This window comes from Luteibacter sp. UNCMF331Sha3.1 (genome assembly GCF_900109915.1).
In the GTDB taxonomy this organism is placed as follows: domain Bacteria; phylum Pseudomonadota; class Gammaproteobacteria; order Xanthomonadales; family Rhodanobacteraceae; genus Luteibacter.
Map to the genome: position 1 here is coordinate 1249812 of NZ_FOBU01000002.1, position 56856 is coordinate 1306667.

Genomic DNA, 56856 nt, shown 5'->3' on the forward strand with positions numbered 1-56856 from the left:
TTCCTCCGGAGCCCGCATGAACATCGAGGCACGCAACAACGTCCGGGTGACAGGCGATGGCCCCGCGACGCTGGTTTTCGCGCACGGCTTCGGCTGCGACCAGAACATGTGGCGGCTCGTGGCCCCGGCGTTCGCCGACCGTTATCGGGTGGTGCTGTTCGATCTCGTGGGGAGCGGCGGTTCCGACATCTCGTCGTACGACCGCGCGAAGTACGAGAGCCTCGATGGCTACGCGGACGACCTGGTCGACCTGATCGACGCCTTCGGCAAGGGGCCGGTCGTGTTCGTCGGCCATTCCGTCAGCGCGATGATCGGCGTGCTGGCCGGACTCAAGGCGCCTGAAAGCATCGCCGCCCACGTCATGATCGGCCCTTCGCCGTGTTACATCGACGATGGCGATTACGTCGGCGGCTTCAGTAGGGACGACATCGTCTCGCTGCTGGAGACCCTGGACAGCAACTATCTGGGCTGGTCGCGCGCCATGGCGCCCGCGATCATGGGGGCACCGGATCGGCCCGAGCTCGGCGCAGAGCTCACCAATAGCTTCTGCCGCACCGATCCGGAGATCGCCCGGCAATTCGCCCGTGTGACGTTCCTGTCGGACAGCCGCCGCGATCTCGATCGTCGGGTCAGCCCGTCCCTGATCCTGCAGTGCACCGAAGACATCATCGCCCCGGTCGCCGTGGGGGAGTACGTGCACCGCGCGTTGCCGCGCAGCACGCTGCGCCTCATCGACAACGTGGGCCATTGCCCGCACCTCAGCGCGCCGCAGGCGTGCATCGACGCGATGAACGACTTCCTGGCCACCGTCGATCTCCGCGATGGCCGCTGACGTCCCGAAGGTGGACGCGCTCTACGCGGACGCGCCATGCGGCCTGATCGTCACCGAGGCCGACGGCTGCATCCGGCATGTGAACCGGACCTTCTGTGGATGGACCGGCTATGAGGCTGCCGAGCTGGTAGGCGCGAAACGCATCCAGGACCTGCTGACGGTGGGTGGCCGCATCTTCCATCAGACGCACTGGGTGCCGCTGCTTCGCATGCAGGGCGCCATCGCCGAGGTTAAACTCGAGCTTCGCCATCGCGGCGGCCGCACGTTACCGATCGTGATGAACGCGGTCAGCCGCTCGCACGACGGCCACGAGCTACACGAGCTCGCGATCTTCGTCGCGGAGGATCGGCACCGCTACGAGCGCGAACTGGTACGGGAGCGCGAGCAGGCGCAGCAGCTCCTTGCCACGTACATGGAGGCCCAGCAGGCTCTCGCTTCCGCCGAGGCGCGCTTGCGCCTGGCCATGGACGCCTCCGAGGACAGGGCGCGCTTCGCCGAGCAGATGGTGGGCATCGTCAGCCACGATCTACGCAATCCGCTCACGGCCATCAAGATGGGCATGCAGATGCTCGCCAGCCCCACCATCTCCGGCGAGAAGCGCGAGCGGGTGTTCGTGCACATGGAAGCGTCCGTCGAACGCGCGCGACAGCTCACCGACGACCTGCTCGACTTCACGCAGGCGAAGATCGGCTCGGGGCTCAGCGTGGCGCCGAAGCCGATCAACGTGCATCGGGTCGTCGGTGAAGCCGTGCACGAACTGCGGATGTCGTTCTTCGGTCGCCGCATCGTCCATGTGGAGGAGGGCGAGGGCGTCTCGAGCGCGGATCCGCATCGCCTGACGCAACTGCTCGGCAACCTCGTCGGCAACGCGATGGCCTACGGCTCGCCCGACCACCCCGTGACCATCACCACGCGTGTCGACGCCGAGCATTTCGTCATCGAAGTCCACAACTGGGGAACGCCCATTGCCGCCTCGCTACTGCCGGTGCTCTTCGAGCCCATGACACGTGGGATCGAAGCGGGCGGCGAGCGCCGCAGCGTCGGTCTCGGGCTGTTCATCGTCAAGGACATCATGCGTGCGCATGGGGGCCGGATCGCGGTGCGCTCGGACGAAGCCAGCGGGACGGTGTTCGAGATGGTGTTTTCGCGCCACGGCGAGCGCATCGCGACGGGTTGATCGCTCGCCCGGGATATCTTCAGTTGCCCGAGCTGTACCGCGTCCGCCATCGCCGCGTTCCTCGCGCTGGGCGGTGGACGGCAGGCGCCCGCGGACGGCGGCGTCGCCTCGTCGGCGGTCGCGGTGGAGTGAACGCGGCATGCGGGGGCGCCCACGCGGGTGCGACACGGCTGCCGAGATGATGGCGACCTGTCACCCGGGAGCGCCACATCATGACCGACGAAACGCGCGCCGACGCACCGGTGGAGCACGTGGCTGGCGGCTGGGGATCGTTGGCCGGCATGTCCGCACTCTACCGCCGGGAGCATCCATCGGGCGCGCTGGCGACCCTGCGCCGGCAGAACAAGGCACGCGGCTTCATGTGCACCTCGTGCGCCTGGGGCAAGCCGGTGCACCCGCATGCGTTCGAGTTCTGCGAGAACGGCGCGAAATCGACGATCTGGGAGCTCACGACCGATCGGTGCACGCCTTCCTTCTTCGACGCGCATACGCTGACCGAGCTTCGTACCTGGCAGGACTACGACCTCGAGATGGCCGGCAGGCTGACCGAACCGATGCGCTACGACCCGTCGAGCGACCGTTACGTCGCCTGTGGATGGGACGAAGCCTTCGCGGGTATCGGCGACATTCTGCGATCGTTGCGTCCGCCGGAGTCGGTGTTCTACGCGTCGGGCAAGGCATCGCTCGAGGCGTCCTACCTTTACGGTCTGATGGCGCGGGTGTACGGCAACAACAACCTTCCCGACAGCTCGAACATGTGCCACGAGACGACGTCGGTAGGGCTGAAGAGCGTCATCGGATCGCCGGTCGGCACATGCGTGCTCGAGGACTTCGAGCACTGCGACGCCATCTTCTACTTCGGCCAGAACCCCGGTACGAACAGTCCGCGCTTTCTCCATCCGCTTCAGGACGCCGTGAAGCGCGGCTGCCGGATCGTGACGTTCAACCCCGTGCGCGAAGCCGGCCTGCTGCACTTCGTGAATCCGCAGAACCCGATGCAGATGCTGACGGGGAAGGCCACCGAACTGTCGCACATGTATCTGCAGGTGAAGCCGGGTGGCGATATCGCGGCCCTGATGGGCATCTGCAAGCACGTGTTCGTGCGCGATGCCGCCGCGCGCGCGGCCGGGAACGACGGCGTGGTGGACCGCGCCTTCGTCGAAGAACATACGAGTGGCCTTGGCGAGTTCGAAAAAGCCGCGGGCGCGGCGTCGTGGGCCGGGATCGAGGAGCATTCGGGGCTGCTTCGGGAGGACCTGGAGGCTGCGGCGGACGTGTATTGCGCCGCCCGGAACGTCATCGGTGTCTACGGCATGGGCCTGACGCAGCACGTGCATGGGTCGCAGAGCATCGCGATGCTGGTGAACCTGCTGCTCCTGCGCGGGAACATCGGGCGGCAGGGTGCAGGTATCTGCCCGGTGCGCGGTCATTCGAACGTGCAGGGCCAGCGCACGGTCGGTATATCGGAGAAGCCCGAACTGGTGCCGCTGGATCGTCTGGCGACGATGTTCGCGTTCGAGCCGCCACGCAAAAAGGGCCGTACCACGGTGGAGGTATGTGAAGGCGTACGCGATGGCACCGTGCGCGCGTTCGTGAGCCTCGGCGGGAATTTCGTGCGTGCCATACCGGAGCGCGATGCCATGGAGGCCGCGTGGCGCGATCTCGCGTTGACGGTGTACGTGGGGACCCGGCTCAATCGCAGCCATCTGGTGCACGGCAAGGCGAGTTATCTGCTGCCGTGCCTCGTGCGCTCCGAGGTCGATCGGCAGGCGGGCGTACCGCAGGCCGTGTCCATCGAGGACAGTTTCAGTCACATCCATGGATCGATGGGACACGCCGAGCCGGCCAGCCCGCACCTGCGTTCGGAGACCGCCATCGTCGCCGGCATCGCCGCCGCGACGTTGCCCGATCATCCGAAGCGTCCATGGCTCGCGTGGAGCGGCGACTACGCGCGCATACGCACGCTCATCGAGGAGACGTATCCGGAGATGTTCCGCGATTATTCGGCGCGGATGTTCGAAAAGGGCGGTTTCTACCGCGGCAATCCGGCGCGCGAGCGGGTGTGGAAGACGGACGACGGCAAGGCGAATTTCACGACGCCCACCGTGCGCAGCGCCTTGGGCGTCGGTGCCGCACCGGGACGGCTGCATCTCATCACCATGCGGTCGAACGATCAGTTCAACACGACGATCTACGGATTCGACGATCGCCTGCGGGGCCTCCGGGGTTCGCGTGCCATCGTGCTGATGTGCGAGGTGGACATCGCGGAACAGGGTCTGGCGGCTGGCGACGAGGTGACGCTGGTCGGCGACGCCGGGGACGACGTGCGGCGGGAGGTTTCCGGCCTCACCGTTACGCCGTTCGACCTGCCCAGAGGCTGTTTGGGTGGCTACTATCCCGAGATGAATCCGCTGATCCCGCTCTGGTATCACGACGAGGCATCGAAGACACCGGCGGCGAAGGGCGTACCGGTGCGCATCCGCCGCACGGTGGTCTGACGGCACGACGAGCCTCGACGCGCGGTGGGCGGGACACGAGTACATCCGCTCCCGCCCGACCGGCGGTCACGTCGACGCGGCGACGTCCCGCGCGAAGTCGCGATACGTCCGCAGCGGACGGCCGAGAAGCGTCGTCAGGCGCTCCACGCTGCCTTCGGCGGGCACCATGCCATCGGCCTGGAAACGCTCGGCCATCATGCGCATGTCGTAAGCCATCCACGACGGCATGGCCTGCCGGAGGTTGGTCTCGAATCCCGCCAGGTCCTCGCCGAGGTACGCCACGGGCTTGCCGAGCACCTCCGTCCAGATGCCCGCGATGGCCGGACCCGTCAGCGTTTCCGGGCCAACGATGTCGATGCGCTCCAGCGGCAGGGGCACGTCGGACCGCTCGCGACGGAGCAGTTCGATGGCGGCGACTTCCGCGATGTCGCGCGTGTCGACCATGGCCAGCCCCTTGTTGCCCACCGGCATGGGATAGACGCCATAGCCGGTGATCACGTCCTTGATGCCCAGATCGTTGCGGATGAAATACGCCGGGCGCAGGATCGTGGCGTGCATGCCCATGTGCTCGATCATGCGCTCGACAGTGAACTTGCCCGCGAAGTGGGGCACGTTCACATACAGGTCGCTATGGATGACCGAGAGATACACGATGCGTTCGATCCCTGCCTCGCGCGCCACGTTCAGCGCGACGAGCGCTTGCGTGAATTCGTCGCCCGTCACCGCGTTGAGCAGGAACAGGGTGGACACGCCGCTCATCGCGGCCCGCAGTGAATCGATGTCGAGGAAATCGCCCTGCGCGATCTCCACGTTGGAGGGGAACGTCGCCTTCGCGGGGTCGCGAACGAGCACGCGGACATTGGCGCCGCGTTTCACGAGCTGCGCGACGACTTCGCGGCCGACATTACCGGTGGCACCGGTGACGAGAATGGTCATGATCCGTACTCCGTAGAAAGGTTGGGTGGGCTTACGGAGTCAACGATAGGGGGTGTCGAATCGGGAACACAGACTCTAAGATAGGGACGACTCGTCTCGAAAATGGAACGCCATGGATATCGATGCCCTGAAGGATTTCCAGCTCGTCGCGTCGCACGGCGGCTTCGGCAAGGCCAGTCGCGCCAGTGGCCGGCCCAAGGCGACCCTGTCGCGCCGGGTGTCCGAGCTGGAGGACGCGCTCGGTGTCCGTCTCGTCGAACGGGGCGGGCAGAGCGCCGTGCTGACGGAAGCCGGGCACGCGTTGATGCGGAGGACCGAAGGCCCGATGCGCGAAGTCGCCGAGGCGTTCGAGGCCGCGCGCGACGGTAGCGCGGCACCTCGCGGACTGCTGCGCATCGCCGCGCCGCATCTGTTCTCGCAACTCGCCTTGGGACGCCTCGCCGCCGCCTTCGTCGCGCGCTACCCCGACGTCGAGGTAGAGACGATGTCGGACGATCGCTTCGTGAACATCGTCGACGAACACTTCGACGTCGCCATCCGCATCAACCCGAGCAAGGATTCGCAACTCGTCGGCCGCCGCTTCGCGCTCGATCGACTCGTGCTCGCCGCTGCGCCAGCGATTCCGAAGCCGAAAGGAAAACGCGGCGGTCCGCTTTCCGTGCCGGCCGTGGTGATGCCCTCCTACCGCGACGGCGATACATGGACCACGCGCGACGGCAGGATCGCGGTGCAACCGCGCCCCGTGTTGCGGCTGTCGTCGCTGCTCACGGTGCGCGACGCGGTGGCGGCCGGCGCAGGCATCGGCCTGCTTCCTCAGTCCATCGTGGGCAGCCTGCTGGATCGGGGAGAGCTGGTGTCGTGGGGCACGGTCGGGGACGACGTCGAGCTGTGGGTGCTGCACGCGTCGCGGCGACTCGAAAGCCCGAAGGTGAGGGCGTTCGTCGACTTCATGGCGGTGCAGTACCCCGATGGCATTTTCACCGTCGAGGATCGGACGTCGGCACGTCGCCCGGTCGGTTGACGGGGTGACGCGTTACCGCGTGCGCTCGCGCATGTCGGCTTCGAGGCGATCGAGGAAGCCGAACAATGCCTTATTCATTTCCGTGTAGTCGTTCGTACGCAGCGCGTCGGGCTGCTGCACGAATCGTCGATCGCGCAGCGCCGGAAATTCGGCCTCCGACGCGGCGATCAGCAACTCGACGACGTCCGGCGTCAGTTCCATGTGGCACTGGAAGCCGTATACAAGCGGGCCATATTCGACGATCTGCCGAGGGCAACCGGGGCTGTACGCGATGACGGTCGCGTTCGGCGTGAGGCCGGGCATGTCGTTGTGCCAATGGCCCACATCGAGCGCCTCGCCGAAATGGGCGAACTTCGGATGGGCCATGCCGGCCGCCGTGAGAGCGATCGGAAACTTGCCGATCTCCGTCTCTGGGCTCCGTTCGAACGAGCCGCCGAGCGCGTCGCCGATCAGTTGCGCACCGAGGCAGACGCCTATCACGGCACGACCCGCATCCACGCACTGACGGATCAGCGCCATTTCGGCGGCCGCGTCGAAATGCGGGCACTCGTCCGTCGTGGTGTCGGGGCCCTGCGGGCCACCCATCACGATCAGGAGATCGATCGCGCCGACAGCGGTCGGCAGCGGCTCGCCGAGGTAGACGCGCGACAAGGTGACGTCGTGCCCGCGAGCCGTCGCCCAGGTTTCGTATGCCCCCGGGGCCTCGAACGATTCGTGGACGACGAAGTGGACTTTCATGCGAGTTCCGGGGAAGCGTCAGACCGTGAATGATATCGGCAACCGCCGCGTTCTTGGGCGGAGTGGGTGGAACGCGCGGGCGGGGCTGGATCAGCCGGCCTTGCGCAGACAAATCTGTGGGAGCGCGCTCGCGCGCGATGGGTGCTCGCGGCAAGCACCCATCGCGGCCAAGGCCGCTCCCACACAAGGGCGCGCGCCCGTAGCCGCCTTGCTGTGGGAGCGCGCTCGCGCGCGATGGGTGCTCGCGGCAAGCACCCATCGCGGCCAAGCCGCTCCCCTAATCCCAGTCGGGAGCGAGTCCGGCGGGGTTCACCTCCCGGCCGTTGCGTTCCAGAGCGGCGATGGCCGCCATGTCGTCCTTGTCCAGATGCAGGTCCCGTGCGAGCAGGTTGCTTGCGAGATTCTCGCGCTTCGTCGACGACGGAATGACCGCGTAACCGAGTCGCAACGCCCATGCGAGCGCCACCTGCGCGACGGTGGCCTGGTGCTTGTCGGCGATCTGGCGGAGCACGGGATCGTGCAGCACCTTGCCGTAGGCGAGGGTCATGTACGACGTGACCATGATGTCCTGGGCTTTCAGAAACGCCGTGAGTTTCGCGTTCTGCAGATACGGGCTCAGTTCGATCTGGTTGGTGGCGATTTCGCCCTTGCCGACGACGTCGATGGCCTGTCGCGTGAGCGCGATGTTGAAGTTCGAGATACCGATCCGGCGGGTGAGCCCCGCGGCCTTCGCTTCGGCGAGCGCTTCCATGAACTCGGGCAACGCGATGCCCTTACCGGGCGCTGGCCAGTGAATCAGCGTGAGGTCGACGTAGTCGGTGCGGAGCTTCCGCAGGCTCTCACGCAGGCTGGGCACCAGCTTCGTGCGGCTGTAGTTGTCGGTCCAGATCTTCGTGGTGACGAACAGGTCGTCGCGACGGACGCCGCTGTCCGCGATGGCTTTGCCGACATCGGCCTCGTTGCCGTAGATCTGCGCGGTATCGACGGCTCGATAGCCCAGCTCGAGCGCGGCGGTGACGGAGTCGATCACGGTCTGCCCGGTGAGGCGAAACGTACCGACGCCGAAGGTGGGGATGGTCATGGGGGTTACTCCTCGCTATCAGGGTCTGAACGGCATTCTGATGCCCGACGTCGACGGGATTAACCGGAGTCTGCAAGAAATACTTTGTCTGCGAAGTGAAGAATCCACCGCGAGGCGTGAGAAGAAGGATGTTCAATAAAGGCGGCTCGCCTTGCTGCCATAACGGGCAGGGCGGCGTGCCATGCGGATTCTCCAGTGCGCCGGCCGTCATCGACAGACCGTCAGGCAAAGGGGTATCGCGATGGACAAGACACGTATTCCGGGCATCCACCGCTACGACGCGCCGGCCGGTGGCTGGGGCGCGCTCAAGGCGACGGCCAAGGCGGTCGTGGAACAGATGCGCATGGCCGAGGCGCCTGGGCTGCTGCTGCGCCTCAACAAGCCGGATGGGTTCGACTGCCCCGGTTGCGCGTGGCCCGACAAGGATCATACGTCGACCTTCCAGTTCTGCGAGAACGGTGCGAAGGCTGTGACCTGGGAGGCGACGAAGAAGCGCGTCACCCCCGAATTCTTCGCCCAGCATACCGTGACGCAGCTGCTCGAACAGAGCGATTACGAGCTCGAGAATCATGGCCGGCTCACGCATCCGATGGCCTACGACGCTGCATCCGACACATACCGCGCCGTCTCGTGGGACGAGGCGTTCGCTCGCGCCGGCGCGGCGCTACGGGGCCTCGCGTCGCCCGACATGGCGGAGTTCTACACGTCCGGCCGCGCATCGAACGAGGCGGCGTTCCTTTTCAACATCTTCGCTCGGGAATACGGGACGAACAATTTCCCGGATTGCTCGAACATGTGCCATGAAGCGACGAGCGTCGGCCTGCCGATGGCGATCGGCATCGGCAAGGGCACCGTGTCGCTCGACGACTTCGATCGTTGCGAGCTCATCATCGCCGTGGGCCACAACCCCGGAACGAATCACCCACGGATGATGGGGACGCTGCACGAGTGCGCGCGGCGCGGCGTGCAGATCGTGGTCCTGAATCCGCTCAAGGAACGTGCGCTGGAACGTTTCGCGGATCCGCAGAATCCCGTGGAAATGATGACCTACAGCGCCACGCCCATCGCCTCGACCTATCACCAGGTCAAGGTGGGTGGGGACAGCCAGGCGCTGCGTGGCATCATGAAGGCCGTCATCGAATACGACGACGCGGGCCGGGACGTGCTGGACCGCGACTTCATCGACGGCCATACGCATGGTTTCGAAGCCTTCGCCGACGACCTGCGCGCCACCTCCTGGGCGGATATCGAATCGGCGAGCGGGCTGACCCGCGATGCGCTGACCCGCATCGCGGACGCCTATGCCCGCTCGAACGCCACCATCGTCACCTACGGCATGGGCCTGACGCAGCACGACAAGGGCACCCAGAACGTGCAGCAGGCCGCAGCGCTACTGATGCTGCGCGGGAACTGTGGCAAGCCGGGCGCGGGCATCTGTCCCTTGCGCGGGCATTCCAACGTGCAGGGCAATCGCACGGTCGGCATCACGGAAAAGCCCGATCCCGTCATGTTCGACAACGTCGAGAAGGCGTTCGGCTTCCGGCCGCCCAACGTGCATGGGCACGACGCGGTCGCCGCGATGAAGGCGATGGTGGAGGGCAGGGCGAAGGTCCTCGTCTGCCTCGGTGGAAATTTCTCCGTGGCATTGTCGGACAGCGATGCGAGCTTCAGGGGCATGCGCAATCTCGACATGGCCGTGCATCTGGCGACCAAACTCAATCGGTCGCACCTGCTGGTCGGCAAGGACGCACTGCTCCTGCCGGTCCTCGGGCGCACGGAGATCGACGCCCAGGCGGGCGGCGTGCAGTCGATCACGGTGGAAGACTCCATGTCGATGGTCCATGCCTCCCGCGGCAAGCTCAAGCCCGCATCGGAGCACCTCCGCTCCGAACCCGCGATCGTCGCCGGACTGGCGATGGCGACGCTGCCGGACACGAAGGTCGACTGGGCCGGGCTTATCGCCGACTACGACGCCATTCGCGACAAGATCGAGGCGGTGTATCCCGATTTCCACGATTACAACGCGCGCATAAGGCGGCCTGGCGGTTTCCGGCTGCCCCTGGGGCCCACGGAGCGCGTATGGCATACGAAGTCGGGCAAGGCGGAATTCATCCCCGCGGCGCACTCGGTCGAGGATTCGGTGCTTCCCGGTCCGGATACGCTGATGCTCACCACGATCCGGAGCCACGACCAGTACAACACCACGATCTACGGGCTGGACGATCGCTACAGGGGTGTCTTCGGACGGCGCGACGTGTTGTTCGTCAACGAGAAGGATCTTGCCGGGTTAGGCCTGGAGCACGGCGACACCGTCGAAATATCGACCGCCTTGCGAGGCGAGGAGCACCGGCGGCTGACTCTGACGGCCGTCGCGCACGACATCGCGCCGGGTAGCGTCGCCGCCTACTACCCGGAAGCTAACAATCTGTGTCCGCTGGACCATCACGACAGGCAGAGCGGAACGCCGTCCTACAAGTCGATGCCGGTGCGCATCGTCAAGGTGGCCGCCGCGGCGGCGTGACCGCACTCAGGAACACGTCGACGGTCTCCCAGTGGCCGTCTTCCTGTTCGATACGAAGCCTGACCGGCACGTTGTCGCGCTCGTGCAGCGCCCCAGCGAGTTCGAGAGCGAACGTCCTCGCATCGTCCGGTGTCTGGAAGCGACGTACTTCCTTGCGCTCCTGAAGCACCGCGAAAGGGGTTTGGCCGCCTCCTGCCTGCGGAAGGTAAAGGCTGATCGTATCGCCGAGGTCCCGCGCTTCCATCCGCTCAGTTCTCCGGAAACTCGGGGCCGCGGCGAAGACGAATCGCGCCGTGATCGACATCGGCGGGGTCGATCGTCTCCGGGCCCTGTGTGATGACGATGCGGCCCGATCGGGCCATCCTCGCCGCCTCGTCCCGCACCGGCGACATCAGCGCACGCCATGCCGCCTCGTCACGTCCCAGGGCTCTCGCGACGTCGGACGGGCAGATCGACGCATCGGGCGCCCGTTGGCGGAGGAGTTCGTAGATGGTGCTGGCGATATCCATGGCGAGAGCCTACCGCCGGGCCCGTGAGCGACTTGTCGTAATCCTCCCGCTAAAACATGCCGGTCGAACCAACCGCCGGTCCGCGATCCGTCAATTTCGGTCTTTGACGCCAAGCATGGGTGACGCCTTTTTCTTATCGTCGACGGTGCCCCTACGCCGCGCCAAAGGACCGTCATGAACCGCATCGCCGAAGACATCGTCAACGCCCACGGCGGACTCGACGCATGGCGAAAATTCCGCTTCGTCAGCGCCCGGCTCGACCAGGGCGGCGCGCTCTGGGGGCTCAAGGGAAAGAGCGGAATGCTCGACCATACGCGCGTCACCGTCGGCACGCAGACCCAGTGGGCCTCGCACTCGCCCTTCGGCGACGCCGCGGCGCGAAGCGATTTCACGACCGGACGCGTCGCCCTGCTGGACGCCGACGACCGCGTTATCTCCGAACTCGATGCGCCGCGCGCGTCCTTCGCGGGGCATACGCTGGAAACACCCTGGAGCGACCTGCAACTCGCCTTTTTCGCGGGGTGCGCGATGTGGACGTACCTCAATACGCCGTTCGTTCTCGCCTGGGAGGGCGTCGAGTCCGAGGACGCAGGCCCGTGGGAAGAAAACGGCGAGACATGGCGCAAGGTGAGCGTTCGTTATCCCGATTCGCTGGAAGTGTTCAGCAAGGCGCAGGCGATCTATGTCGGTGCGGACAACCTAGTTCGCCGCCTCGATTACGACGTCGAGATCGCCGGCGATACCCCCGGCGCGCATTACGTATCCGACTACGTCACCGTGTCGGGCATCCGGTTCCCGACGAAGCGTCGGATCTATCCGCGCCAGGCGAACGGGCAGCGGATGGCGGAGCCGCTGGTGGTCTCCATCGATCTGTCGAACATCCGGATGGACTGACGAACGGCGTGTACCGATCGCGAAAAGGTGTCCTGTCGTCCACGACGTGGACCCGGAACAGGCCGCGGCGAGAAGCGCGCCCGGGGTCAGGAATTTCATGCCTCGTCGCGTCTTTCGACAATACCCCGGCGCCATCGAGGTCGATGATGACGTTCGGGCCGTTCCGCGCCTCAGGGAGACACTCATGACCGTTGCATCCGTAGTCAGACGTTCATCGATCGCCGCGGCGATCGCTTTCGCGATCGTGGCGTCGTCCGTGCATGCGGCCGATAAGCCCGTCAGCCCGGTCATCAAGATCAACGAGGCCGCCGCGACGGCGCCGATCGAGAAGACCCCGTTGCGCGGTCCGCTGACGATGCTCTCCGGATCCGGTGGCAACATCACCGTGTTGACCGGCAAGGACGGCAAGCTGCTGGTCGATGCGGGTATCGGGGTGTCGCGTCCGCGGGTCGAGGCCGCGCTAAAGTCCATCAGCGCCGCGCCGCTGAAGTACGTGATCAACACGCACTACCACTGGGACCACACCGATGGTAATCCGTGGGTGCACGAAGACGGCGCGACGATCGTCGCGACCGCGGGCACGGTGAAGCGCGTTTCCACGACCACGCGCGTCGACGACTGGGATTACACGTTCAAGCCGATGGCGAAGGGCGGTATCCCGACCGACGTCCTGAAGGCGAACAAGACCTATCATTTCGACGGTCAGACGGTCGAAGTGCGGTTGCTGGATCCGTCGCACACCGACACCGACCTCTATGTGGTCTTCAAGGAGGCGAACGTCGCGTCCCTGGGCGACCTTTTCTGGAACGGCGTCTATCCGTTCATCGATAACGAGAACGGTGGCGGAATCGACGGCATGATCAAGGCCGACGATGCGATCCTCGCGCAGCTGGACGACAACGTCGTCATCGCTCCGGGCCACGGCCCGGTCGGCAACAAGAAGGATCTGCAGGCGTTCCGCGACATGCTGGCCGGTGTCCGGGACAACGTCGCGGCGCTGAAGAAGCAGGGCAAGTCGCGCGACGAAGTGGTCGCCGCCAAACCGACCGCGAAGTACGATGCCGTGTACGGTCACTTCGTGATCGACCCCGACTTCTTCACCCGCATCGTCTACGACGGCCTGAAGTAAGCGGATCCAGGTGGGAGCCAGCCTGGCTCCCACCTGGATCAGACCCTTACTGCGCGATATCCGCGCGTACGTGATACACGCGGCCACCCCAGCCGTCGTTGGGGAACGCGTCGGAGACCCTCAGGTACACCGGCTTCGATCCATCCGCCGCCGAACCCAGGTACGGCGTGAGGTCGATCGTCCGGTCACCCTTGTTCGATCCGTCGGTGATCGGGCGATCTTCCTTCAGCACCGTCGTCCAGTGCGCGTTGTCCTGGCTGGCCTCGACGACGTATTCGGCGTCGATCGTCAGCGTGACGTGCGCGGCCGTGGTATCGGCGGGGAAGGGGAACCGATACGTGAAGTGGGCATTGCCGTCGGCGAAGCGGTTCTGCACGCCGTTGCTCTGCGAACGATCGGGATCGAACAACCACGGGTTTTCGTCGACGGTGCCGGTGTCGAAGTCGATGGTGTGAGCGACGAGCACGTCCGCCTGCGTGGTGAAGCGCAACAGGCCGGCGTTGAGGTTCGCCGTGACGACGTGATGGCCATCGGCGGCGAGGCTGGGGACGGTGACCTGCAGGGGGACGGTGCCCCGGACGGGCACCGCGTTACCGCGAGGCTTCAGCGTGAGGAGGGACGTGCGTGGCGTGATCGTCCAGCCCGCGGGCGCATCGGCGGACGCGAGCGTCAGGAGCGGGAAGAAGCCGGTGGCCGATGCCTCGAGCGTGATGGGGATGCGGGTATTGCCCGACGCGGAAGGCATCACGACCGGTTGCGCAGGGGACATCGTGGCCGCCAGCGAGGTGAGTGGCGGCAGTGACGGTACGTCGCCGATCAGGGCACTGAGCGCGCTGGCCTGCGTGCGCCAGTCGAACACGTTCGGATGGTCGTCGTACGTGGCGCCCGACCATCGCGTACCGAGCCGGTTCGCCGCGTCGCGATCGTTCGCCCAGATGCCTTCGGCCTGCTGGCTGAGGAAATCGGCGTAGCCGCGATCGCGCGTGGTATCGACGAGGTCGGTCCAGTAGCGCATGAAGATGCCCTTGAACTGCTTGCCGTTGTCGTCGCAACTCTGGTCCGACGCGTCGCAACGCTCGGTCAGCGTGCCATCGGTGACGAGACCCTTCGGGCCGATGGCGGCGTCCGCAAGGCGGCGCACGCTGGTCAGGATCTGCGGATCGCGCGTGGCGCGGAAGAGTTCCAGTCCCGCGCCGATCGCCAGGCCCTGGTTGTAGCTCCACACGTTCTGTCCGTTGTTCGTGCAGGCCTGCGTGATGCCGTCGTTGACGAGGCCGTCGGCGTTCACCATGCCGCTGTTCTGGAACCACGTCCAGGCGGTGCGCGACCGCTGCAGCCACACCGTGTCACCGTGAATGCGGTTGTGCAGTTCCGCGGTCAGGCGGATCCACAGGCCATTGGTGACCGCGTTCTTGTAGGTGCGCTCGCCGTCCCACCACACGCCGCCGCCGCAGGTGCCGGTGTCCCAATAGCCGTTGACGTAGTTGGCGATGGTCACCGCCATGTCGAGGTATTTCGGGTTGCCGGTCAGGTCGTACGCCTGGATCCACGTCAGTCCCCACCATTCCGAGTCGTCGATCGCGCGACTCGTGAAGTTGCCGAGCAGCGGGTCGCCGGACAGCACGCCCGCGGGAAACACGCCCTTGTCCTTCTCGAAGGTGTTGTCGAGCTGGCTCAGGTATCGGCGATCGCCGCTGCGCTGCATGTAGTCGCCGATGGTCTGCAGCGCGACCGCGGAATTCCACCAGCTGGAAGGAAACCACGCCTTCACCGGATCGTACGAACTCATGAGCACGTCCGCCGCGACGCGCGCCCGTGCGACCGCAGTGGGGCCGTCGGTCAACGGGTTGGCGCGCTGGCTTTGTTCCGCCGCCATGGAGGGAAGGGCGGCGAGCGCCGTAAGGCTGGCCACGGCCAGCAGTGTCTGCATGCGTACGCGTACTTTGCTCATCGGTTTCACGATCACGAGCTCTCCTCCTGATACCCACGAAGAGATGAAGACGAGTGATCCCCATCGCGTTACGACCGGACCGTGGGCGGTGATCCGGTTCGAAGACTTTTCGTGCGTTGCAGCATTTCAATCGATTGAAATCGAGGAAATACGGCGGCCCCTTTTTTCGAGTGTTGCAGAAGGCGCGGCGCGTGAAGTGAGAACTGGTTCAACGTTGCGGCGTGAAAACGCAACGCGGGAGCCACCGTGGCGGCTCCCGCGTGAGTGAATCAGCGGCCGGATGGCCGACCGCTCCGTGATCAGGCGGCGAAGCCGCCGTCGATCATGAGGCTTGCGCCAGTGATGTTCGCGGCTTCCGGGCCGGCTAGGTAGGCGACGAAACTCGCGACTTCGTCCGCATGGCCATACCGACCGACGGCGAGGAACGGGATCAGGCCTTCGGCCATCGGGCCCTTCGCCGGGTTCATGTCGGTGTCGATCGGGCCGGGCTGCACCACGTTCACCGTGATGCCCTTCGGACCGAGGTCGCGTGCGAGGCCCTGCGTGAGGCCCACCAGCGCGGACTTGCTCATCGCATACACGGCACCGCCGGCGAACGGCATGCGTTCGGCGTTCGTGCTGCCGATGTGGATGATGCGGCCACCCTGGCCCATCACGCGGGCCGCGGCGCGGCTGGCGATGACGGCGGCACGGACGTTCACGGCGAGCGTGCGGTCGAGATCTTCGGTGGTGAAGTCTTCGATCGGCGCGATGGCGAGCACGCCCGCGTTGTTCACGAGGATGTCGAAGCTACCGAAGGCCTCCTTCGTTTTCGCGACCGCGGCTTCGATGGCGGCGTCGTTCGCACTGTCGGCCTGCACGGCGATCGCGCGGCCGCCGGCTTTCGAGATGTCGTCGACGACGGCGTTGGCCGCGTCGGCGCCCTGTACATAGGTGATGACGACGGAGGCGCCGCCGGCCGCGAGGCGGCGGGCGATGGCGGCGCCGATGCCGCGCGAGCCGCCGAGGACGAGGGCGCTCTTGCCCTGGATGGAGTTGAGGTCGTTCATGGTGTTTCTCCGGTCGGTGGATGGGTTGACGAGGACACGTTAGGCTTCCCGCGACCCAACCGGTAGTACCGACTCGCTATTTTCATTCGATCTGATCGGTTTAGAATCGCCGTCATGGATACGCTCAACGGGATCGCCTGTTTCGTCCGCAGCGCCGAGTCGGGCAGCTTCGCCGCCGCCGCACGATTGCTCGGGCTGACGCCCGCCGGCGTGGGCAAGAACGTAGCGCGTCTCGAAGTAGAGCTGGGTGTTCGCCTGTTCCAGCGCACGACCCGACGCCTGTCGCTGACCGAAGCCGGCGAGGCATTCCTGCACGAAGTAAAGGGGAGCCTCGATCAGTTGCGTGGCGCCATGGCGAACGCGCGCGGACTGACCGCGGGCGCGACGGGCGTGTTGCGCGTCGCGTTACCGCACGCCTTCGGTCGCGATTACATCGTGCCGATGCTGCAGGGGTTTCTGGCCGCTTATCCGTCCGTCACCGTCGACTGGCGATTCGACAACCGGCCCGTCGATCTCGTGGCGGAAGGATTCGACGTGGCGATCGGCGGCGGTTTCGACATGCGCCCCGGTGTGGTGGCGAGAGTGCTCGCACCCGCGCATCGCGTGCTCGTGGCATCACCGGACTTCATCGCCAATGGCGCCGCCTTGCGCACGCCCGCCGACCTCGCCGGACGCGAGGGCATCCTCATCCGCTCGCCGCAGACCGGCCGCATCAGGGATTGGGTGCTGCAGAACCGGTACGGGGCCGAAGCGCCCATCGACCTCGAGCGCCGCATCGTCTTCGACGATCCGGACGCCGCCTGCCACGCGGCAGCGCTCGGCATGGGTGTCGCGCTGCTGGCCGTGCAGTCGACGCGGTTGTGGCTGCAACGCGGCACTTTGAAACGCGTGCTGCCGGAGTGGTGGGTCGACGGCGGCAGTCTGTCCATCTACTACGCGGCACAGAAGCTGTTGCCGCCGAAGACGCGCCTCTTCATCGACCACGTGGTCGAAGCGTTTCGCGAGCAGGATCTGCGATCGCGTTTTTCTGCGTGGCATCCGGACGTCGTGTAACGAAACGTCAGGCAGGCATCGACGAAGCCTGTTTCTCGAAGGTCGCGAGGTCGAAGTAGTCACGCCAGATCGTGATCAGCCCATCGACGACGGTCAGCGTGCCCATCACCGGAAGGACGATTTCCGGGCCAGATACGTGGCGGAAGATATCGAGGCGTTCGTTGAGGACGACGTCGCCTGCGGCTGCGATGTTCACGACCCGCCATTCCACCGTGAATGACCGGCCTACGCCGAAACCGCGGTGGAACGCCTCCACACCTTCCCGGCCCGTGATATCCGGCAGCGGCACGTTGTCGTACAGGACGTCCTCCGAAAGCATGGCCAGCGCCTCGTCGATGCGGCCCTGGTTCCAGTGATCGAAGAATATCGTTGCCACCTCGAGGGGGGACCGATCGGCGATACGGGCCATGATGATCCTATCGTTGGATGTTCGAGGCATGGTTCCCGAGGCGTCCGGGCCGGGGCTAGAAGATTCGTGCTTTCACGGAAGACGGTCGGTGGCCTCGTCGAAGCGGCGGCGGTTTGGCAGGCGTTGCGATCTGCGATTGCGATGGCCGGAGGTTCGTCTCCGGTACGGAGATTGTTTCAGGTAATGAAACAATCTTGACTGAGAGTCACAGGCATTATTCCGCCCGGCGCCATACCGGACGATGCCGTGGGCTCCATGTCTTCCGGGTGCCGGCCATTCCGGGCTGGCCTCATCCTGAGGATCCACGACATGAGCAAGCTGAAAGACAAGGTCGCTATCGTAACGGGCGCTTCGAAGGGCATCGGCGCAGGCATCGCCCGCCAGCTCGCGGCGGATGGTGCGAAGGTGGTGGTCAATTACGCGTCGAGCAAGGCCGGCGCCGACAAGGTGGTGGCGGACATCGAGGCCGCAGGCGGCCAGGCGATCGCGGTGGGCGCGGACGTCAGCAAGAAGAGCGAGGTCGACGCGCTGATCAAGGCCGCCATCGATACCTATGGCCGTCTGGATATCGTGGTGAACAATTCGGGTGTCTATCAGTTCGCGAAGATCGAAGACACCACGGAAGAGCTCTATCGCAAGATGTTCGACATCAACGTGCTCGGCCCGATGCTCGTCACCGGCGCCGCCTCGCCGCACCTGGGCAAGGGCGCCAGCGTCATCAATATCGGTTCGGGTGTGACGCGTCTGACGCCGCCGGAAACCGCGATCTACAGCGGCACGAAGGGTGCGCTCGATGCCATCACCGGCGTGCTCTCGCGCGAGCTTGGCCCGCGCGGTATCCGCGTCAACTCCGTGAATCCGGGCATGGTGGAGACCGAAGGTGCGCACGCGGCCGGCGTCGTCGGATCCGACATGCAGGCCTGGGCCGAAGCCGGTACACCGCTTGGCCGCATCGGTCAGGTCGACGACATCGCGACGATCGTCTCGTTCCTCGCTTCGGACGAGGCGGGTTGGGTAAGCGGTGAGCTGATTCTCGGTACGGGTGGCATGCGCTAAGGTTGCCCGCCCCCGGTGGGAGCCAGCCCGCTGGCGATGGGTGCTTGACGCGAGCACCCATCGCCAGCAGGCTGGCTCCCACCATTGAAACTACCACGACAGGTCGGCGATCACCGGGTAGTGATCGGACGGGAAGACTTTGCCCTCGTGGTCGTCGGCCACTTCGACCTTGTCGGCGGTGAAGCCTCGCACGAAGACGTAGTCGATGCGCTTGTGCGGCTTGCCCGTGAAGGCGTGCACCGTGAGTTCCGGACCCTTATGCGCGGGCGCCGCGTCCCAGGCATCCTTCATGCCCGAGGTCATGACCTGATGGGCAATGGTTTCCGGGCCGCTGTTGAAGTCGCCCGTGACGATCACCTTCGCGCCCGCCGGCAGCCGGCCGATGCGTTCCATGAGCAGGCGCGCGCAGCGTTCGCGAACCCGCTCGGCATCGGCCATGTGCGGGAAGTGGGTGTCGAAGAACCAGAAGGTGTGGCCGGTCCTTATATCTTCGAACTTCGCCCATGTCGCCATGCGCGGCAAGGACTGACCGAAGTTCGGGCTGCCCGGCACGTCCGGTGTATCGGAGTACCAGAAGTCGCCGTGTTCCAGCACCTTGAGGCGCGCGGTGTCGTAGAACACGCCCATGTGCTCGTTGCCGTTCTCGTCGATCTCGTTCCCGTTACGGCCCTTGCCGAACCACGCATAGCCCGTCAGTTTCGACTGCAGGTAGCTCGCCTGCGACAACAGAAGTTCCTGCGTACCGACGATGTCCGGATGGCGCTGCAGGATGGTTTTCACCATCAGGTCGCGGCGATTCTCCCACACGTTGATGCCGTCGCCGGGCGCGGCGTAGCGGACGTTGAAGCTCATCACCCGCAGGTGATCCTGTGGTTGCTGCGTCGTCCCCGCGATCGCGGGGACGACGGACACGGCGGATGCGACGAGGAGCGGGAGCGCCACGCGGCGCAGTAAAGAATGTCGGGTCATCGCCGCAGGTTAGGGAGGCTTTGTTACAGATGTCTGTGCGACCATGCATTCTGTGACGGAGTACGCACGTGAGTCCGTCACGGCCCCTCAGATCAGCTGATGGGTGGGGCGGAACACGATGTCGTTGATATCGACATGAGCCGGTTGGGCGATGGCGAACGCCACGACCTCGGCGAATGCCTCGGCAGGCAATGCATCGCCGTAAGCCTGTTTCACGGCGTCGGCGATGTCCGGTTCCCTGATGCCGTCCGCGAGCGCGGTCGCCACGGCCCCGGGCGAGAGGGTCGTGGTGCGGATGCCGTATGGCTTCACTTCCTGGCGAAGGCCTTCGGAGATCGCCCACACAGCCGCCTTGGTGGCCGAGTACACCACGGCCGCCGGCACGATGCGCGTCGCGGCGATGGATGCCACGTTGATGATCTGTCCCTCGCGCTGTGCCTTCATGTGCGGGAGCGCCGCCGCGATCCCGTGCAGCACGCCCTTGACGTTGACGTCGATCATGCGGCTCCAGTCCTCCACCCGGCCACGTTCGAGCGGTGAAAGGGGTGCGATTCCCGCGTTGTTGAGCATCACGTCGATGCGCCCGTGCCGGTCGATGGCCCGGTCGACGAGGTCCCTGACCTGCGCGTCATCCGTGACGTCCACCTCGCAGGCGATGGCCTGGCCACCCGCGGCGACCAGCTCGTTCGCCAGCCCGGTGAGACGGTCGATGCGGCGCGCCCCGAGCACGACGGCGGCACCGAGGCTCGCCAGATGGCGCGCCGCGGCTTCGCCGAGACCGCTGCTCGCGCCGGTGATGACGACGACTTTTCCGTTCACGCTCATGGTGCTTCTCTCACTGCAATGGAATTCCTCGCCATTGGAGCGGAGGGCGCGTCCTCGTCGTTAGCCCGATGGCGCCACGTCCATGCATAATCCTGCCAATGTACGATCCGGAACGAACGGCATGGCCGTGGCACTGAGCGAACTGCGAGCCCTTGTCGCGAAGCATTCGCAGGGACGCTCGATGGCGCATCCTGCCTTTCCCGATCTGGTGCTGGGCGTCGAAGCCATGCCGACCGATCCGTGCCGTGTGGTGATCGAACCCGTGTTCGCGCTCGTGGCGCAGGGTGCGAAGCGCCTTCAGGCCGGTGCGCAGTGCGTGGACTACGGCAGGGGACAGTACATCGTGGTGCCCGTTGGCATCCCGGCCGATTCGCAGGTGACGGAAGCGTCGCCTCGCGCGCCCTATCTCGGTGTCGGGCTGATCCTGCGGCCGGAACCGATCGCGTCGCTGATACACGAGGCGGGTGAAGCGCCGTCACGTGAGGACGTCCCGACCATTGGGGTCGACACATTGTCGCCCGACCTGGTGGATGCGGTCGTTCGTCTTCTTCGCATCCTCGACCGTCCCACGGATCTTCGCGTGCTGGGCGCTGCGTTACGGCGAGAAATCCTGTGGCGCCTGATGACCGGTCCGCAAGGTGTGCGCGTTCGCCAGCTCGGTTTTTCGGATAGTCGTCTCGCACGCATCGCGAAGGCAACCGGCTGGTTGCGCGAGCACTTCGCGGAGACGATCTCGGTCGACGATCTCGCTTCGGCCGCCGGTATGAGTCCGACAACGTTTCACCGGCATTTTCGCGCGGCCACGGCCTTGACACCGATCCAGTACCAGAAGCAGTTGCGCCTGCAAGCCGCGCGACTGCGCCTGATCTCGGGGGACGACGATATCGCCACCGTCGGTTTCGCGGTGGGCTATGACAGCCCGTCCCAGTTCAGCCGTGAATACCGGAGGCTGTTCGGCAAGGCGCCGCTCGTCGATCGCAACGAAGCGCGCGCTGGTGTCGTATAGCCAATGGGCGGTATGTCTCATCAAGCGTTCCGGCACGCAAGGGTCTACACCTGACGAACCCACCGGAGCACACACCATGAAAGCCGCCTGGATTGCCAACGCCGCGAAAGGCGACCTTTCCATCGTCGTCGGAGACACGGCCGATCCCGAGGCCGACGACGATGGCATGCTCGTGGCCGTCGACGCCGTGGGACTGACGTTCGGCGAACCGCACTGGGTGACCAACGGCACGATGCCGCTACCGGACGGGCGCGCGCGGCCGTTGCCGGTGATCGTGGGTCATGAATTCGCAGGGCACGTGATCGACGTGGGCGCGAACGGCGATGACTTCTCCATCGGCGATCGTGTCTTTGGGCTGATCGACTTCTGGCGCAACGGCGCGGCGGCGGAACTGGCGCACGTGTTGCCGGGCGAAGTCGCGCGCATTCCCGATGCCGTCAGCGCCGTCGATGCCGCGACGCTGCCGATCGGCGCGCTCACGGCGTGGCAGGGGCTCTTCGATCATGGGCATCTCGCGGCGGGCGAAACCGTGCTCGTACATGGCGGTGCGGGCGCGGTGGGGACGTTCGCGATTCAGCTCGCGAAAGACACCGGTGCGCGCGTGATCGCCACCGTGCGGGGCGCGCATGCCGCCGAGCTTTGTCGCGCGCTGGGTGCCGATGTCGTGATCGACACCACGGCGAAGCGCTTCGAGGATATCGCCGGCGCCGTCGACCTCGTGTTCGACACGGTGGGGCGCGATCTGCTCGAGCGCAGCTGGAGCGTCGTGCGGAAAGGCGGTCGTCTCGTGACGATCTCCGGGGAGGCCGACGACGCGCCGTCCCCCGAACGAGCCGCCGCGCTGGGTATCGCGGCGGCATGGTTCATCGTGCGGCCCGATGCGGCGCAGCTGGCGGAGCTCGCCGGTCGCGTGCGCGACGGGCGCATCGCGGTGCAGGTCGATGCGGTGTTCGCGCTGGACGACGCGGCGAGGGTGTTCCGCGATGCCGAGGGGCGTCCCCACTTCGGCAAGACGGTGCTGACGACCGATCGCTGAAAGCGGATCGGCGCGTCAGGGTCGCAAAATCGTTCGTCAGCGCATCTGCAGCAACGTCGCCAACGTGCCGGCCAGCACGCCGAAAGCCACGACCGCGACGGCGATGGTCGCCAGCAGTTTCACCGGCAGCGAGCGGCCGAGCATCGCGAGGGAAGGCAGGCTTACCGGAGGCAGCGTCATCAGCAGCGCGGCCGCGGGTGCCACGCCGATACCGAGGGCGAGCATGGCCTGCACGATGGGCACCTCGCCGGCGGTCGGGATGACGAAGAGCATGCCGGCCAGCGCGAAGGCGAGCACCCAGAACCACTCGTCGCCGATGCCCGGACCGATGGCGGGGAACATCCAGGCGCGCGCCGCGCCGAGCAGCAGCACGATGACGAGGTATTCGGGGATCAGGCGCAGGGTCATGCCGGTGAAGATCTGCAGCCAGCGCTTGCCGATGTCGGCGAACGAGCGCGATTCGGCCTCCGGCGCGGGCGGCTGCGCGACGACGGCATCGCCGTGGCCCGCGACGCGATTGGCGAGCCAGCCGAGGCCAAGCACCAGGGGAATGCTGAGCACGATGCGGAAGAGACTCCAGTGCCAGCCGAGCACGAAGCCGGTGAACACCAGCGTCGCGGGATTGAGCATCGTGTTCGACAGCCAGAACGCCACGGACGGGCCGGGTGCCGCGCTGTGTTTGCGAAGGCCGACGACGACGGGTGCCGCGCAACACGTGCACATCATGCCGGGGATGCCCATCAGGCCGCCCATCAGGGTGCTGCCGAACGTGCGGCGGCCGAGCGCGCGATGCACCGCGCTGGCGGGCAGCAGTGCCTGCAGGCCCGACCCGAGCAGCAGGCCGAGGATCATGGCCTTCCAGATGGCCTTGCCGTAGGCGAGCGCGTAGCCGAGCGCGGCGTCCCACGATGCCGGCGGGGCGGCCGTGGCATCGCCCATGAGGATGGAGCCGCCGATGGAATGCTTCGCCGCGGCGTCGAACGCGCGGCCATAGTACGGATACCACTTCACGTAGAAGAGTCCGGCGACCACCAGCAGCAGGAACACTCCCCAGCGCATGGCGCGCGACGTGCGTATGTCGGTACTCATCGAAATCCCCTGGAAAACGTCCGTGCGCTATGCTGCCGCACAACTCGTTCGCCGCGCTATCGCGGTTTTGGCGGAACCTGTCATGACTTTTACGCGTTTGACCGAACTCGCGCACGGCGGTGGCTGCGGCTGCAAATTGTCGCCTGCGGTGCTGCGTGAATTGCTTGCCGATCGCTCGGCGTCGATGCCGTTCTCCCAGCTGCTGGTGGGTACCGAATCGAGCGACGATGCCGCGGTGTGGCAGGTGGACGACCGCACCTGCGTGATCGCGACCACCGACTTCTTCATGCCCGTGGTCGACGACCCTTACGACTTCGGGCGCATCGCCGCGACCAACGCCCTGTCCGACGTCTACGCGATGGGCGGAAAACCGATCATGGCACTCGCGATCCTCGGCATGCCGCTGGGCAAGCTCGATACCGGCACCGTGCAGAAGATCCTCAAGGGAGGCGAAGCCGTGTGCGCGGAGGCCGGCATTCCCGTGGCCGGCGGGCATTCGATCGACTCGGCCGAGCCGATCTACGGCCTGGCGGCGATCGGCCTCTGCGCGCCGTCGGAGGTGCGCCGCAACACGGGTGCGCGGGCGGGCGATGCGCTGATCCTCACGAAGGGCATCGGCATCGGTGTCTACTCGGCGGCGTTCAGGAAGGAGGCGTTGCCTGCGGACGCCTATGAGGAAATGATCGCCTCCACCACGTTGCTCAATCGCATCGGATACGAACTGGCGAAGGACGACGACGTGCATGGCATGACCGACGTCACCGGCTTCGGCTTGCTCGGCCACGCACTGGAGATGGCGCGTGGCAGCCGTGTACGCATCGCCATCGAGCAGGCCCGCGTGCCGCTCCTCGCACACACGGAAGCCCTCGCGCAGCGCGGGTTCGTCACGGGCGCGTCGCGGCGCAACTGGGAGAGCTACGGCGAAGGCGTCACGTTGCCCGGCGACCTTCCGCCATGGCGGCGCGACGTGCTGACCGATCCGCAGACGTCCGGCGGCCTGCTGATCGCGTGCGCGCCGGCGCGCGCCGACGAGATCCTGCGGCGGATCTTGGACGCGGGTTACCCGCGCGCGGGCATCGTCGGATCGGTGGCGGCGGGCGACGCAGGCGTCGACGTGGTCTGAGGATCGAGGGCCCGCGCCTTCACCAGATCGATGAAGGCGCGGAGTCCCGCCGTCATGTGCCGGTGCACGGGGTAATAGACGCCGAGGCCATCGAATCGCGGCGACCAGTCCTCGAGCACGGCCACGAGCCGGCCGAACGCGAGATGCGGGGCGACCGACCATTCGTTGGTCCAGATCAGCCCCATGCCGTCGAGCGCGGCCGCGATCATCAGGTGGTGGTTGTCGAAACCGAGCGGTCCGTCGATGTCGACGCTGCGTTCCTCGCCACGTCGCGCGAACTCCCATCGATACCAGGCGCCGCTCGGCAGACGGCTGCGGATGCACGTATGCGCGAGGAGGTCGTCGGGTGACTTCGGCATCGTCCGTCCCGCGAAATAGGCCGGCGAGCCGACCACGAGGAAGCGGATGGGGGCGCTGCACGGCACGGCGACCATGTCCTGCGGGATCGCGTCCATCGTCCGGATGCCGGCGTCGAAGCCCTCGGCCACGATGTCGACGAAGCGGCCTTCGGTCACGACGTCCAGGCGCATGTCCGGATAGCGACGCACGTATTCGAGCAGGATCGGCGCGAGGATCATCGACGCCGCGCCTTCTGACGTATTGATCCGCAGGGTGCCCGTCGGGCTGTCGCGGAAGTCGTTGGCTTCGTCCATCGCCGCGGCGATCTCGCCCAGCGCGGGGCGGATCCGGGCAACGAAGGCCTCGCCGGCCTCGGACAGGGACACGCTCCGCGTAGTCCGGTGGAACAGACGGACGCCCATGCGCTGTTCGAGCGCGGCGACGGCGTGGCTGAGCGCCGACGCCGACATGCCCACCGCGACCGCCGCGCGACGGAAGCTGCGGTGGTTCGCGACCGCCAGCACGGCCTGCAGCTCGGCTAACCCGGCCTTGTGCATTGTTCGAATTCCTTCATCGGTACGTCCCGGACAAGCCTGATTGTTCGGACGACCACGCGCAACCAGTTTGGTGTTCTCAACCAAAGGAGCGCGTTACATGACTCAGACCGTCCTCATCACCGGCGCATCCACGGGCTTCGGCCGCGCCACGGCCCAGCTGTTCGCCGAGCGTGGCTGGAACGTGGTCGCCACCATGCGCGATCCGGCCGCGGGCGCCGATCTCTCCGACCGCCCCGACATCTGCGTCACCCGGCTCGACGTGCAGGACCGCGACAGCATCGACGCCGCGGTCGCCACAGGGATCGCGCGCTTCGGTGCCATCGACGCCGTGGTGAACAACGCGGGCTTCGGTCTGTTCGGCATCTTCGAAGGTGCCACTCGCGAGAAGATCCAGGAGCAGTTCGACGTCAACGTCTTTGGCGTGATGGACGTGACCCGGGCGATCCTTCCGCATTTCCGGTCGAGGGGTCGCGGCACCATCGTCAACGTGAGTTCGGGTGCCGGTGTCTTCGGGCTGCCGATGATCTCCCTGTACAACGCGAGCAAGTTCGCGCTCGAAGGCTTCTCGGAGTCGCTGTCCTACGAGCTGCGGTCGCAGGGCATCGCGGTGAAGATCGTGGAGCCGGGTGGCGTGCTGGACACGCGGTTCAGCGCGCGCTCGACGGACGAATTCGGTCAGGCGCCGGTGCCGCAGGGGTACGAGGAGTTCGTGGCGTCCGCGGCCCGGGTGTTCGAAGGGCTGCGCGAGAACCGGCTCGCGACGTCGGCCGATGTCGCGGACGTGATCTACGAGGCGACGACCGACGGCAGCGATCGCCTGCGCTACGTCGCCACCGAGGACATCCAGCCGCTGGTGCGGGCACGTAGGGAAACGTCGGAAGCCGCGTACATGGCGTTCATGCGCGGAAAGTTCGGCGGGTGACGGTGGCGGAAGAGCATGGGAGTCGAACCCACCCGAAACAGTCTGGCTGCCTCACCCGGATTTGAAGTCCGGACGCCCCACCGGGGACGTTGCTCTTCCATCGACGCTCAACCGTAGAGGTCGGCGTAACGCGGCTGGATGCGGCGCATCGTGCCTTGATTGAGCATAACACCCTGGCGATCGAGGAACTCCAGGATCTGGATGGCGACCTTGCGGCCGCAGTCGAGCCGGTCACGGAACTGGGCGGCGGTGAAGCGGCCGTCGGGCGCATGCGCGGCGATGTCGATCGCGATCTGCACCATCTCGTGCATCGTCGCGCGCAGGAAGAAATGGTCGTGGGCGACCTCGTCGACGAGACCGAGTCGCCCCGCGAACCGGAGCAGCTGACGGACCTCGTCTTCGGGGCGACCCAGGTCGCCCGCGATGTCGCGAACGCGCGGCGGGCGGAATCGAAGGTCGCCACCGAGCCGCGGGGCCACCGCCTGCCATCGTGCCTCGCGCTCCGGGCTCATCTGCAGCGAATGACTCGCAAGACGGACGAACGCGCCGTCGCGAACGACATCGGAGGCGACGTCGGCATGCTGCAAGGCCATCGCGAAAGCGGCCACGGGCAGGCGAGGCTGCACGGCCAGCCGCAGTTTCTCGCGCGCCATGCCCTGCACGTCGGGATGCGCCGCGTGGAACGCTTCCAGCGTGTCGCGAAGCGCCCCGACGAAACGTCGCCATGCCGCGGTGGACACGGCGATGCGCCCGGTGCCCGTCTCGAAGACGATCGGCCGCAGCGCCACGACGATGCGGTCGAGCGTGTCGGCGGACAGCGCGCGATCGCGCGCGAAGGTCGTCAGGTCGCGTGCGAACGGCGGCAGGTCGAGCAGCGCGGCCAGGCTGTCCTGCGCATCGGCGATGGCCATCGCGCCGCGCTCGGCGACGCGCTCGGGTTTGCGTCGCTGCCGCTCCGGGGCGCGCAGGTCGACGAACGTGCCGCCGCCGATCGTGCGTCGCGCGGAAACGTCGCGCAGCACGAAGCGATCGCCCACCGCGGCGGCGATGGCCCGATCGAGAATCAGCTGGACGTCAGCGGTCTGGCCGGGGCGCAGCTGTTCGCCGTCGAGCGGCACGATACGGGCGCCGACCTCCGCCGAACCGTGATGAAGCCGTGCCGGAAACCATGCGACGACCGGCTTCGGCTCGCCGGGCAACAGGTGCAGACGCGCGTCGATGCGATCGGTGGGCGCGTGCAGCGCCGGATCCACCACCATGTCGCCCCGCTGGATGGCGTCCTTCGCGACGCCTTCGCCGGCAAGGTTGAGCGCGCAGCGGTCGCCCGCCCGGCCGGTGTCGACCTGGCGGTTCTGCGCGTGGATCGACCGCACGCGCGCGGCGAGGCCCGACGGACTGAGCACCACCTGGTCCTTCACCCGCACCACGCCCGAGAGCACCGTGCCGGTGACGACGACACCGATGCCGGGCAGGGTGAATACGCGGTCCACCGCGAGGCGGAAGCGCGCATCGTCGCTCCGCTCGCCAAGGCGCCGGGCTTCCGCCGCGAGCCTGTCGCGCAAGGCGTCCACGCCCGCTCCCGTGCTCGCCGATACGCGCAGGATGTCGGCACCGGCGAGCAAGGTACCGGCGACGGCGTCGCGGATCTGCTGCTCGACGACGGCGAGACGCTCCGGTGTCGCGAGGTCGGCCTTGGTAAGCGCGATCAGGCTCCGTCGCGTGCCGAGCAGATCGAGGATCGCCAGATGCTCGAGGGTCTGCGGCATCACGCCATCGTCCGCGGCGACCACCAGCAGCGCGATGTCGATGCCGCTCGCTCCGGCGACCATCGTATGCACGAAGCGCTCGTGACCGGGCACGTCGATGAAGCCGAGCGTGAGATCGTCGCCGAGCGGAAGGTAGGCGAAGCCGAGGTCAATGGTGATGCCGCGCGCTTTCTCCTCCTTCAGGCGATCGGTGTCGACGCCGGTCAGCGCGCGCACCAGCGATGTCTTGCCGTGATCGATGTGTCCTGCCGTGCCGACGATCACGGGCGATCCGCGTTCCGTTCCGAGAGCGCGGCGAGGAACGCGGGTTCGTCGGCGTCGTCGAGGCAACGCAGGTCGAACAGCAACGCACCGTCGGCGACGCGGCCGACGATCGGGCGCGAAAGGCGACGCAGGCTCGCCGCGAGCCCGTCGAGCGCGCTCTGGCTGCCGTGCGGGCGGATCGACAGGGCCGCGCTGGCGAGGGTGTCGAGCGGCAGCGCGCCGGAACCGATCTGACTGAAGCAGTCGGCCACCTCCACCGTGAACGCGTCGCCGATGCGCTCGGCCATGGCCGAGCGCAAACGCAGCGCCTGCGCGTGGATCTCGCCGCTCGTGCGGGAGAGCGCGCGCAGCGTCGGGAGGCGGGAGGCGAGGCGATCGGGATCGCGATAGAGATTCAGCGTGGCTTCGATCGCGGCGAGGCGCACCTTGTCGACGCGCAGTGCGCGCTTGAGCGGATTGCGGTTGATCTCCCCGATCAACGCACGGTCGCCGACGATGAATCCCGCCTGCGGGCCGCCCAGCAGCTTGTCGCCGGAGAACGTGACGAGTCGCGCGCCCTCCCGCACCGCCTCGCGTACCGTCGGTTCGCGCGCGAGGCCGTGCATCGACAGGTCGACGAGGCTGCCGGAGCCCAGATCGTTCATCAGCGGCACGCCGGCCGCGTCGGCGATGGCCGCGAGTTCGCGCGCGCCGACCTCGGCGGTGAAGCCCTGGATGCGGTAGTTCGAGGTATGCACCTTCAGCACGAGGCCCGTGCGCGCGTTCAGCGCGTCGCGGTAGTCGGCCGCATGCGTGCGGTTGGTGGTGCCGACCTCGATCATGTCGGCGCCGGCACGCGCCATGATGTCGGGCATGCGGAACGCACCGCCGATCTCGATCAGCTCGCCGCGCGAGACCACGGCCTCGCGACGCAGCGCGAAGGTGTTGAGGCAGAGGAGTACCGCGGCCGCGTTGTTGTTGACCACGGTCGCGTCTTCCGCGCCGGTCAGTTCGCGCAGGAGGCTGCGCACGTGATCGTCGCGCTCGCCGCGCGTGCCCGTGTCGAGGTCGTATTCGAGCGCGACCGGGTGACGCATGGCGGCGACGGCCGCTTCGATCGCGGCGTCGGCGAGCAGGGCGCGGCCGAGGTTCGTGTGAAGCACCGTGCCCGTGAGGTTGAAGACGGGGCGAAGCGTCGACAGCGTATCGAGGAGGCGGGCCGCGGAACCGGCGACGTCCGACGGCGAGGGCGCCCGTTCGCGCCCGAGCGCGCTCCCACCCGAAGGCAGGTAGGTCTGCCGCAGGTCGTGGAGGGCTTTCCGGATGGCGTCGGTGGTGGCCTGGCGCCCGTGTCGTTCGACCAGCGCCTCCGCCTCGCGCGTGGCGAGGACGGTGGTGACGGCAGGGAGTTGGCGTAGGGCGGTCTGCGGGTCGGCCATGGCGCTCTGTTTACTCGAGGTCGTCGTCGCCGTCGCCCAGGAGGAGCAGGGGGTTCGGCGCGTGCCTCGAGTATCCCGCTTCGGCGACCATGAGGTCGAGCCCGAGCGAGGCCAGATCGTCCGCGAAAGGATCGAGCCGGGTGTCGCGCAACTGATAGAGCAGCTTGCTGTAGGTGTCGCATTCGCCGCACGTCTCGGCCTTGACCACTTCCGCGTCGCCCTCGATGCCCTGCACCGAGAGCTTGCGCGTGCCGTTGCAGTTGAGGCACACGGCGCGCACGTGGTTCCACGCCGTGGAGCACATCGAGCAATGGAGGAATCGCGTGCCGGGGTTGCTGCCCACGGCCATGACCACGCCGGACACCGATGGCGAACCGCAGCACGGACACAGGGCCCGCTCCTCCAGAAGGCGCAACGACGCGGCGTCGAGACGGGCGGCGGATACCGTGAAATAGACCTGCAGCGCCGCCGTGACATAGACGGCCGCGGCGGCATTCGCCGCGGCCAGTTCGCCGCGCAGGAACTGGTCGGCGAGTCGCTCGATGGCGGCCGCGTCGCTGGCACGCAGGTCGCCGATGGCTTCGACGGCCGGCTCGGGCAGCCCGGTCGCGTCGATGAGATCGAGCAGCCGGGTGAGACCTTCACGCCACGACGGATGACGACGGTGACCGTCCGCGGCGAGCGGCGGCAGGCGGGCCTCGACCGCCGTGGCGACCGACGCGGGGTCGAGCGTCGTGCCCGGGCCCAGCGTGTTCGCGACCGCGTGCTGTGCCGACGAGACGTTGGCGAGGAAACGCAGCCACGGCTCGAGGGGGTGGCCTTCGGCGAGCGCCTCCAGGCGATCCGCCGTGCCGGCGAAACGCTGCACGGGATCGGGTAGCAGGATCGGATCGGGCGCTTTCACGCCCGCATGGGATGGACCGCTCCATTTGGCGTTCGGTGGTGCTTCGGCTTGCTTCACGGATTCTTCCTGGGGTCGGTCTTCGCGCGTTGGCCGGACGCCAGCTGATAGAACCATTTGCGGTGATGGTGCCACGCCCAGCCGGGCGTGACGTAGCCCTGCGTCATGCTGCGCACCGAATCGCGGATCCAGATCGCCGCGTAGACGTGGGCGACCCAGACGAGGATGGCGCCGAGTGCCGCGAGGCTGTGGATGAGCACGGCGACACGCTGCACCGGTATGGACGTCGCCTGACCGAAATAGACCTCCCAGATCAGGAGGCCCGTGACGAACAACGTCGGGATCAGCAGGGTCATCGCCCAGAACACGGCCTTCTGTCCGCTGTTGTTGCGGCCGATCGGCGGCACGTGCTCGTCGTCGTTGGTGGCGACCTGCACGATGGCCTTCGACCAAGCGATGTCGTCGCGGTTGAACAGGTTGGTTCGCCAGAACTGGATGAACATGCCGATCCAGCTGATCACCAGGCCGACACCGAACCACGGATGCGCCGCCCGGGCCCACTGTCCGCCGCCGAACAGGCCGGAGAGGAAGAACAGGATCGGGTGGAAGAACGACAGGCCGGACAACACCAGCAGGATGAACAGGCCGGCGTTGATCCAGTGGTTGACGCGATTGAGCGTGGTGTAGCGCGTGAAGGCGCGCTTCGGACGGGTCATGGCGACTTCTCCTCTTCCTCCACTTCACGCATGGCGCGATCGGCTTCCGCTTCGTCCTCGTCCTGGACCTCGTTCGGTCCGACCGTGACCCAGTGGAAGAATCCGGCGAGCGCGGCGGCTGCGATGCCGATGACCGCGAGCGGTTTCAGGATGCCCTTCCAGGCCTGCACGACCGGGCTGATGCGCGGCTCGTCCGGCAGGCCGGAATACAGCGAGGGCCTGTCGGCATGGTGCAGCACGTACATCACGTGCGTGCCCTGGACTTCCGGCGGATCGTAAAGACCGGCGTTCTCGAAGCCGCGCGACTTGAGGTCTTCGATGCGCTCGCCCGCCCAGTGCGTCATGTCGGTCTTGGAGCCGAACATGATCGCGCCGGTGGGGCAGGCCTTCACGCAGGCCGGTTCCAGCCCGACCGTCACGCGGTCGGAGCACAGCGTGCACTTGTACGCCTTGTGGTCCGTCTTGCTGATGCGCGGGATGTCGAACGGGCAGCCTTTGACGCAATAGCCGCAGCCGATGCACTTGTCGCTGATGAAATCGACGATGCCGTTGGCGTACTGCACGATGGCGCCGGGCGCCGGGCAGGCCTTCAGGCAGCCCGGATCCTCGCAGTGCATGCAGCCGTCCTTGCGGATCAGCCACTCGAGATTGCCCTGTTCGTTCTCGTACTCGTTGAACTTCATCAGGGTCCAGACGCTGGGCCCCAGGTCCATCGGGTTTTCGTACGAGCCTTCGAAGTGGCCTATCTCCGGCCGCAGGTCGTTCCACTCCATGCACGCGGACTGGCACGCCTTGCAGCCGATGCAGCGGCTGACGTCGATCAGCTTGGCCACCTGGTCCTCATGGCTGCGCGCCATGGGAGGCGTCATGGTCGTCGCCGAGCGGCGGACATAGTCTTGCGATTGCAGATCTGACATGTCGTTGGCCTCAGGCGGTAACCGGTGCGGACGTCTTTTCGACGTTGACGAGGAACGCCTTGAACTCCGGCGTCTGCGTGTTGGCGTCGCCGACCGACGGTGTCAGCGTGTTCGCGCCGTAACCCTTTCTCGCCTGTCCGGTGAAGCCCCAGTGCAGGGGTACGCCGATCACGTGGGTGGGCTTGCCGTCGACCGTGAGCGGCTTGATGCGCTTGGTCACATAGGCCTTGCAGATCACCTCGCCACGTTTGGACGACACCTTGACCCAACCGCCTTGCGCGATGCCTTTCTCCTTCGCGAGTACTTCGCCGATCTCCACGAATTCCTCCGGCTGCAGGATCGCGTTGATGAGCGCGTGCTTGGTCCAGAAATGGAAGTGCTCGGTCAACCGGTACGTGGTGGCCACGTACGGGAAGTCCTCGCGCTTGCCGAAGTTGTTGCGGTCGCCGTCGAACACGCGCGCCACGGGGTTGTGGCTCACGGTCGGGTGCAGCACGTTGTCGGCCGGCGACTCCATCGGCTCGTAGTGCTCCGGGAACGGGCCTTCCGCCATCATGTCGCGGGCGAACAGGCGAGCCATGCCCTCGGCATTCATGATGAAGGGACCGACGCCGTCCTCCGGCTTCACGGTCGGGCCGTAGTCGGGCACGTCGAGGCCGACCCAGCGCGTGCCGTTCCACTCGATCACCGGCTTCTTCGGGTTCCACGCCTTGCCGTTGAGGTCGGCGCTCGCGCGGTTGTAGAGGATGCGCCGGTTTGCCGGCCATGCCCATGCCCAGTTCGGCGCGATGCCTTGCTCACGCGGGTCCGTCGCGTCGCGGCGGGCCATCATGTTGCCCTTCTCGGTGAACGAACCGGTGAAGATCCAGCAGCCCGACGCGGTGGTGCCGTCGTCGCGCAGCTGCGCGAAGCTGTCCAGCAACGTGCCGGCCTTCGTCACGGCGCCGGTCGTGGCGTCGGTGAGGTCGACGAGCGCGCGGCCGTTCATTTCCTTCGCGAGCTCCTCGGGGTTCGGCTCGCGCGGGTCCGTGTAGTTCCAGACCATGTTGAGGATGGGATCCGGGAACGCGCCGCCTTCCTTGCGGTAGAGCTCGCGCAGACGCTGGAACAGGCCCGTCATGATCCAGATGTCGGACTTCGCGATGCCCGGCGCTTCGGCGGCCTTCCAGTGCCACTGCAGCCAGCGCGCCGAGTTCACCAGCGAGCCGTTTTCCTCGGCGAAGCAGGTCGTCGGCAGCTGGAACACCTCGGTCTGGATCTCGGACGGCTTCGCGGGATTCTGCGGACCGAAGTCCTGCCAGAAGCGCGAGGTTTCCGTGTCGAGCGGATCCATGGTCACGAGGAACTTCAGCTTGCTCAGGCCGCGACGGATCTTGCCGCGGTCCGGGAACGCCTGCAGGGGGTTGAAGCCCTGGCAGATGTAACCCGTCATCTGCCCGTCGTTCATCATCTCGAACGCCTTGATGATGTCGTACAGGGGGATGTCGAGCTTGGGCAGCCAGTCGTAGGCCCAGTTGTTCTCCGCCGTCGCGGCATTGCCGAAGATCGACTTCTGGAAGCTGACGAAGAACTTGCGGTAGTTCTGCCAGTAGCTGGTCTGCCCATCGCGCAGCGGCTTGAACAGCTTCGTCTTCATGTACTCGTCGAACGACGTTTCCACGTCCCTCGGCAGGTTCATGTAGCCCGGCATCTGGTTGGAGAGCAGGCCGACGTCGGTGAGGCCCTGGATGTTGGAATGGCCGCGCAGCGCGTTCATGCCGCCGCCCGCCACGCCGATGTTGCCCAGCAGGAGCTGCACCATCGCCATCGCGCGGATGTTCTGCGCGCCTACCGTGTGCTGCGTCCACCCGAGCGCGAACAGGCTGGTCAGTGCCTTGTCGGGTGCCGCCGTGCCGGCGAACAGCTCGCAGATCTGCAGGAACTTGTCCTGCGGCGTGCCGCAGATGCGGGACACCATCTCGGGCGTGTAGCGCGAGACGTGCTGCTTCAGCAGATTGATGACGCAGCGCGGGTTCTGCCAGGTGTCGTCGGATTTCGCGAAACCCTTCTCGTCGTACTCGTAATCCCAGGTGCTGCGGTCGTAGCCGTGGCGTTTTTCGTCGTAGCCGCTGAAGAGGCCGTCCTGAAACTCGTAACCCTCACGCACGATCAGGCCGGCGTTCGTGTACGAACGCACGTATTCGTGCTGGATCTTGTCGTTTTCCAGCAGGTAATGCATCACGCCCGAGAGGAACGCGATGTCGGTACCCGGCCGGATGGGGGCGTAGTAATCCGCGACCGACGCCGTGCGCGTGAACCGTGGGTCGACCACGATCAGCTTCGCACCGTTCTCGATCTTCGCTTCGATCACCCACTTGAAACCGCACGGGTGCGCTTCGGCGGCATTGCCGCCCATGACGATGACGACGTTGGCGTTGCGGATGTCCTGCCAGGTGTTGGTCATCGCACCGCGACCGAATGATGGGGCCAGACTGGCCACCGTCGGTCCGTGTCAGACGCGCGCCTGGTTGTCGAACACCACCATGCCGAGCGATCGCGCGACCTTCCACGTAAGGAAGGCCGTTTCGCTGGACGACGCCGAGGCGGCCAGCATGCCGACGCTGGTCCAGCGGTTCACCGTGGTGCCGTTGGCGTTGGTCGTCTGGAAATGCTTGTCGCGGTCGTCCTTGATCAGACGCGCGATGCGGTCGAGCGCGAAGTCCCAGGACACTTCCTTGAACTCGGCCGAGCCGGGTTCGCGGTAGCGCGGTGCCTTCAGGCGCGTGGGCGCGTGCACGATGTCGAGCAGCGCCGAACCCTTCGGACAGAGCGTGCCGCGGTTCACCGGATGATCCGGATCGCCCTCGATGTGGATGATGTTCGACACCGCATTCTTCGCACGGTCGCCCATGCTGTAGATGAGGATGCCGCAGGCCACCGAGCAGTACGTGCAGGTGTTGCGCGTCTCGGTGGCATGGGTGAGCTTGAAGGGCCGCACGGCGGCGGCCTGGGCGACGCCGGCGGCACCGAAACCGAGCAGACCGAGGCTCGATGCGGTGAGCCCGAGGCCCGTGAACTTGATGAACTCGCGGCGGGTCATTGCCATCGCGGGAGCTCCCTGGGGAAACTTGGCTGGACTGACCGTCATTTGTACCGACGGCGGCTGGCTTCATGCGCCGGACGCAGGCCCGGCGCATTGAGAAACGCTATCACGAGTTCCCAGGCGGGTCGATGACGTTTCAGCCCTTTTAGACCTAGGTAGGAGCAGGTCGTTTCGGCCGGTCAGACGGGAGCGGCCCCGGATGCGACGGGTGCTCGTGGCGAGCCCCGATCGCGGCCGAGGCCGCTCCCACACGCTCACTGACGGACCGAGCGGAACGCCTTGCGCAGTTCTTCCGCGAATTCCTGCGGCTGTTCCCAGGCGGCGAAGTGGCCGCCCTTGGACACCTGGTTGTAGTAGTAGAGGCTCGGGTAGGCCTGTTCGCTCCAGCTCTTCGGCGCCTGGTAGATCTCGTGCGGGAACACGGTGATGGCGACCGGGACCTTGATCTCCTGCGTGTGCTGGGTCAGAGCGCTGAAGTTGTTGTTGTTGTTTTCCCAGTAGAAGCGCGACGACGAGGCACCGCTGTTGGTCAGCCAGTACAACGTGATGTCGTTGAGCATCTCGTCGCGGCTGAGCACGCGTTCCGGCACGCCGTTGCTGTCGCTCCACTGCGCGAACTTCTCGTACATCCACGACGCGAGGCCGGACGGCGAATCGGACAGCGAGTAGCCGATGGTCTGCGGGCGCGTGACCATCATGGCGCCGTAGGCGGCGTCGCGACCGAAGAACTTACTCAGCGATTCATACGCCTTGCGCTCGTCCGGTGCGAGGTTCGCCGGTGCCGGATCGCCGGCGTTGATGGGCTTGGTCAGATTGCCCGGCACGGTAGCCGGCATGTTGAGGTGGATGGCGAGCAGGCCCTTGGGTGCCTGGCGGGCCAGCGCGTCGGAGATGACGGAGCCGTGGTCGCCACCCTGTGAGACGTACTTCGTGTAGCCGAGGCGCTTCATCAGCGTGTCCCAGGCGCGGGCGGTGCGGTCCGGCCCCCAGCCGAGGTCGCGGGGCTTGCCGGAAAAGCCGTATCCCGGAATCGAGGGGATGATGACGTCGAACGAGTCTTCGATCTTGCCACCGTAGGCGACCGGGTCGGTCAGCGGGCCGATGGTCTTGATGAATTCGAACGTCGAGCCCGGCCAGCCGTGGGTAAGGATCACGGGCAGGGCGTTCGGGTTCTTCGACTTGACGTGGATGAACTGGATATCGACACCGTCGATGTTCGTGATGAACTCGGGCAGGGCGTTGAGCTGGGCCTCGGCCTTGCGCCAGTCGTAATCGGTACCCCAGTACTTCACGAGCGCCTGCACCTGGGCGAGCTGGATGCCCTGCGACTGATCGGTCACCACTTCCTTGTCCGGCCAGCGCGTTTCCTGGATGCGACGGCGCAGGTCGTCGAGCTGCGCCTGCGGCACGTGCACCTTGAACGGACGGATGCTCTCGTCGTTCTTCGTCGCCGTGGCGGGCGCGGCCGTGGTCGTGTCGAAGGCATGGGCGGGGGCGGCATAGAGCGCCGGTGCCGCCATGGCGATGCCGACGGCGAGGGTCAGCGCGCGGCGGGCGAAGGCGAACGAGCGGAGCGGCGAGGCGTGTGCGAATGACATCGTTATTCTCCCTGGAGCTTCATCGTGAAGGTGGATGCTCGCGGCCAGCGGCGGCGGCATGGGAGAAAGATTAGGGAGCGTGTTGGCGCCTTCTGGTGTCAGGAAGGCGGCGTTTTTGCATCGCTTTGTATCCTGAGACGCACCGATACATTCGGATACGAAACCTTCGCGCCGCGGCGGAATCGCCTTATCCAAAGGTGCACTTGTCGCGAAGGCATGGGCGGGGCACTCTTGCCGGAAAGGCGCGGGGCAGGGGGAAAGCGGATGCGGGCTCGCGCAGGGAGCTTGGGGAGACTGGGGCTGGCCGTCGCCGGCCTGTTTCTCTGTGGCGCCTCGTCGCTACCGGCGGACTCCCTTGGCAGCTTCCAGCACGTCGCTTATGTAAAGAAGGATGGCGCGCCGGCCGACGTCTCGAACATCGTGCAGGGGCCGGACGGCTTCCTGTGGATCAACGGCACGAAGGGCGCTACCCGTTTCGACGGTGCCTCGTTCACGCCACTCACGCTGGCTGCCGGCAACCGTTTCCAGCACGCACAGCTGCTCGAGGTCTACCCGGCACGCGATGGGGGTCTCTGGGTCAGCGACGGCAGTGGCGGCCCGGTCCTCGTAACCGACGGACATCTCACGTCGTTCGGGCCGGCGCAGGGATTCACGGGAGCGAGCGGACGCTTCTTCGATGGCCCGGGCGGATCGATCTGGGCATGCGGCGACGACGGCATCTTTCTCTTCGATCCGGCGGCAGGGCGATGGATACGTCGCATTCCGGCGCCTGCCAGTTCCACGGTGAATCAGGCGGCGTTCGATGTCGACGGCAACCTGTGGGCTTCGATGGCGGCCGGCCCGCCGATGGTAGTGCCGAAGGGAGAAGACCGGCTGCGGCCGATCCAAGGCGGGCCCGACAGGTCGTTGCTGGTGTTCATTGGCCGGTCGGGACGCATCTACCTGACGTCGTCGACGATGGTGCGCGTGTATCGCCGCGAGGGCACGTCACTCGTGGAGACGATGAAGCCGCTCGAATTCGGCTCGTACTTCGTGCTCGAAGACACCCGAGGCAACGTGTGGGTGTCGTCGCCGCGCAGCGGTGCCGTGTTCGTGTCGCGCGAAGCCATGGAAGATGCCGAGCGCTCGCATGGTCTGCCGGCATTCGAAAGCCTGAAGCAATCCGACGGACTGAGTGGCGCGATTCCCTGGCCGATACTGGAAGACCGCGCGGGCAACATCTGGTTCGGCACGGGCAGCGGCGTGGACCGTTTCACGCGCACCGCGTTCACCCGCGTCGGACTGCCTGCCGGCATGAGCGAGGTATCCGTCGCCGTGCGACGCGACGGCGAGGTGTGGATCGGTGGCCTGATGCAAGCGGCCTCGAGGGGGCGGCCGCCCGCGGCCTTCAGGGAGACGATGGTTTCGAAGAATGTCTTCGCGATGTCGCAGGACACCCGCACCGACACGACGTGGCTAGCGAACCCGGACGGTCTCTGGTCGGTGGACGACGCAGGCGTTCGCCGTGTCGCTCCCATGCCGGCGGAAGCCTTCGTAGGAAATCCGCCCTGTGTCGCGAGCGACGGCAAGGGCCGTGTCTACGTTTGCCACCTGTCGCCGAAGACCGGGCCTTATCGCTGGGACGGCGCCCGGTGGGAAGCCCTGCTGCCCGACGAGAAGCCGCGCGTCATGGCGGTGGATCGCGACGATGCGATATGGATGGGCACCGGCAAGCAGAAGTCGCTGCTCCGGCTGACTGGCGAGAAGCTGCAGACGTGGACGGCGAAGGACGGCCTGCGCACGTCTCCCGTCAAGGCGATCCTTCCCGTGGCCGGTGGCGTGTGGCTGGGCGGCGAGAACGGCATCCAGTTCTTCGACGGAAAGCGCTTCATCACGGTGCAGGGCGGCGATGGCGAAACGTTCAAGCCGACGACGGGCCTGGCGCTGGACGGGCATGGGAACCTCTGGGTGCACACCCTCCTCGGCGTTGCGCGAATCGAGAGAGCGTCACTGGCCGCCGCGATGGGCGATCGCGGCAGGACCATGGCGTTCCATCTGTTCGGCGACGACGACGGATTATCCGGCGCGCCCGATCCCGATCGGACGCTTCCGACGTTGCGCCCCGGGCCCGACGGGCGCATCTGGGCGCAGATGCAGACCAGCCTCGCATGGATCGATCCCGACCGCCTGCCGGTCGCCAGTGCGCCACCCAGGCCGGTGATCGAGTCGTTGCTCACCGAGGCTGGCCCCCGACGCGTGAAGGGTGAACGCATCGATCTGAGCGGCGGCGAGCGCTCGCTGAGCATCGGCTACACGGCTCCGGCCCTCGCCGAAGGCGGGAAAGTGCATTTCCGTTATCGGCTGGCCGGTTTCGCCGACGCCTGGCAGGACGTCGGGACACGTCGCGAAGCCGTTTTCACCAACGTTCCGCCCGGCGACTACGTGTTCGACGTGATGGCCGTCGGCGCGTCCGGCCTCGCGAGCCCCGTGACGTCGCTCGCGATGACGCGACATCCGTCCACCGTCGAGAGCTGGTGGTTCCGTTCGCTCGCCGTCCTGCCGTTGCTCGGCCTCGTGTGGCTGGCGCATTACCTTCGCACGCGCAGCCTGCGTCGCAAGATGCAGATCCGCATCGACGAGCGTGAGGCCGTCGCGCGCGACATCCACGACACGTTGCTCCAGCGGTTCCATGGCGTGATGCTGTCGCTGCAGGCCTGGGCCGCGGACGACGCCATTCCCGAGCGACGGCGCGCGGAGATCTCGGACATGTCCGGACAGGCCCGCGACGCGCTGCTCGAGGGCCGCGAGCGGATCCTTTCCCTGCGCGGCGCCGGCGACGATGGGCTGGCGCTCTACGACCAGATCGCCGCCGAAGGCTCGCTGCTGCAGCAGCGCTTCAGGCTGGCCTTCGTGCTGGACGCGAAGGGTAAGCCGCGTCCGCTACGCGACGAGTGCAGCCGCGAGATCCTGCACATCGCATTCGAGGCCATGCGCAACGCCTTCGGCCACTCGGGTGGCGAAACCGTCCGCGTGGTGCTCAACTATGCCGACGATGCGTTGTGGCTGAGTGTGCTTGACGACGGCCGCGGCATGCCGGGCGCCGAAGCGGGTGTCCAGGATGGAACGCACTTCGGCCTGGTCGGGCTGTCGGAGCGCGTCCGCCGGGCCGGTGGCGTGCTTCACGTCGACACCGCGCCCGACGAGGGCACCGAGGTGCATGTGAAGATTCCGGCCCGTAACGCGTACGCGCGTGGATCAGCGAGGGAAAGAGCCTAGATGCGGGAACGCCTCGGAGTGATCGGCAGGGTGTGGTTGTTCGCGATCGTGGCGGTGGTCACGTGCGTCGCGGCGAAGCCGGGCGACACGCTGGGCTCGTTCCAGCACACGGCGTTCCTGAAGAAGGACGGCGCACCGGGCGACGTCGCGGGCATGGTGCAGGCCAGCGACGGGTTTCTCTGGATGATCGGCACCAAGGGCGTGACGCGCTTCGACGGCGTCACCTTCACGCCCTTCCGGCCCGTCGCGGGGGAGCGTTTCGAGCAGGCGCAGGTCGACCGGATCGTCGCGGCGCAGAACGGCGGCGTCTGGGTCACCAACGCGCGCACCGGGCCCACGCTGATTCGCGACGGTCATCTGCGCACGTTCGGAGCCGCCGACGGCTTCACCACGGGTAACGGTCGCTTCTTCACGGCATCCGACGGCACGGTATGGATGGGGTCGCCGCAAGGCGTGCGCTCGTTCGACGAGAAACGCGGCGCCTGGATGATGCGCTACCCCGCGGGATCGGAGGTGCCTCGCGGCGATGGTCGCTTCGACGCTGACGGTAACCTCTGGCTCCCGCGCGTGTCGGCAGGGCCGCTCGTCATTCCGGCCGGCCAGACCGTCGCCGTGCCGGTGGACGAGGCGCCGGCGGATGCGCGGAAGGTGCTGCCCGAGCGATCCGGACGCGTCTACACCGTATCGGCCGAGTCCATTCGCTTCTTCAGGCGGAACGGCACGCACCTGACGGAGGTGGCGAAGCCGCTCGGTTTCAGCGCATTCGGCCTGATCGAGGATCGCGACGGCAACGTATGGATCACGTCGCCGGCGCGCGGCGTCGTGTTTATCTCGCGCGACGCGATGGCCGCCGCGGAAGCGAACCACGCGGTGCCGGTCTTCGAATCGATGCGGAAGACCGATGGCCTGAGCGGCGGCGTGGTCTGGCCGGTGTTGCAGGACAGGGAAGGCAACGTATGGATCGGCACGGAAAGCGGCATCGACCGCTTCAGCCGGGGCGCGTTCACACAGATCAGACTGCCGGAAGGCATCCATGAAGTCTCGGCGGCGGTGCTCTCCCATGGCGAGGTGTGGGTGGGCAACGAAACGCTGCCGGTGCTGCATGCTCATCCGCCGGCGCCGTGGCAGACGACCGACATCGCCAAGTACGTGTTCGCGGTCTTTCTCGACGCGCGGACCGACACCGCCCTGATCGCCAACACGGACGGTGTGTGGACCGCCGATGCGCAGGGCTACCGGCCGCTGGCGTCCCTGCCTGCGAAGGCCGCCGTGGGCATGCCGGCCTGCATCGTGCGCGACAGCAAGGGGATCGTGTACACGTGCCAGCACGAGTCCGCCGGCACGGTCATGCGCTGGGACGGCACCCGATGGGCGCCGGCGACGCCGGTGCCGCACATGGCGCGATCGATGGCCGTGGGCGACGACGATGCCGTGTGGATGGCCGGGCGGTCGTCATTGGTCCGGCTGGCAGACGGCAAGACGTCCGAGTGGGGCGAGAAGGAGGGTCTCCGCGCGGGCGTGCTCAGCGCGATCCTGCCCGTCGCCGGCGGGGCGTGGCTGGGCGGCGAAAAAGGGATCCAGTATTTCGACGGCTCGCGGTTCGTCGACGTCAAGGGCGGCAACGCCGACGCCTTCGTCCCTACGACGGGCCTCTACCTCGATCGCCACGGCAATCTCTGGGCGCACACGCTCGGCGGCGTCGCCCGGATCGACGCGGCGTCGCTGGCGGCGGCCATGGGCCCGCAGGGAAAGGCGTTCGCCTATCGCCTGTTCGACGAAGCCGATGGCGTGCCCGGTGCGCCCGACCCCGATCGCACGCTGCCCACGCTGCGCGCGAGCGCCGATGGTCGCCTTTGGGCGCAGACCACCGCCGGCCTCGCATGGATCGATCCCGAAGCGATGCCTGGCGCGTTGCCGCCACCACGTCCCGTGATCGAATACATGGTGACGAACGCCGGTGACGTCGCTCTCGGAAAGAACATCGTGCTCGGCGGCGACGTCCGTGCGATTCGCATCGGGTATACGGCCGCGGCGCTGACCCTGGGCACGCGTGTGCACTTTCGCTACCGCCTGCGCGGGCTCAGCGACGAATGGGAAGACGTGGGGAGTCGCCGGGAGGCGATCTTCACGAATCCGCCACCGGGCAAGCTGGTGTTCGAGGTGATCGCCGTCGGCGAGGATGGCGAGACGAGCGGGACGCCGATGCGGCTGGCCTTCTCGCGCGACCAGGCGATGCATGAGACGACGTGGTTCCGCGCGCTGGCGTTCCTGCCGCTGCTGGCCCTGATCTGGCTCTGGTACCGCGTGCGTACGCGCAGCCTGAAGCGACGCATGCGCATCCGGGCGGACGAACGCGACGCCGTCGCACGCGACATCCACGACACCTTGCTGCAGCGGTTCCATGGTTTCTCGCTCACGCTGCAGGGCATGGCGGGCGACGAACGCTTTCCTCCATCGTGGCGAGCGCAGATCGCCGAACTGGCTGCGCAGGCGAGGGACGCCATCATCGAAGGACGCCAGCGCATCCTCTCGTTGCGACGTAGCGGCGACACGGGGCTGGCGCTGTACGACGACCTCGCCGCGGAAGGATCGCTGCTTCAGCAGCGCCATGGCCTCGCCTTCGTGCTGGACGCGACCGGTGACGCGCGCCCGCTACGCCCCGACTGCACGCACGAACTCCGGCACATCGCGCTCGAGGGCATGCGCAACGCCTTCGCGCATTCGAAGGGCACCACCGTCACCGTGGTGCTCAACTACGCGAGCGACGCCCTCTGGCTCAGCGTCGCCGACGACGGCACGGGCATGCCGGTGGCCGGCACGACACCGACGACCAGCCATTTCGGGCTCGTGGGGCTGCGCGAGCGGGTTGGGCGCATCGGCGGCGTGCTCAACATCGACACGGCCCCGGGCGAGGGCACGGAACTTCACGTGCGCATTCCGGCACGACGGGCCTACATGCCGGGCAGCGCGATGCCGCCGAGGGAAGCCGCCTAGTCGAGGAAGCCGCGCTGCACGGCGATCATCACGGCGTGGGTGCGGTCGGCCGCGCCCAGCTTCGCCATGATGCTGCGCATCCGCGATTTCACGGTGTCTTCCGAGACGAACAGCGTTTCGCCGATGGCCTTGTTGCCCTTGCCGGCGGCGGCGAGGCGAAGCACGCTGAGCTCGCGCGCGGTGAGGTTTTCCGACCCGGCGTGGAGGGCGATCTGATAGGCGATCTCGGAGGCGACGACGTGTCTCCCCGTCAGCGATGCGCGGATCGCACGAATGATCTCGTCGAGCGTGGCGGACTTCAGCAGGTACGACGTGGCGCCCAGGGTGAGCGCCCGCATCACGCGTGCGTCGCCCGGGTAGCTCGTAAGTACGATGATGTTCGCGTCGGGAAAGTCCTTGCGGATGGCTTCGATGGCTTCGAGGCCGTCGACGTTGGGCATCTGCAGATCGAGCAGCGCGACCGTGGGTCGCAGCTCGCGGTACTTCTCGATGGCTTCGCCGCCATCGGCAGCCTCGCCCACGAGCTCCATGTCGGGCTCGCGCGCGATCGCGGACGTCAATCCCTGCCGCATGGCGGGATGGTCGTCGGTGATCAGGATCCGGATCTTCTCCGGGCTGGCGCTCGCGTCGCTCACGCAGGTATCTCCCTTTCTCGGTGCCGCCAGGGCGCGTCCAGCCCGTCCACGACTGCCGTAGCCCGTCCAATGGTCGTGAGAAGCAGCGCCTCGTTCAATACCCAAATGGATGAATCGGCGCCCGACACGAAAGTGTGACCGCCATCTGCACGAAGGGGTGTCTCCCGGCCACGTCCGGAGGTTTCGGCGGCAAGGCGGGCTCCCTAGTCTGGTCATACCGGGCCGAGGGGCACGCAGACCGGTATGCAGCCAGAAGGGAGCCTCCCATGTCGTCGTTCTTGCTCTTGTCCTCCGTCGAGGACGCGTTATCGATCCTTCTTCACCAGGCCCGGGTCGATCGCGCCCGTCCGTCGGACGAATTCATCGAGCACCTGTCGAAGGCGCTGGCCGCGGCCCGGCACGCCATGGGCATGCCTGGCGATGCCGCCGCCGCGAGCGTGCGCGGCGGACTGGCCAGCTGGCAGCTGAGGATGGCCTTCGATCATCTCGCGGCGGAAATGGACCTGCACGTGGCCGTCCACGAAGCGGCCGTCGCCTGCCGGACGTCCCGCAGCCACTTCTCGCGCGCCTTCAAGGCGAGCACGGGGATGACACCGTCGCGCTGGCACATGGAGCACCGCATCCGCGAAGCCGAGCGACTGCTGGCGATGCACGAGATTCCGCTCGTCGAAGTCGCGGCGCGCTGTGGCTTCTCGGACCAGAGCCACTTCACCAACGTCTTCTCGAAGTTTCGCCGGATATCGCCGGGCGCGTGGCGGCGGCAGATGGCGGGTCCACCGGCTCGGGCCGCCGCGTAACGGCGCGGCCGGCGGTATCCTAGGCCCTTCGATCCAAGGGGACGCAAGGGCATGACGCAGAGGCGTCGACTCCATCCGCCGCTGTGGCTTTGCCTGCTGGCCAGTCCCGGGTGTTTCGCCTCGGGCGGCAGCTATCTCGTCGACGACGGCGCCATCGCGCCGCCCTCGCACTGCCAGCTGGAAAGCTGGCTCCAGTTCCGCACGTCTGCCCGCAGCGTCACCTCGGTGCCGGCATGCTCGTGGGGCGCGGTCGAGTTCTCGGCACAGCTCGCCACGGGTGCGCACGTCGGCGGCGGCAGCGCATCGCCCGGCGTGAAGTGGCAGTTCGCCAGTGGGCCTCGTCTTTCCGCCGCGCTGGCGGTGGGCACGACATGGCAGCGGCGACGCACGCAGACATCGCAGGCTTACGTGGCCTCGACGTTCCTGCCGGACCCGAACGGTCGCTGGGCATTCAATGTGAATCTCGGCGCGGTGCGCCCGCGCGGCGACGGCGCGCAGCGCCTGCTCGGCGGTGGCGTCGAGTTCACGGTGTCGCCGAGCCTGACGCTGCTGGCGGAAGTCCTCGACACCGCGGGCACCGGACGCACGTGGCAGACCGGTGTCCGGCTGCCGTTCGGCGACGACAGCATCGATCTCGTCGTGGGCAGAGGGCTCGGCGACGCCAGCGATCGCTGGATCAACATGGGCGTGAACCTCGCGTTCTGATCCGGCCTCGGGCAGGCGAATGCTAGGATCGCCCCAGCGTCCCACCGGAAGCAGACATGGACCCCACGCCGGACTTCGCCGACACGCCGCCGCCGATACCGAAGATCCGCTGGCCGTCCGTGGTGCGGGGCGAAAAGCTGCTGCCCGTGGCGTACCTCACCTGCGTCGCGTTTCTCGTGGTGCCGGAGGCGCTGCTGTCCGGGCTCGAGCGCACGCAGTGGCTGATCTGCGTCTTCGCGTGGCTGTTCCTGGTGGTGCTCGGCTGCGCGGTGGCCGTCGTCAGGCACGCGGAACACCTCGCGCATCATCTGGGCGAGCCGCGCGGCACGCTGATCCTCACGCTCGCGGTGACCTCGATCGAAGTGATGAGCGTCACGGCCGTGATGCTGCATGGCGAAAACAATCCCACGCTGGCGCGCGACACGCTGTTTTCCGTCACGATGATCGTGCTCAACGGCATGGTCGGGATGTCGCTCCTGCTTGGTGGCTTCAGGCACAACGAGCAGTCCTACAACCTGCAGGGCGCGAACGCCTACCTCGGACTGATCGTGCCTCTCGGCGTGCTCGCCATGGTGATGCCCGAGTTCGCCCGTGGCACCGTGGGTACCCTGCAGCGCGGGTCGCACCAGATGTTCCTGGCGATCTTCGCGTTCCTGCTCTATGGCGTATTTCTCTTCCTCCAGAATCGACGCCTGCGCGGGTACTTCGTGGAGGACGCGCCGCCCGCGCAGCATACGCGGGGGCGCGCGAACGACCGCGGACCCGGTACGTCCGCGGCCCTCCTCGTCGCGTACCTGATTCCGGTGGTGTTCCTGGTCGACCATCTCGCCGTGCCGATCGACTACGTGCTCGAGACGCTGCACGCGCCGGTCGCGCTGGGTGGACTGGCGATGGCCATCCTCGTCGCGACGCCGGAGGGAATCGGCGCGGTGCGGGCCGCGAACCGCAACGAGCTGCAGCGGTCGGTGAACGTGTTCCTCGGTTCCGTCCTGTCGACCATCGGCCTGACGATTCCGGCGATTCTCCTGATCAGTCGCGTGACCGGGCACCCCATCAGGCTGGGGCTGGAGCACACCGATCTGGTGCTCTTCGTGCTCACCCTGTTCATGTCGGTCGTGACGTTTTCCAGTCCACGGACGCACCTGTTGCAGGGCGCCGTGCACCTGGTCCTGTTCGCCACGTTCATCTTCTTCGTGTTCTTGCCCTGAATCACGTCGCGAAAGAGCGTTCGCGGCCAGGCCCGCTCCCGCAGCGGCTCCGCATCGGCCGAGACGGTCGGCGGTTGCAGGAGCGGACCTGTCTTCTACCGCTCCTCTACCGTCCCAGATCCGACAGGAACCGTTTCGTGTATTGCAGCACGGTGGTGCCGGGAACTGAATTGCAGGTGGGTGAGGCGAAGCCGCCGCCGCAGGGGTTGTCGCGGTCCAGCGACCAGAAGTGCACGCCGGCGAGTTTGTTGGCTTTCGCGTACTGGGTGACCGTGTCGATGTCCGCGACGGTGAACGTTTCGCTCGCCACGTCGTTGAGGCCGATCATGGGCGTGATCTCGATCCGGCTCGACGGGATGCCATACGTGTGCTGCAGGTTGAGCACCGCCTGGATGGCCGACTGGCCCATGTCGCAGCTGCCGTTCTTCACCACGCAGATGCCGGGACCGGCGCTGCCGTAGTCCATCGTCATGAGGTTGATCGTGTAGTTCTTCAGTCCCGATGCCTTCACCACCCGCACCACCGCGTCGCCGGTGGCGTTCAGCCCGCCGTAGCTGCCGTCCGACGCGGCCAGCGTCGCGAGCGTGAACGAGAAGCGCAGGTTGGGGTACAGGCTCTCGGCGTAGACGGCGTTGCTCACCAGCGCGTTGAGCTGCGCAGGCGTCTGACCCGACTCGATGTCGAAATCGACGCCCACCATGTGCGGAGTCATGTAGCGCGAGAGGAAGCTCGCCATGCCCGTCGCGCTGCTACAGGTGAAGACGCCGGCCTGACCGCCCGTGGACACCACGTAGTTGATGCCTGCGCTATTCAGCCGGCCGATGTTCGCGCTGGCGAACGCCGGTGCCGGAACGCCGCCCCAGTTTTCGCTGCCGCATTCGCCGGACGCGAACGCCAGCGTGATCGCGCCGAGGTTCGGCACCTGCGTGGACACGAGGCTGCCGCTGCCGACCACGGGCAATCGCGTGCCGGTGACCATGGTCGACATGACGTTGGTGTTCCAGTCGAGGTTGATCGTGATGTCCTTGTACGGACTGAACAACAGGTCGCCGGCGCTCGGGGGCGGATTGTCGGGTGGGTTGTCCGGCGGATTGTCCGGCGGCGTACCGCCGCCACTGCACGCGCCCTGCGACGTCCAGGGCTGGCCGGAACCGGGGCCGCCGCTGCTGGTCGCCGGATCGTTGCCCTGGGTCCACCAGTTGGCGAGGTAGTTGCTGCCGTTGCGGCTGGCCGTGTTGCCCGAGGTATAGACCGCGGACGCGTTCCACGCCGCGGCGCACGCCCCAGCGGCGCGCGCTTCGTGCACGGGAACGACGGAAGACAGCGCCATGGCGATGGCCACGGCGAGGGTGCCTGTGCCAGTGCCGGCGGCCAGACGGATGTGCGGGATCGTGAACATGGAGCGCCTCCAGATCGAGAGTGAATGGAAGGGGTCGCCTGCGATCCCCTTGTCATGCCTGCCCAACTAACGACTGCGAAAGCGACTCTCGATCTAGGCCCGGATGACAACGTTGTCTATCGGGAAACGCGCGAAGTGTGATGTCGGACAGCAATGTCCGGTGGACAGGAAATGGCGCGATGCGGCGCGATTTCCGCGCTCGATGCGGTGGCGATGGGCCGGGGTGGCTGGTGCGGCGCGACAGGCCGCCCCACGCCGTCCTGTCCTCTCGTCGCCATGGATGACAACGATGGACAGGCGGCCCTTGCCGTATTTGCGGATCAGGGGAGCTCTTTGATCGCGATGTTGCGGAAGAGGATGCGGATGGGCTCCACGCCCTTGTCTTCGCCGCCCTGCAAGGCGATGTGCCCCCGGTGGAAGTGCGCGAAGCCCGGCATCTTCGCGAACTTGGTCTTCGCAACGAGCGCGTCCCATGCCGGTGTCCACATCGTCGTGTCCACCGTCTTGTGGCCGTTCTGGAAAAACTGCACGTGCCCGTGGTCGACGATGATCTCGACCGCGTTCCAGTTCCCGTTTTCCTTCACGTTTTCGACGTCGGACGAGATGAGGTCGAACAGGTCGCCGGCACGCTGCTTCGGCGTGTAGCTGTCGGGTTTGGTGCAGGCCAGGTCGGCGATCTGCATCTCGGGGCCGGTTTCCCACGTCTGGTGGTACTTCGGCGCCTCGCTGACATTGAAGATGATGCCGGCGTCGGCGCAGGGTGTCATCTTCCATTCCAGCTTCAGGTGGAAGTTCTCGTATTCGCCGTCGGTGACGAGGTCCGCAAAGTCCTGCGGCGGTGCTTTCAGATCGCGCGCGAGCTGGATCGAGCCGTCGACGACACTCCAGTCCTTGCCGGTGCCCTTCTGGCCGAACGAATGCCAGCCATCGAGCGTCTTGCCGTCGAACAACGGCTTCCAGCCCTTGCCGTCGTCGGCGGCGTGGACGGGAAGAACGGCCATGCAGCAGGCGATGGCGAGTGCCTTGACGTAAGGTCTGATCATGTCGCGCTCCGGGGCAAAGGGTCGAGCGTAGCGCAGATTCCCATGCCCGCCATGCGGCGAGGTATGGCCGTCTGGACTTCCGTTCGCTCAGAGTGCCTTGAGGGCCTCGCGGACCTGTACCCGAAGCGGCGAGACGGTGGCGGGATCGCCCAGTTTGCCAAGCACTGCGTTCAGCGCTTTCAGGTCCTGCCGTGCGCCGAGCGTGTCGGACAGCTTCGACAGGGCACGGGTTTCCGCCTTGTCGCGTCTGGCATGCCGGTAGGGCGGTATGCCGATCGCCTTCGCGACTCCGCGCCACGCTTCCCGCTGCATGCGCAACCGCCGGACGCGGCGGCGCCAGGTATGCAGGTTGATCGACGTGGGGTCTTTCGTCGCGCGCTTGCATGCCTTGTGGACGCGTTTCTCCGATCGGGCGAGTTCCTTTTCGATGCGCGCGCGGCCGAGCCTTCGCCAGGGCAGCCCGGCGATGGCGACGCCGAGCTCGCGCAGCATGCGTCGTCGCTTGAGGAACCGAGGATCCTTGTGCAGCGCTTCGACGAGGTGGCCTTCGCAGCGGTGCTCGAGCGTTTCGATGGCGCCGCGCCACGCGAGCGATGGCGACGGACCCACCAGCGAACGCGCGACGTCGGCGGCGACCCTGGCGTCGCGCAGCGGCGACAGCCCGCCAGCGAGTTGCGCGAGCGCGCGCTCGATCGCCGGAAGCGTATCGGCGAAGGGCTTCCGGCCCAGCAGGAGCAGGCTTTTCAGCCGGCGTATCGCCTTGCGTGCTTCATGGACCCCGCGATGGCGTCGCTTGGTATCGGCCAGCGCGCGTTCGGCGGCACGGCACTCGCGCGCTGCGAGGGCGGCGAGCGCTTCGGCGAGGCGAGGTGGCTGGGCCGGGGACATGCCCGTTAGATAGCAGGTTTCGGAACGATAGGGTTGCCGGTCAGCACGGCAAGGTCGTTTTCGACGGTCCGGCAGTAGGCGTCGAGCGGCAGGTCGTTGGGCATCAGGTCGAATGGGTCTTCGATCTGGTCGCCGAGGGCGTCGAGGCCGAAGAAGGTGTAGGCGAGGACGCCCACGACCAGCGGCGTGAACCAGCCCATCAGCCCGACGAGGCAGAAGGGCAGGAGGAAACAGTAGATGTGCACCGTCCGGTGCAGCAGCAGGAGGTAAGCGTAGGGGATGGGCGTGCCGTGGATCCGTTCGCAACCGGCGAGGGTGTGCGACAGCGTGCCGAACTCGCGGTCGACCGCGGCGATCAGGATGGCGTCGCCGCCTTCGTCGCGCAGCACGTCGGCGTAGGCCTTGCCGGCACGGGCGAGGATCGCCGCGGGGCGGTTCGGCTGGGCGAGTACCCACGCGCGTTCGGTGGGATCGGGAATCCAGCGCTCGAGGTCCGGGGACGAATCGCTCTCGCGGAGGTGATGGCGCAGGGCATGCGCGTAGGCGATGAGGCGGTTGGCCAGATCGGCGCGCTGCGCGGCGGACGACGCGGGCATGAAGGCGAGCACCTGGCGCACCAGGTTGCGCACGCTGGTGATCAGCTCGCCCCAGAGCGTGCGGGCTTCCCACCAGCGCTGATAGGCCACCGTGTTGCGGAAGCCGAGGAAGATCGCAAGGGTGAGGCCCATCAGCGTCAGGGGCGCGGCGTTGAGGCCTACTTTCAGCGAGAGCACGTGGAAGTCGACCCAGACGACGATCGCCGAGAGGACCAACGTGTAGAGCACGCGTGGCCAGATGACGGGCACGATGGATCCGTTCAGCGCGAAGAGCACGGAACGGACGCTGGGGGTTCGGCTGCGGACCATGGCGCGCGGATCAGCTGGCGTCGGTGTCGGATTCGTCGGTTTTCTTGCGGCGCCGGCGCGGCTTGGGCTCGCTGGCGGCGATCAGCGCCTGCAGGTAGGCGACGCCTTCTTCTTCGGGGAACCACGACACGACGTTCGCGACGGTCAGCCCGTGCCGGAGCCTGAGCGCTTCGAACTCGGCGCGGGCGCCGGCGAGCGGGTCGACCTTGGGCGGACGGCCGCGACGCTTCGGTGCGGGGGGCTCGGCGGGTGCGGGCGGCGGAGGCGCGGCTTCCGGCTTCGCCGCCTTGCGGTCGAGGGCGGCAAGCTCATCCTGGAATTGCCTGAAATCGTATTTGCCGGATGAGTTCATCGTGGTGCTTGAAGCTGCGATAGGCGCATTGTCGCACGGTCGCCAGGGCGCGGGTTTGAGAACATCGGACATCGCACGGTCGTCCGTCGATGTGACGATTCCGTGACCAGTAAGACCTAAGTCCGCGCCGCACAAGGCGGCGTCGGACTTATCCACACGGTTATGCAGTAAGTTTCCACAGCGCCTGTGGATATCAGCCGACGCTGGCTTCCGAGCGCGTGGCGATGTCGTCGGCGTTGTTCCGCTTGAAGACGTCGCGGGCCGCGTCGCGTTGCTTGCCGTCTTCGGTGTGCACGGAAATCAGGATGTTGCCTTCGCGGATCTTGGCGTCGTAGCGCTTCGCCTCGAACTCCGGAATGCCCATACCGACCAGCGCGCCGAGGATGCCGCCGGTCGCGGTGCCGACAGCGGCGCCGCCCAGCGCTGCCATGATCGGGCCCGCGGCGATGAAAGGGCCGACGCCGGGAATCGCCAGCGCGCCGATGCCCGCCAGCCAGCCGAGACCCGCGCCGAGGCCCAGACCGACGACGCCGCCGGTCGTCGCGCCTTCCGGCGCCTTCGTGTTGTGCTCGTGCGCGAAATCGCGGGTGCCGCGGCGATCGGGCAGCAGCGCGGAGATGTCGTCGCTGAGGAAGCCGGCCTGCTTGAGTTCCAGGACGATGCGCTCGGCCTGTTCCACGGTGCGTGCGGTGCAGTAGATGGATGCGTTCATGATGGGCCTCGGTGGGTCAGTGCTTGATATCGAGCTGGTTTTCGACGTGCGATACGCCGGCGACGCCCTTGACCAGCGCTTCGATGCGCGCTTTTTCGGCGTCGTCCTTCACGGGGCCCCGCAGGGTCACGATGCCCTTGGTGGCGATGAACTTGACGTTCTGACCCATCGTCGAGAGCGCGTCGTCGGCCACGATGGCCTTGCGCACGGCGGCGGCGAGGCGGATGTCCTCGGCGTTGTTCGGCTGGTCCATCGGTGTAGCGCTCTCGGCGTGCCGGTCGCGCTGGTTGATGGCGGTGTTGTCGACCTTGGTCGTGTCCTGCGCCATGGCGGGGACCGCGACGGCAAGGCCGAGCAGGAAGAGGGCGGGGACGCTTCGGTTCACGGTGGTGTCTCGGTGTCTGCGACGAAGCGCAGTACGCCGGGAGGGCCGTGAACCGGTGGTGCAGGGGGTGCGACGGCCCGTTCGCGTGACCGGCTGGCCGCTGAAGCGAGGTGCGTCAGCCCGCGGGCGCGGCGCGGAACGTCACGACGAGTACATCGCGGTGGGACGCCTTGCCGGCGTCGATCGGCGTTACCGGTGTCACGCCGTGGAAGACGCGCGGGTCATGGATCAGTGCCGCGTCGAACGGGTGCTCCAGCGTGAACTCACCGAGCGACCTGCCGTCGGGCGAATGGATCGTGGTGGTCCCGCTGGCGATGTTCTCCCGGTCGACGAGCAGCACCAGCACGTAGTCGACACCGTCGCGATGGCTCCCTTCCGGCGTAGGTTCACCGGCGGCACCGGCGGTCGCCTCGATGCGGAACTGGTGCACCTCGATGTGCCAGTGCGCGATCTCTGGCGACAGACCGCCGAAGAAGTCGCGGCAGTAGTCGAGGATGGCCATCATCGTCGGGCCGGTGGCGATCTCCGGCAGCACTGGTTCGAACCAGCGCTCGATGTCGCCCTGCAGCGCGTTGTAGGCCAGCGTCTGGTAGTGCGCCTGGTGCTTCCGCGGTTCGACGTGACCGAATCGGGTACCCGCGTAGGTGGCGTGGCGGCGCCGGCGGAACCGGCCCGTGGCGGCCAGGTAGGTGTCGGGCTCCAGCGCGTTCCAGCTCGCGGTGAATGCCGCAAGGTCGGTCAGGGGGCCGACGTGTTCGACAAGTCCGCGCATCGCGTCGCCATGCACGAAGGCGAAGCCCTCTCGGTCGACCTGATCGTGGAGGGCGGTGTCGTACGGCTCGGCGGATGCGTTCATCCGGGGAGTATACGACCGCGCCGGGCGTGGGACGGCGCACGTTCACTCCGCCCATGCGGGCGAGAGCCCACAACGGTCCGACATCGTGGAGGGTATCGCGTCATGAACGAATGGTTCGAACTGTCGGAGCCGTGGTGGCACTTCGCCGGCCGCGGCGTCCTGACCTATCTCGGTCTGCTGGCCCTCATGCGGCTGGCGGGAAAACGCAGCTTCGGGGAAATGTCGGCCTTCGACGTGCTGGTACTGGTACTCGCCGGCGGCACGCTGCGCACCGCCATCATCGGGGACGATCACAGCTACCTCGGCGCCTTCATCGGCGTGGCGAGCATTCTCGTGACGAACCGCGTCCTCGCATGGTTCTGCACGCGCAGCCCGCGCTTCAACCGGGTGGTGGAAGGCATGCCTGCGATCCTCGTGCGCGATGGCCGGCGTGACGCGGTCGAGCTGCGCCGCCAGGACATACCGGAGGCCGCCTTCAACCGGGCACTGCACGCGGCGGGCATGGAGCACGAGGGCAGCGTGGTGATCGCGCGGCTGGAGCCGAACGGCAAGATCACGTTCATCCGCCAGGACGAGGCGTTGCAGGGTCGCGGCGGCTGACGGCGCTCAGGGCACGCTGACCGGCTGCGGCTTGTCCAGCGCGGCGACCAGCGAGCCGTCGCGATCGTAGACGTCGGGCTTGTAGGCGAGCTTGCCGTTCTCGCCGACGTCGACCGTCCAGTAGGCGAGGAGGACGGGCACGGCCGTCGGCAGCGTGACGTTCTGCGTTTTCTTCGCAGCGATGCGCTCGTCGATCGCGCTCCGGTTCCATTTCTGGGCGTCGTTGAAGAGGAGTTCCACGAGCTCCAGCGGACGCTCGACCCGGATGCATCCGGAGCTGGTGTCGCGCTTCGCCTTCTCGAAGAGTTCCTGATGCGGCGTGTCGTGCAGGTACACCGCGAACGAGTTCGGAAAGCGGATGACCACCTGACCGAGCGAATTGCCCGGACCGGCGTCCTGCCGCAGCGTGATGCCGCGCGGGCTGGACCAGTTCACGCGGGACGGCGAGATCGTGTTGCCGCTGCTGTCCAGCACCCGGATGCGGTTGTTGGCGAGGTACGACGGGTTGCGGCGAACCTTCGGCAGCACGTCGTTCTTGAGGATCGTCGGCGGGATCGTCCACGTGGGATTGAACGTGACGTAGGTGATCTGCGAGCGGAAGATCGGCGTGCTTCGGTAGGGCTTGCCCACCTGCACGCGCGACGTCCACACGGGCTGGCCGTCGCGGTAGTAGCTGATCTTGTAGCCGGCCACGTCGACGACCACGAAGGTGCCCTGCAGGGAATGCAGCAACCAACGCGCGCGTTCGAGGTTGGCGCGTACCTGCGCGATGCGCGTGGCGATCGGCACGTTCAGCGCGACGAGCGTTTCGGTGCCCACGCTACCGTCGGCCTCGAGGTACTGGTCGGCCTGGAACCGCTTCACCGCGTCGGTCAGCGGATTGTCGAAGCGGTCGCCAATGGCGAGGGTCGGGTCCAGGTACCCGCCGGCGACGAGGCGGGCACGAAGCATGCCGACGCGCGGATCCACCATGCCGGCTTTCAGCGACGGACCCTCCGGGACGGCGGGCCAGCCGCCTTGCGCCGCGGTGGCCCGCAATGCGGCAAGCGCGTCGCGGAGGCGCGCATACAGCGGGTTCTGCGGCCGGGCCATGGCGAACGCCTGGTCGATGCTCCGCTCGTCGATCGAGGTCTGCAGCATGGACATGCCCTGCGCGGGATCGATCGCGGCCGGGTCGAAGTTCCACGTCGGATCGAGGCGAACGGGATCGACCTTGCCACGCGCGAGCTGCACGAGGGCGGTGATGTAGGCGCTGGTCGCGGCGATCTCGAACTCCGCATGCGCGACCGGATCGGAAGACTGCGGCACGCGATCGTTCACCGCCGCGGTCAGTTCCGAGAGGTGGTAGTCCTCGGGCAGCAGGCCGTCTCCCTCGACGGAGGCGAGGCCCCCCAGCAGCTGGCGAACGTTGGCCTCGTCGGACCACGCGGGCGCGTAATGGCGCTGGACGTAGAAATCGGCGACGGCGCGTCCGAGCGCGGCGTCGGCGCGGGGAAGGGGGCCGCCATCGATGGGCGTCATCTGCTGGAGCCGCCCGAAGATCGCCTGTGCAAGAGGATCCTCGGACGACGGGGGTGCCAGAGCGACGGTGGCGGTCGTCGCCGGCTCGGCCACGACGATGGGCGGCGGCGCGGCGGCGGAGGCGGCCGAAGGGATGGTCTGCTGAGCCGTCGCGGCCTGGCTGGCGACGATCATGGCGAGGCAGACGGGAATGCGAAGCAGCCTCGATTCCATAGTCATTGGCTATCATTTCCTTAATTATTACGAGCTTTCTTAATGCTTCACATATATGAATGGCTCAGATGTGACGACGTTGTGGTCAATAAATGATCAGCACGTTACGATGCCGGCCTACCTTTTTTGGCTGGTGGCATGATTCGATCGCTTCGCACGCTTCTCGCGTCCGCGCCGCTTCTCGGTGCCTCTCTCTTCCTCCCCTCTCTCGCCCACGCGTCCGACTCGCTCGGTGACGCGCTCGCGCGCCTGGCGCCCGCCGCCGATCCCAAGGTGATCAGCCTGGCCGTCGAAGCTGCCGAATGCGCGCAGACGCAGAGTGGGCAGCCGTCGAATCGTCTGGCCGTCATCGATTACAGCAAGCCGTCGTCGCAGCCGCGGCTTTGGGTGTTCGACACGGTGAACCGCAAGCTGCTGTTCCAGGAGCTGGTGGCGCACGGCAAGAACAGCGGCGACGCCAACGCGACGCGATTCTCCAACGCGCCGGAGAGTCTCGCATCCAGCATAGGCCTCTTCCGCACGTCGGACACGTACAACGGAAAGAACGGGTATTCCCTGCGGATGAACGGTCTCGAGCCGGGCGTGAACGACCAGGCGCTGGCGCGTGCGATCGTGATCCACGGTGCCGCCTACGTGAACGATGCGATGGCGAAGGTCGCCGGCCGCATCGGTCGCAGCTGGGGTTGTCCCGCCGTCCGCACCGCGATCGCACACAAGCTGATCGACGCGCTGAAGGGTGGCCAGATGGTGTTCTCGTATTACCCGGACAAGAAGTGGCTCGCGTCGTCGAACTACCTCAAATGCTCCACCGGCCAGCTGGCGAAGGCCGAAGCCAACACCGTCGCCCGGGCGGGCGGCTGATCGGGCCGCGCCTCTCGCGCTAGAATCCCCGGACCTATACCGTGGAATCCAGCATGAAACACGTTCTTGCGATCGCCGCCTGCACCGTCCTCGCCGGGTGCGCCACCAGCGGCATGACCGACACCCTGCCCAAGCTCAGCAGTAA

General features: G+C 66.8%; 50 protein-coding genes and 1 tRNA gene (1 of these 51 cut by a window edge). 21 read left to right on the forward strand and 30 right to left on the reverse strand.

All coding sequences use genetic code 11. The features are described 5' to 3' along the window. Positions 1-16 precede the first annotated feature (16 nt). From BMX32_RS14055 to BMX32_RS14065, 3 genes are all read left to right on the forward strand, one after another. On the forward strand, positions 17-832 hold the full coding sequence (locus BMX32_RS14055; RefSeq protein WP_089979672.1) for an alpha/beta fold hydrolase: 816 nt from the start codon (positions 17-19) through the stop codon (positions 830-832). Beyond that, on the forward strand, positions 822-2009 hold the full coding sequence (locus tag BMX32_RS14060) for a PAS domain-containing sensor histidine kinase (protein ID WP_089979674.1): 1188 nt from the start codon (positions 822-824) through the stop codon (positions 2007-2009). Before BMX32_RS14055 ends, BMX32_RS14060 begins: the two co-directional genes overlap by 11 nt. 212 nt (positions 2010-2221) lie before the next feature. Next, positions 2222-4507 (forward strand): FdhF/YdeP family oxidoreductase, encoded by a 2286-nt coding sequence (locus tag BMX32_RS14065; protein ID WP_089979675.1) that lies wholly within the window; start codon positions 2222-2224, stop codon positions 4505-4507. A gap of 66 nt (positions 4508-4573) precedes the next feature. On the opposite strand, the gene BMX32_RS14070 is transcribed toward BMX32_RS14065, so the two are convergent. Then, positions 4574-5443, reverse strand: coding sequence for an SDR family oxidoreductase (locus BMX32_RS14070; protein WP_089979677.1), 870 nt, complete (start codon positions 5441-5443; stop codon positions 4574-4576). 112 nt (positions 5444-5555) lie between these two features. Here BMX32_RS14070 and BMX32_RS14075 point away from each other — a divergent pair, with 112 nt between their 5' ends. Then, entirely contained in the window at positions 5556-6464 is a 909-nt protein-coding gene (locus BMX32_RS14075) for a LysR family transcriptional regulator (protein ID WP_089979678.1), read from the forward strand. Between the two features lie 12 nt (positions 6465-6476). Here the strand turns inward: BMX32_RS14075 and BMX32_RS14080 are convergent, their stop codons facing one another. Beyond that, positions 6477-7202, reverse strand: a complete 726-nt coding sequence (locus tag BMX32_RS14080; protein WP_089979680.1) for a type 1 glutamine amidotransferase — start codon at positions 7200-7202, stop codon at positions 6477-6479. Positions 7203-7479: 277 nt separating this feature from the next. After that, positions 7480-8283, reverse strand: a complete 804-nt coding sequence (dkgB, locus tag BMX32_RS14085; protein ID WP_089979681.1) for a 2,5-didehydrogluconate reductase DkgB — start codon at positions 8281-8283, stop codon at positions 7480-7482. A 241-nt stretch (positions 8284-8524) separates the two neighbouring features. On the opposite strand from dkgB, the gene BMX32_RS14090 reads away from it, so the two are divergent. Further along, positions 8525-10804: an FdhF/YdeP family oxidoreductase gene (locus BMX32_RS14090; RefSeq protein ID WP_089979683.1), complete on the forward strand. Its 2280-nt coding sequence runs from the start codon at positions 8525-8527 to the stop codon at positions 10802-10804. On the opposite strand, the gene BMX32_RS14095 is transcribed toward BMX32_RS14090, so the two are convergent. After that, positions 10779-11048 (reverse strand): hypothetical protein, encoded by a 270-nt coding sequence (locus tag BMX32_RS14095; protein ID WP_089979685.1) that lies wholly within the window; start codon positions 11046-11048, stop codon positions 10779-10781. The genes BMX32_RS14090 and BMX32_RS14095 overlap by 26 nt on opposite strands. A gap of 4 nt (positions 11049-11052) precedes the next feature. Next, entirely contained in the window at positions 11053-11313 is a 261-nt protein-coding gene (locus BMX32_RS14100) for a DUF3253 domain-containing protein (protein WP_089979687.1), read from the reverse strand. A 174-nt stretch (positions 11314-11487) separates the two neighbouring features. On the opposite strand from BMX32_RS14100, the gene BMX32_RS14105 reads away from it, so the two are divergent. Together BMX32_RS14105 and BMX32_RS14110 are read left to right on the forward strand one after the other, a co-directional pair. Further along, positions 11488-12207 (forward strand): hypothetical protein, encoded by a 720-nt coding sequence (locus BMX32_RS14105; protein ID WP_089979689.1) that lies wholly within the window; start codon positions 11488-11490, stop codon positions 12205-12207. Positions 12208-12391: 184 nt separating this feature from the next. Then, entirely contained in the window at positions 12392-13336 is a 945-nt protein-coding gene (locus BMX32_RS14110; protein WP_089979691.1) for an MBL fold metallo-hydrolase, read from the forward strand. A gap of 46 nt (positions 13337-13382) precedes the next feature. Here the strand turns inward: BMX32_RS14110 and BMX32_RS14115 are convergent, their stop codons facing one another. Continuing rightward, positions 13383-15287, reverse strand: coding sequence for a glycoside hydrolase family 76 protein (locus tag BMX32_RS14115; protein WP_244511532.1), 1905 nt, complete (start codon positions 15285-15287; stop codon positions 13383-13385). 299 nt (positions 15288-15586) lie between these two features. Beyond that, entirely contained in the window at positions 15587-16336 is a 750-nt protein-coding gene (locus BMX32_RS14120; protein WP_089979692.1) for a 3-oxoacyl-ACP reductase family protein, read from the reverse strand. 114 nt (positions 16337-16450) lie between these two features. On the opposite strand from BMX32_RS14120, the gene BMX32_RS14125 reads away from it, so the two are divergent. After that, on the forward strand, positions 16451-17389 hold the full coding sequence (locus tag BMX32_RS14125) for a LysR family transcriptional regulator (protein WP_089979694.1): 939 nt from the start codon (positions 16451-16453) through the stop codon (positions 17387-17389). Positions 17390-17396: 7 nt separating this feature from the next. Here BMX32_RS14125 and BMX32_RS14130 read toward each other — a convergent pair whose 3' ends face one another. Beyond that, positions 17397-17798 carry a limonene-1,2-epoxide hydrolase family protein gene (locus BMX32_RS14130; protein WP_089979695.1) on the reverse strand — a complete coding sequence of 134 codons (402 nt, stop codon included), beginning with the start codon at positions 17796-17798 and terminating at the stop codon, positions 17397-17399. A gap of 309 nt (positions 17799-18107) precedes the next feature. Between BMX32_RS14130 and BMX32_RS14135 the strand changes: the two genes are divergently transcribed. Next, a complete protein-coding gene (locus BMX32_RS14135; RefSeq protein ID WP_089979697.1) occupies positions 18108-18854 on the forward strand; it encodes a glucose 1-dehydrogenase in 747 nt (248 codons plus the stop codon). Positions 18855-18944: 90 nt separating this feature from the next. On the opposite strand, the gene BMX32_RS14140 is transcribed toward BMX32_RS14135, so the two are convergent. Both BMX32_RS14140 and BMX32_RS14145 read right to left on the reverse strand, forming a co-directional pair. After that, positions 18945-19823: an endonuclease/exonuclease/phosphatase family protein gene (locus BMX32_RS14140; RefSeq protein WP_089979699.1), complete on the reverse strand. Its 879-nt coding sequence runs from the start codon at positions 19821-19823 to the stop codon at positions 18945-18947. Between the two features lie 87 nt (positions 19824-19910). Further along, positions 19911-20648: an SDR family oxidoreductase gene (locus tag BMX32_RS14145; protein ID WP_089979701.1), complete on the reverse strand. Its 738-nt coding sequence runs from the start codon at positions 20646-20648 to the stop codon at positions 19911-19913. 181 nt (positions 20649-20829) lie between these two features. Between BMX32_RS14145 and BMX32_RS14150 the strand changes: the two genes are divergently transcribed. Together BMX32_RS14150 and BMX32_RS14155 are read left to right on the forward strand one after the other, a co-directional pair. Then, a complete protein-coding gene (locus BMX32_RS14150) occupies positions 20830-21654 on the forward strand; it encodes an AraC family transcriptional regulator (protein ID WP_280140857.1) in 825 nt (274 codons plus the stop codon). Between the two features lie 76 nt (positions 21655-21730). After that, positions 21731-22690, forward strand: coding sequence for an NADP-dependent oxidoreductase (locus BMX32_RS14155; RefSeq protein ID WP_170843666.1), 960 nt, complete (start codon positions 21731-21733; stop codon positions 22688-22690). Between the two features lie 36 nt (positions 22691-22726). Here the strand turns inward: BMX32_RS14155 and BMX32_RS14160 are convergent, their stop codons facing one another. Beyond that, positions 22727-23779, reverse strand: coding sequence for a permease (locus BMX32_RS14160; protein WP_089979705.1), 1053 nt, complete (start codon positions 23777-23779; stop codon positions 22727-22729). A gap of 82 nt (positions 23780-23861) precedes the next feature. Here BMX32_RS14160 and selD point away from each other — a divergent pair, with 82 nt between their 5' ends. Beyond that, on the forward strand, positions 23862-24902 hold the full coding sequence (gene selD, locus BMX32_RS14165) for a selenide, water dikinase SelD (RefSeq protein ID WP_089979707.1): 1041 nt from the start codon (positions 23862-23864) through the stop codon (positions 24900-24902). Here the strand turns inward: selD and BMX32_RS14170 are convergent. Next, the gene (locus BMX32_RS14170; RefSeq protein WP_089979709.1) at positions 24839-25798 is read right to left on the reverse strand and encodes a LysR family transcriptional regulator; all 960 of its coding nucleotides are present in this window, start codon (positions 25796-25798) and stop codon (positions 24839-24841) included. The two genes, selD and BMX32_RS14170, sit on opposite strands and share 64 nt — an antisense overlap. A 97-nt stretch (positions 25799-25895) precedes the next feature. On the opposite strand from BMX32_RS14170, the gene BMX32_RS14175 reads away from it, so the two are divergent. Continuing rightward, complete coding sequence (locus tag BMX32_RS14175; protein ID WP_089979710.1) at positions 25896-26720, forward strand: SDR family oxidoreductase; 825 nt, start codon at positions 25896-25898, stop codon at positions 26718-26720. A 3-nt stretch (positions 26721-26723) separates the two neighbouring features. On the opposite strand, the gene BMX32_RS18690 is transcribed toward BMX32_RS14175, so the two are convergent. The 8 genes from BMX32_RS18690 to BMX32_RS14210 form a co-directional block, all read right to left on the reverse strand. Further along, positions 26724-26819: transfer RNA gene (locus BMX32_RS18690), tRNA-Sec, on the reverse strand. A gap of 8 nt (positions 26820-26827) precedes the next feature. Then, positions 26828-28750, reverse strand: coding sequence for a selenocysteine-specific translation elongation factor (selB, locus tag BMX32_RS14180; RefSeq protein ID WP_211664228.1), 1923 nt, complete (start codon positions 28748-28750; stop codon positions 26828-26830). Then, on the reverse strand, positions 28747-30168 hold the full coding sequence (selA, locus tag BMX32_RS14185; protein WP_089979712.1) for an L-seryl-tRNA(Sec) selenium transferase: 1422 nt from the start codon (positions 30166-30168) through the stop codon (positions 28747-28749). Before selA ends, selB begins: the two co-directional genes overlap by 4 nt. Positions 30169-30178: 10 nt before the next feature. After that, positions 30179-31129 (reverse strand): formate dehydrogenase accessory protein FdhE, encoded by a 951-nt coding sequence (gene fdhE, locus BMX32_RS14190; RefSeq protein ID WP_089979713.1) that lies wholly within the window; start codon positions 31127-31129, stop codon positions 30179-30181. Next, entirely contained in the window at positions 31126-31785 is a 660-nt protein-coding gene (locus BMX32_RS14195; RefSeq protein ID WP_089979715.1) for a formate dehydrogenase subunit gamma, read from the reverse strand. The genes fdhE and BMX32_RS14195 overlap by 4 nt, the downstream gene beginning before the upstream one ends. Beyond that, positions 31782-32702, reverse strand: coding sequence for a formate dehydrogenase subunit beta (gene fdxH / locus BMX32_RS14200; protein ID WP_089979717.1), 921 nt, complete (start codon positions 32700-32702; stop codon positions 31782-31784). Before fdxH ends, BMX32_RS14195 begins: the two co-directional genes overlap by 4 nt. Positions 32703-32712: 10 nt before the next feature. Then, positions 32713-35787, reverse strand: coding sequence for a formate dehydrogenase-N subunit alpha (gene fdnG, locus BMX32_RS14205; RefSeq protein WP_089979719.1), 3075 nt, complete (start codon positions 35785-35787; stop codon positions 32713-32715). Positions 35788-36038: 251 nt separating this feature from the next. Further along, complete coding sequence (locus BMX32_RS14210; RefSeq protein WP_089979720.1) at positions 36039-37382, reverse strand: epoxide hydrolase family protein; 1344 nt, start codon at positions 37380-37382, stop codon at positions 36039-36041. A 285-nt stretch (positions 37383-37667) separates the two neighbouring features. Between BMX32_RS14210 and BMX32_RS14215 the strand changes: the two genes are divergently transcribed. Together BMX32_RS14215 and BMX32_RS14220 are read left to right on the forward strand one after the other, a co-directional pair. After that, positions 37668-40637 (forward strand): sensor histidine kinase, encoded by a 2970-nt coding sequence (locus BMX32_RS14215; RefSeq protein ID WP_170843668.1) that lies wholly within the window; start codon positions 37668-37670, stop codon positions 40635-40637. Further along, positions 40638-43631 carry a sensor histidine kinase gene (locus BMX32_RS14220; RefSeq protein WP_089979724.1) on the forward strand — a complete coding sequence of 998 codons (2994 nt, stop codon included), beginning with the start codon at positions 40638-40640 and terminating at the stop codon, positions 43629-43631. Here the strand turns inward: BMX32_RS14220 and BMX32_RS14225 are convergent. Continuing rightward, entirely contained in the window at positions 43628-44266 is a 639-nt protein-coding gene (locus tag BMX32_RS14225; protein WP_280140847.1) for a response regulator transcription factor, read from the reverse strand. The genes BMX32_RS14220 and BMX32_RS14225 overlap by 4 nt on opposite strands. A 266-nt stretch (positions 44267-44532) precedes the next feature. On the opposite strand from BMX32_RS14225, the gene BMX32_RS14230 reads away from it, so the two are divergent. From BMX32_RS14230 to BMX32_RS14240, 3 genes are read left to right on the forward strand one after another with little or no spacing between them, the layout of a single operon-like run. Further along, positions 44533-45063 carry a helix-turn-helix transcriptional regulator gene (locus BMX32_RS14230; protein WP_089979727.1) on the forward strand — a complete coding sequence of 177 codons (531 nt, stop codon included), beginning with the start codon at positions 44533-44535 and terminating at the stop codon, positions 45061-45063. Between the two features lie 51 nt (positions 45064-45114). Continuing rightward, the gene (locus tag BMX32_RS14235; RefSeq protein WP_089979728.1) at positions 45115-45768 is read left to right on the forward strand and encodes a hypothetical protein; all 654 of its coding nucleotides are present in this window, start codon (positions 45115-45117) and stop codon (positions 45766-45768) included. A gap of 56 nt (positions 45769-45824) precedes the next feature. Beyond that, positions 45825-46976 (forward strand): calcium:cation antiporter, encoded by a 1152-nt coding sequence (locus BMX32_RS14240; protein WP_089979730.1) that lies wholly within the window; start codon positions 45825-45827, stop codon positions 46974-46976. A 106-nt stretch (positions 46977-47082) separates the two neighbouring features. Here the strand turns inward: BMX32_RS14240 and BMX32_RS14245 are convergent, their stop codons facing one another. The 8 genes from BMX32_RS14245 to BMX32_RS14280 form a co-directional block, all read right to left on the reverse strand. Further along, entirely contained in the window at positions 47083-48375 is a 1293-nt protein-coding gene (locus BMX32_RS14245) for a carbohydrate-binding protein (protein WP_089979731.1), read from the reverse strand. Positions 48376-48695: 320 nt separating this feature from the next. Continuing rightward, positions 48696-49418 (reverse strand): 3-keto-disaccharide hydrolase, encoded by a 723-nt coding sequence (locus BMX32_RS14250; RefSeq protein WP_089979733.1) that lies wholly within the window; start codon positions 49416-49418, stop codon positions 48696-48698. A gap of 87 nt (positions 49419-49505) precedes the next feature. Beyond that, positions 49506-50306 (reverse strand): CHAD domain-containing protein, encoded by an 801-nt coding sequence (locus BMX32_RS14255; protein ID WP_089979735.1) that lies wholly within the window; start codon positions 50304-50306, stop codon positions 49506-49508. A gap of 5 nt (positions 50307-50311) precedes the next feature. Then, the gene (locus BMX32_RS14260) at positions 50312-51211 is read right to left on the reverse strand and encodes a bestrophin family protein (RefSeq protein ID WP_029213787.1); all 900 of its coding nucleotides are present in this window, start codon (positions 51209-51211) and stop codon (positions 50312-50314) included. Between the two features lie 10 nt (positions 51212-51221). Next, the gene (locus BMX32_RS14265; protein ID WP_029213788.1) at positions 51222-51563 is read right to left on the reverse strand and encodes a hypothetical protein; all 342 of its coding nucleotides are present in this window, start codon (positions 51561-51563) and stop codon (positions 51222-51224) included. 193 nt (positions 51564-51756) lie between these two features. After that, positions 51757-52275 (reverse strand): hypothetical protein, encoded by a 519-nt coding sequence (locus tag BMX32_RS14270; RefSeq protein ID WP_029213789.1) that lies wholly within the window; start codon positions 52273-52275, stop codon positions 51757-51759. Between the two features lie 16 nt (positions 52276-52291). Beyond that, a complete protein-coding gene (locus BMX32_RS14275; RefSeq protein ID WP_211664229.1) occupies positions 52292-52660 on the reverse strand; it encodes a BON domain-containing protein in 369 nt (122 codons plus the stop codon). Positions 52661-52775: 115 nt separating this feature from the next. Continuing rightward, positions 52776-53516, reverse strand: a complete 741-nt coding sequence (locus BMX32_RS14280) for a 2OG-Fe dioxygenase family protein (RefSeq protein ID WP_029213791.1) — start codon at positions 53514-53516, stop codon at positions 52776-52778. 102 nt (positions 53517-53618) lie between these two features. On the opposite strand from BMX32_RS14280, the gene BMX32_RS14285 reads away from it, so the two are divergent. Continuing rightward, positions 53619-54116, forward strand: coding sequence for a DUF421 domain-containing protein (locus BMX32_RS14285; RefSeq protein ID WP_089979737.1), 498 nt, complete (start codon positions 53619-53621; stop codon positions 54114-54116). A gap of 6 nt (positions 54117-54122) precedes the next feature. Here BMX32_RS14285 and BMX32_RS14290 read toward each other — a convergent pair whose 3' ends face one another. Then, the gene (locus BMX32_RS14290; protein ID WP_244511534.1) at positions 54123-55856 is read right to left on the reverse strand and encodes a L,D-transpeptidase family protein; all 1734 of its coding nucleotides are present in this window, start codon (positions 55854-55856) and stop codon (positions 54123-54125) included. A gap of 132 nt (positions 55857-55988) precedes the next feature. Here BMX32_RS14290 and BMX32_RS14295 point away from each other — a divergent pair, with 132 nt between their 5' ends. Continuing rightward, on the forward strand, positions 55989-56711 hold the full coding sequence (locus tag BMX32_RS14295; RefSeq protein ID WP_089979739.1) for a murein L,D-transpeptidase catalytic domain family protein: 723 nt from the start codon (positions 55989-55991) through the stop codon (positions 56709-56711). A gap of 53 nt (positions 56712-56764) precedes the next feature. Next, positions 56765-56856, forward strand: partial view of a hypothetical protein gene (locus BMX32_RS14300; RefSeq protein WP_089979741.1) — the start only. 247 nt of this gene lie beyond the right edge of the window; only the first 92 of its 339 coding nucleotides appear in the window; its start codon is at positions 56765-56767; its stop codon lies beyond the right edge, outside the window.

Excerpts from the sequence above, each read along its gene's own strand:
- BMX32_RS14135 (WP_089979697.1), top strand. The coding sequence starts at position 18,108 with ATGAGCAAGCTGAAAGACAAGGTCGCTATCGTAACGGGCGCTTCGAAG.
- BMX32_RS14140 (WP_089979699.1), bottom strand. The coding sequence starts at position 19,823 with ATGACCCGACATTCTTTACTGCGCCGCGTGGCGCTCCCGCTCCTCGTC.
- BMX32_RS14195 (WP_089979715.1), bottom strand. The coding sequence starts at position 31,785 with ATGACCCGTCCGAAGCGCGCCTTCACGCGCTACACCACGCTCAATCGC.
- BMX32_RS14150 (WP_280140857.1), top strand. The coding sequence starts at position 20,830 with ATGGCGCATCCTGCCTTTCCCGATCTGGTGCTGGGCGTCGAAGCCATG.
- BMX32_RS14230 (WP_089979727.1), top strand. The coding sequence starts at position 44,533 with ATGTCGTCGTTCTTGCTCTTGTCCTCCGTCGAGGACGCGTTATCGATC.
- BMX32_RS14125 (WP_089979694.1), top strand. The coding sequence starts at position 16,451 with ATGGATACGCTCAACGGGATCGCCTGTTTCGTCCGCAGCGCCGAGTCG.
- BMX32_RS14270 (WP_029213789.1), bottom strand. The coding sequence starts at position 52,275 with ATGAACGCATCCATCTACTGCACCGCACGCACCGTGGAACAGGCCGAG.
- BMX32_RS14145 (WP_089979701.1), bottom strand. The coding sequence starts at position 20,648 with ATGAGCGTGAACGGAAAAGTCGTCGTCATCACCGGCGCGAGCAGCGGT.
- BMX32_RS14115 (WP_244511532.1), bottom strand. The coding sequence starts at position 15,287 with ATGAGCAAAGTACGCGTACGCATGCAGACACTGCTGGCCGTGGCCAGC.
- BMX32_RS14245 (WP_089979731.1), bottom strand. The coding sequence starts at position 48,375 with ATGTTCACGATCCCGCACATCCGTCTGGCCGCCGGCACTGGCACAGGC.
- BMX32_RS14130 (WP_089979695.1), bottom strand. The coding sequence starts at position 17,798 with ATGGCCCGTATCGCCGATCGGTCCCCCCTCGAGGTGGCAACGATATTC.
- BMX32_RS14210 (WP_089979720.1), bottom strand. The coding sequence starts at position 37,382 with ATGTCATTCGCACACGCCTCGCCGCTCCGCTCGTTCGCCTTCGCCCGC.
- BMX32_RS14260 (WP_029213787.1), bottom strand. The coding sequence starts at position 51,211 with ATGGTCCGCAGCCGAACCCCCAGCGTCCGTTCCGTGCTCTTCGCGCTG.
- BMX32_RS14255 (WP_089979735.1), bottom strand. The coding sequence starts at position 50,306 with ATGTCCCCGGCCCAGCCACCTCGCCTCGCCGAAGCGCTCGCCGCCCTC.
- BMX32_RS14250 (WP_089979733.1), bottom strand. The coding sequence starts at position 49,418 with ATGATCAGACCTTACGTCAAGGCACTCGCCATCGCCTGCTGCATGGCC.
- BMX32_RS14055 (WP_089979672.1), top strand. The coding sequence starts at position 17 with ATGAACATCGAGGCACGCAACAACGTCCGGGTGACAGGCGATGGCCCC.
- BMX32_RS14070 (WP_089979677.1), bottom strand. The coding sequence starts at position 5,443 with ATGACCATTCTCGTCACCGGTGCCACCGGTAATGTCGGCCGCGAAGTC.
- BMX32_RS14095 (WP_089979685.1), bottom strand. The coding sequence starts at position 11,048 with ATGGAAGCGCGGGACCTCGGCGATACGATCAGCCTTTACCTTCCGCAG.
- BMX32_RS14160 (WP_089979705.1), bottom strand. The coding sequence starts at position 23,779 with ATGAGTACCGACATACGCACGTCGCGCGCCATGCGCTGGGGAGTGTTC.
- dkgB (WP_089979681.1), bottom strand. The coding sequence starts at position 8,283 with ATGACCATCCCCACCTTCGGCGTCGGTACGTTTCGCCTCACCGGGCAG.
- BMX32_RS14060 (WP_089979674.1), top strand. The coding sequence starts at position 822 with ATGGCCGCTGACGTCCCGAAGGTGGACGCGCTCTACGCGGACGCGCCA.
- selA (WP_089979712.1), bottom strand. The coding sequence starts at position 30,168 with ATGGCCGACCCGCAGACCGCCCTACGCCAACTCCCTGCCGTCACCACC.
- BMX32_RS14290 (WP_244511534.1), bottom strand. The coding sequence starts at position 55,856 with ATGACTATGGAATCGAGGCTGCTTCGCATTCCCGTCTGCCTCGCCATG.
- BMX32_RS14120 (WP_089979692.1), bottom strand. The coding sequence starts at position 16,336 with ATGAACGACCTCAACTCCATCCAGGGCAAGAGCGCCCTCGTCCTCGGC.
- BMX32_RS14285 (WP_089979737.1), top strand. The coding sequence starts at position 53,619 with ATGAACGAATGGTTCGAACTGTCGGAGCCGTGGTGGCACTTCGCCGGC.
- BMX32_RS14265 (WP_029213788.1), bottom strand. The coding sequence starts at position 51,563 with ATGAACTCATCCGGCAAATACGATTTCAGGCAATTCCAGGATGAGCTT.
- BMX32_RS14090 (WP_089979683.1), top strand. The coding sequence starts at position 8,525 with ATGGACAAGACACGTATTCCGGGCATCCACCGCTACGACGCGCCGGCC.
- BMX32_RS14170 (WP_089979709.1), bottom strand. The coding sequence starts at position 25,798 with ATGCACAAGGCCGGGTTAGCCGAGCTGCAGGCCGTGCTGGCGGTCGCG.
- BMX32_RS14240 (WP_089979730.1), top strand. The coding sequence starts at position 45,825 with ATGGACCCCACGCCGGACTTCGCCGACACGCCGCCGCCGATACCGAAG.
- BMX32_RS14175 (WP_089979710.1), top strand. The coding sequence starts at position 25,896 with ATGACTCAGACCGTCCTCATCACCGGCGCATCCACGGGCTTCGGCCGC.
- BMX32_RS14075 (WP_089979678.1), top strand. The coding sequence starts at position 5,556 with ATGGATATCGATGCCCTGAAGGATTTCCAGCTCGTCGCGTCGCACGGC.
- BMX32_RS14110 (WP_089979691.1), top strand. The coding sequence starts at position 12,392 with ATGACCGTTGCATCCGTAGTCAGACGTTCATCGATCGCCGCGGCGATC.
- selD (WP_089979707.1), top strand. The coding sequence starts at position 23,862 with ATGACTTTTACGCGTTTGACCGAACTCGCGCACGGCGGTGGCTGCGGC.
- BMX32_RS14155 (WP_170843666.1), top strand. The coding sequence starts at position 21,731 with ATGAAAGCCGCCTGGATTGCCAACGCCGCGAAAGGCGACCTTTCCATC.
- BMX32_RS14080 (WP_089979680.1), bottom strand. The coding sequence starts at position 7,202 with ATGAAAGTCCACTTCGTCGTCCACGAATCGTTCGAGGCCCCGGGGGCA.
- BMX32_RS14235 (WP_089979728.1), top strand. The coding sequence starts at position 45,115 with ATGACGCAGAGGCGTCGACTCCATCCGCCGCTGTGGCTTTGCCTGCTG.
- fdxH (WP_089979717.1), bottom strand. The coding sequence starts at position 32,702 with ATGTCAGATCTGCAATCGCAAGACTATGTCCGCCGCTCGGCGACGACC.
- BMX32_RS14100 (WP_089979687.1), bottom strand. The coding sequence starts at position 11,313 with ATGGATATCGCCAGCACCATCTACGAACTCCTCCGCCAACGGGCGCCC.
- BMX32_RS14065 (WP_089979675.1), top strand. The coding sequence starts at position 2,222 with ATGACCGACGAAACGCGCGCCGACGCACCGGTGGAGCACGTGGCTGGC.
- BMX32_RS14295 (WP_089979739.1), top strand. The coding sequence starts at position 55,989 with ATGATTCGATCGCTTCGCACGCTTCTCGCGTCCGCGCCGCTTCTCGGT.
- BMX32_RS14220 (WP_089979724.1), top strand. The coding sequence starts at position 40,638 with ATGCGGGAACGCCTCGGAGTGATCGGCAGGGTGTGGTTGTTCGCGATC.
- BMX32_RS14280 (WP_029213791.1), bottom strand. The coding sequence starts at position 53,516 with ATGAACGCATCCGCCGAGCCGTACGACACCGCCCTCCACGATCAGGTC.
- BMX32_RS14105 (WP_089979689.1), top strand. The coding sequence starts at position 11,488 with ATGAACCGCATCGCCGAAGACATCGTCAACGCCCACGGCGGACTCGAC.